General features: G+C 35.0%; 39 protein-coding genes, 15 tRNA genes and 1 rRNA gene (1 of these 55 running past the window's edge). 45 read left to right on the forward strand and 10 right to left on the reverse strand.

All coding sequences use genetic code 11. The annotated features are described in order from the left end of the window. Nucleotides 1-208 precede the first annotated feature (208 nt). The 16 genes from rrf to HNQ94_RS00085 all read left to right on the forward strand — a co-directional run bounded on the left by rrf (nt 209) and on the right by HNQ94_RS00085 (nt 2,031). Nucleotides 209-324: ribosomal RNA gene (gene rrf, locus HNQ94_RS00010) — 5S ribosomal RNA — on the forward strand. Nucleotides 325-409: 85 nt separating this feature from the next. Further along, a tRNA-Asn gene (locus HNQ94_RS00015) sits at nt 410-484 on the forward strand. Between the two features lie 2 nt (nt 485-486). Beyond that, nucleotides 487-578 (forward strand) — tRNA-Ser (locus HNQ94_RS00020). A 16-nt stretch (nt 579-594) separates the two neighbouring features. Then, nucleotides 595-669 (forward strand) — tRNA-Glu (locus tag HNQ94_RS00025). 12 nt (nt 670-681) lie between these two features. Then, nucleotides 682-757: transfer RNA gene (locus HNQ94_RS00030), tRNA-Val, on the forward strand. Nucleotides 758-861: 104 nt separating this feature from the next. Next, a tRNA-Met gene (locus HNQ94_RS00035) sits at nt 862-938 on the forward strand. A 136-nt stretch (nt 939-1,074) separates the two neighbouring features. Further along, nucleotides 1,075-1,151 (forward strand) — tRNA-Asp (locus HNQ94_RS00040). A gap of 58 nt (nt 1,152-1,209) precedes the next feature. Next, a tRNA-Phe gene (locus HNQ94_RS00045) sits at nt 1,210-1,285 on the forward strand. A 5-nt stretch (nt 1,286-1,290) separates the two neighbouring features. Continuing rightward, nucleotides 1,291-1,366, forward strand: a tRNA-Thr gene (locus HNQ94_RS00050). A 17-nt stretch (nt 1,367-1,383) separates the two neighbouring features. Then, nucleotides 1,384-1,468, forward strand: a tRNA-Tyr gene (locus HNQ94_RS00055). A gap of 21 nt (nt 1,469-1,489) precedes the next feature. After that, nucleotides 1,490-1,564 (forward strand) — tRNA-Trp (locus tag HNQ94_RS00060). Nucleotides 1,565-1,595: 31 nt separating this feature from the next. Further along, nucleotides 1,596-1,668, forward strand: a tRNA-His gene (locus HNQ94_RS00065). A gap of 29 nt (nt 1,669-1,697) precedes the next feature. Beyond that, nucleotides 1,698-1,772 (forward strand) — tRNA-Gln (locus HNQ94_RS00070). Nucleotides 1,773-1,780: 8 nt separating this feature from the next. Next, nucleotides 1,781-1,855: transfer RNA gene (locus HNQ94_RS00075), tRNA-Gly, on the forward strand. An 11-nt stretch (nt 1,856-1,866) separates the two neighbouring features. After that, nucleotides 1,867-1,940: transfer RNA gene (locus HNQ94_RS00080), tRNA-Cys, on the forward strand. A 9-nt stretch (nt 1,941-1,949) separates the two neighbouring features. Beyond that, nucleotides 1,950-2,031 (forward strand) — tRNA-Leu (locus HNQ94_RS00085). Between the two features lie 359 nt (nt 2,032-2,390). Here the strand turns inward: HNQ94_RS00085 and HNQ94_RS00090 are convergent. Then, entirely contained in the window at nt 2,391-3,830 is a 1,440-nt protein-coding gene (locus HNQ94_RS00090; protein WP_174496215.1) for an RNA-guided endonuclease InsQ/TnpB family protein, read from the reverse strand. Nucleotides 3,831-4,075: 245 nt separating this feature from the next. Here HNQ94_RS00090 and HNQ94_RS00095 point away from each other — a divergent pair, with 245 nt between their 5' ends. From HNQ94_RS00095 to HNQ94_RS00110, 4 genes are all read left to right on the forward strand, one after another. After that, entirely contained in the window at nt 4,076-4,351 is a 276-nt protein-coding gene (locus tag HNQ94_RS00095; protein ID WP_174496216.1) for a hypothetical protein, read from the forward strand. 33 nt (nt 4,352-4,384) lie between these two features. After that, on the forward strand, nt 4,385-5,074 hold the full coding sequence (locus HNQ94_RS00100; RefSeq protein ID WP_174496217.1) for a DUF6946 family protein: 690 nt from the start codon (nt 4,385-4,387) through the stop codon (nt 5,072-5,074). Nucleotides 5,075-5,139: 65 nt separating this feature from the next. After that, on the forward strand, nt 5,140-5,475 hold the full coding sequence (locus HNQ94_RS00105; RefSeq protein ID WP_174496218.1) for a hypothetical protein: 336 nt from the start codon (nt 5,140-5,142) through the stop codon (nt 5,473-5,475). Between the two features lie 51 nt (nt 5,476-5,526). After that, entirely contained in the window at nt 5,527-6,501 is a 975-nt protein-coding gene (locus HNQ94_RS00110) for a hypothetical protein (RefSeq protein ID WP_174496219.1), read from the forward strand. A 212-nt stretch (nt 6,502-6,713) separates the two neighbouring features. Here HNQ94_RS00110 and yraA read toward each other — a convergent pair whose 3' ends face one another. Further along, nucleotides 6,714-7,223, reverse strand: a complete 510-nt coding sequence (gene yraA / locus HNQ94_RS00115) for a cysteine protease YraA (RefSeq protein ID WP_174496220.1) — start codon at nt 7,221-7,223, stop codon at nt 6,714-6,716. Nucleotides 7,224-7,636: 413 nt separating this feature from the next. On the opposite strand from yraA, the gene HNQ94_RS00120 reads away from it, so the two are divergent. The 4 genes from HNQ94_RS00120 to HNQ94_RS00135 are packed head-to-tail and all read left to right on the forward strand — an operon-like array spanning nt 7,637 to nt 10,616. Further along, on the forward strand, nt 7,637-8,290 hold the full coding sequence (locus HNQ94_RS00120) for an ABC transporter permease (protein ID WP_246199989.1): 654 nt from the start codon (nt 7,637-7,639) through the stop codon (nt 8,288-8,290). 15 nt (nt 8,291-8,305) lie between these two features. Continuing rightward, nucleotides 8,306-9,217, forward strand: a complete 912-nt coding sequence (locus HNQ94_RS00125) for a glycine betaine ABC transporter substrate-binding protein (RefSeq protein WP_174496221.1) — start codon at nt 8,306-8,308, stop codon at nt 9,215-9,217. A 23-nt stretch (nt 9,218-9,240) separates the two neighbouring features. Continuing rightward, nucleotides 9,241-10,011 (forward strand): ABC transporter ATP-binding protein, encoded by a 771-nt coding sequence (locus HNQ94_RS00130; protein ID WP_174496222.1) that lies wholly within the window; start codon nt 9,241-9,243, stop codon nt 10,009-10,011. Beyond that, the gene (locus HNQ94_RS00135; RefSeq protein ID WP_174496223.1) at nt 10,008-10,616 is read left to right on the forward strand and encodes an ABC transporter permease; all 609 of its coding nucleotides are present in this window, start codon (nt 10,008-10,010) and stop codon (nt 10,614-10,616) included. Before HNQ94_RS00130 ends, HNQ94_RS00135 begins: the two co-directional genes overlap by 4 nt. 75 nt (nt 10,617-10,691) lie before the next feature. Here the strand turns inward: HNQ94_RS00135 and HNQ94_RS00140 are convergent, their stop codons facing one another. Then, nucleotides 10,692-11,834 (reverse strand): hypothetical protein, encoded by a 1,143-nt coding sequence (locus HNQ94_RS00140; RefSeq protein WP_174496224.1) that lies wholly within the window; start codon nt 11,832-11,834, stop codon nt 10,692-10,694. A 419-nt stretch (nt 11,835-12,253) separates the two neighbouring features. Between HNQ94_RS00140 and HNQ94_RS00145 the strand changes: the two genes are divergently transcribed. Both HNQ94_RS00145 and HNQ94_RS00150 read left to right on the forward strand, forming a co-directional pair. Next, on the forward strand, nt 12,254-12,505 hold the full coding sequence (locus HNQ94_RS00145; RefSeq protein WP_174496225.1) for a hypothetical protein: 252 nt from the start codon (nt 12,254-12,256) through the stop codon (nt 12,503-12,505). Between the two features lie 88 nt (nt 12,506-12,593). Beyond that, entirely contained in the window at nt 12,594-14,750 is a 2,157-nt protein-coding gene (locus tag HNQ94_RS00150) for a YecA family protein (RefSeq protein WP_174496226.1), read from the forward strand. Between the two features lie 104 nt (nt 14,751-14,854). Here the strand turns inward: HNQ94_RS00150 and HNQ94_RS00155 are convergent, their stop codons facing one another. Beyond that, the gene (locus HNQ94_RS00155) at nt 14,855-15,025 is read right to left on the reverse strand and encodes a hypothetical protein (RefSeq protein ID WP_174496227.1); all 171 of its coding nucleotides are present in this window, start codon (nt 15,023-15,025) and stop codon (nt 14,855-14,857) included. After that, on the reverse strand, nt 15,018-15,707 hold the full coding sequence (locus tag HNQ94_RS00160; protein ID WP_174496228.1) for a MerR family transcriptional regulator: 690 nt from the start codon (nt 15,705-15,707) through the stop codon (nt 15,018-15,020). The genes HNQ94_RS00155 and HNQ94_RS00160 overlap by 8 nt, the downstream gene beginning before the upstream one ends. Before the next feature lie 322 nt (nt 15,708-16,029). Between HNQ94_RS00160 and HNQ94_RS00165 the strand changes: the two genes are divergently transcribed. The 4 genes from HNQ94_RS00165 (at nt 16,030) to HNQ94_RS00180 (ending at nt 23,954) form a co-directional block, all read left to right on the forward strand. Beyond that, nucleotides 16,030-17,709 (forward strand): hypothetical protein, encoded by a 1,680-nt coding sequence (locus tag HNQ94_RS00165; protein WP_174496229.1) that lies wholly within the window; start codon nt 16,030-16,032, stop codon nt 17,707-17,709. A 216-nt stretch (nt 17,710-17,925) separates the two neighbouring features. Further along, nucleotides 17,926-21,129: a DEAD/DEAH box helicase gene (locus HNQ94_RS00170; protein ID WP_174496230.1), complete on the forward strand. Its 3,204-nt coding sequence runs from the start codon at nt 17,926-17,928 to the stop codon at nt 21,127-21,129. 321 nt (nt 21,130-21,450) lie between these two features. Next, nucleotides 21,451-22,491: a tetratricopeptide repeat protein gene (locus HNQ94_RS00175; protein ID WP_174496231.1), complete on the forward strand. Its 1,041-nt coding sequence runs from the start codon at nt 21,451-21,453 to the stop codon at nt 22,489-22,491. A gap of 59 nt (nt 22,492-22,550) precedes the next feature. Continuing rightward, entirely contained in the window at nt 22,551-23,954 is a 1,404-nt protein-coding gene (locus HNQ94_RS00180) for a M20/M25/M40 family metallo-hydrolase (protein WP_174496232.1), read from the forward strand. A 264-nt stretch (nt 23,955-24,218) separates the two neighbouring features. Here HNQ94_RS00180 and HNQ94_RS00185 read toward each other — a convergent pair whose 3' ends face one another. Next, a complete protein-coding gene (locus tag HNQ94_RS00185) occupies nt 24,219-25,010 on the reverse strand; it encodes a MeeY/MeeF family manganese export membrane protein (RefSeq protein WP_174496233.1) in 792 nt (263 codons plus the stop codon). A gap of 431 nt (nt 25,011-25,441) precedes the next feature. Here HNQ94_RS00185 and HNQ94_RS00190 point away from each other — a divergent pair, with 431 nt between their 5' ends. The 3 genes from HNQ94_RS00190 (at nt 25,442) to HNQ94_RS00200 (ending at nt 27,882) form a co-directional block, all read left to right on the forward strand. Then, nucleotides 25,442-26,623 carry a hypothetical protein gene (locus HNQ94_RS00190; protein ID WP_174496234.1) on the forward strand — a complete coding sequence of 394 codons (1,182 nt, stop codon included), beginning with the start codon at nt 25,442-25,444 and terminating at the stop codon, nt 26,621-26,623. 73 nt (nt 26,624-26,696) lie between these two features. Continuing rightward, nucleotides 26,697-27,386 (forward strand): DUF6946 family protein, encoded by a 690-nt coding sequence (locus tag HNQ94_RS00195; protein ID WP_174496235.1) that lies wholly within the window; start codon nt 26,697-26,699, stop codon nt 27,384-27,386. Nucleotides 27,387-27,546: 160 nt separating this feature from the next. Then, a complete protein-coding gene (locus tag HNQ94_RS00200; RefSeq protein WP_174496236.1) occupies nt 27,547-27,882 on the forward strand; it encodes a hypothetical protein in 336 nt (111 codons plus the stop codon). 207 nt (nt 27,883-28,089) lie between these two features. On the opposite strand, the gene HNQ94_RS00205 is transcribed toward HNQ94_RS00200, so the two are convergent. Both HNQ94_RS00205 and HNQ94_RS00210 read right to left on the reverse strand, forming a co-directional pair. After that, a complete protein-coding gene (locus tag HNQ94_RS00205; RefSeq protein WP_174496237.1) occupies nt 28,090-28,284 on the reverse strand; it encodes a hypothetical protein in 195 nt (64 codons plus the stop codon). A gap of 436 nt (nt 28,285-28,720) precedes the next feature. After that, nucleotides 28,721-29,227, reverse strand: coding sequence for a hypothetical protein (locus HNQ94_RS00210; RefSeq protein WP_174496238.1), 507 nt, complete (start codon nt 29,225-29,227; stop codon nt 28,721-28,723). A 508-nt stretch (nt 29,228-29,735) separates the two neighbouring features. Here HNQ94_RS00210 and HNQ94_RS00215 point away from each other — a divergent pair. The 4 genes from HNQ94_RS00215 to HNQ94_RS00230 all read left to right on the forward strand — a co-directional run bounded on the left by HNQ94_RS00215 (nt 29,736) and on the right by HNQ94_RS00230 (nt 37,291). Beyond that, nucleotides 29,736-30,800, forward strand: coding sequence for a hypothetical protein (locus HNQ94_RS00215; protein ID WP_174496239.1), 1,065 nt, complete (start codon nt 29,736-29,738; stop codon nt 30,798-30,800). Nucleotides 30,801-30,802: 2 nt separating this feature from the next. Continuing rightward, entirely contained in the window at nt 30,803-32,824 is a 2,022-nt protein-coding gene (locus tag HNQ94_RS00220; protein ID WP_174496240.1) for an McrB family protein, read from the forward strand. After that, the gene (locus HNQ94_RS00225) at nt 32,808-34,592 is read left to right on the forward strand and encodes a DUF2357 domain-containing protein (RefSeq protein WP_174496241.1); all 1,785 of its coding nucleotides are present in this window, start codon (nt 32,808-32,810) and stop codon (nt 34,590-34,592) included. Before HNQ94_RS00220 ends, HNQ94_RS00225 begins: the two co-directional genes overlap by 17 nt. Before the next feature lie 389 nt (nt 34,593-34,981). Next, nucleotides 34,982-37,291 (forward strand): HelD family protein, encoded by a 2,310-nt coding sequence (locus HNQ94_RS00230; protein ID WP_174496242.1) that lies wholly within the window; start codon nt 34,982-34,984, stop codon nt 37,289-37,291. A 313-nt stretch (nt 37,292-37,604) separates the two neighbouring features. Here the strand turns inward: HNQ94_RS00230 and HNQ94_RS00235 are convergent, their stop codons facing one another. Both HNQ94_RS00235 and HNQ94_RS00240 read right to left on the reverse strand, forming a co-directional pair. After that, nucleotides 37,605-39,053, reverse strand: coding sequence for a 3'-5' exonuclease (locus HNQ94_RS00235; RefSeq protein WP_174496243.1), 1,449 nt, complete (start codon nt 39,051-39,053; stop codon nt 37,605-37,607). Nucleotides 39,054-39,065: 12 nt separating this feature from the next. Further along, nucleotides 39,066-40,895, reverse strand: a complete 1,830-nt coding sequence (locus HNQ94_RS00240; protein WP_174496244.1) for an ATP-dependent helicase — start codon at nt 40,893-40,895, stop codon at nt 39,066-39,068. A gap of 139 nt (nt 40,896-41,034) precedes the next feature. Here HNQ94_RS00240 and drmA point away from each other — a divergent pair, with 139 nt between their 5' ends. From drmA to pglZ, 8 genes are all read left to right on the forward strand, one after another. Then, the gene (gene drmA, locus HNQ94_RS00245) at nt 41,035-44,400 is read left to right on the forward strand and encodes a DISARM system helicase DrmA (protein ID WP_174496245.1); all 3,366 of its coding nucleotides are present in this window, start codon (nt 41,035-41,037) and stop codon (nt 44,398-44,400) included. Nucleotides 44,401-44,405: 5 nt separating this feature from the next. Beyond that, nucleotides 44,406-46,211 (forward strand): MrfA Zn-binding domain-containing protein, encoded by a 1,806-nt coding sequence (gene drmB, locus HNQ94_RS00250; protein WP_174496246.1) that lies wholly within the window; start codon nt 44,406-44,408, stop codon nt 46,209-46,211. After that, the gene (locus tag HNQ94_RS00255; RefSeq protein ID WP_174496247.1) at nt 46,204-46,989 is read left to right on the forward strand and encodes a phospholipase D-like domain-containing protein; all 786 of its coding nucleotides are present in this window, start codon (nt 46,204-46,206) and stop codon (nt 46,987-46,989) included. The genes drmB and HNQ94_RS00255 overlap by 8 nt, the downstream gene beginning before the upstream one ends. 98 nt (nt 46,990-47,087) lie before the next feature. After that, the gene (locus HNQ94_RS00260) at nt 47,088-48,524 is read left to right on the forward strand and encodes a DNA cytosine methyltransferase (RefSeq protein WP_174496248.1); all 1,437 of its coding nucleotides are present in this window, start codon (nt 47,088-47,090) and stop codon (nt 48,522-48,524) included. A gap of 1,421 nt (nt 48,525-49,945) precedes the next feature. Then, entirely contained in the window at nt 49,946-50,404 is a 459-nt protein-coding gene (gene brxF / locus HNQ94_RS00265; RefSeq protein WP_174496249.1) for a BREX-3 system P-loop-containing protein BrxF, read from the forward strand. A 21-nt stretch (nt 50,405-50,425) separates the two neighbouring features. Further along, a complete protein-coding gene (locus HNQ94_RS00270; RefSeq protein WP_174496250.1) occupies nt 50,426-54,106 on the forward strand; it encodes a DUF6079 family protein in 3,681 nt (1,226 codons plus the stop codon). A 12-nt stretch (nt 54,107-54,118) separates the two neighbouring features. Then, the gene (locus HNQ94_RS00275; protein WP_174496251.1) at nt 54,119-56,893 is read left to right on the forward strand and encodes a DNA methyltransferase; all 2,775 of its coding nucleotides are present in this window, start codon (nt 54,119-54,121) and stop codon (nt 56,891-56,893) included. A gap of 15 nt (nt 56,894-56,908) precedes the next feature. Further along, nucleotides 56,909-57,671, forward strand: the beginning of a protein-coding gene (gene pglZ / locus HNQ94_RS00280; RefSeq protein ID WP_174496252.1) for a BREX-3 system phosphatase PglZ. Its footprint extends 1,184 nt past the window's final position; only the first 763 of its 1,947 coding nucleotides appear in the window; it begins with the start codon at nt 56,909-56,911; its stop codon lies beyond the right edge, outside the window.

The raw sequence follows: 57,671 nt of genomic DNA on the forward strand, positions 1-57,671 counted from the left end.
AGGTAGATAGGTCCGAGGTGGAAGCGTGGTGACACGTGCAGCTGACGGATACTAATCAATCGAGGACTTAACTTAAATCTTTAAACCACACACATACTTGATCTTGTTTCCGATTCTTATCTAGTTTTGAAGGTGCTTGAAAAATTTACCCCTTGAATTTTTGTGAAAACAAGATATAATATTTGTTGTCACTAAAAATTAAGGTTTGTCTGGTGGCGATGGCGAAGAGGTCACACCTGTACCCATTCCGAACACAGAAGTTAAGCTCTTCAGCGCCGATGGTAGTTGGGGTTCTTCCCCTGCGAGAGTAGGACGCTGCCAGGCTACATACCACTTTTATAGTGGTAATAGAATTAAACGATGGCACTATTGATCGTTGCGAGTATGCACTCTCTAAGGTTAATATTATTCCACCGTAGCTCAGTGGTAGAGCAATCGGCTGTTAACCGATTGGTCGTAGGTTCGAATCCTACCGGTGGAGCCATGGGAGAGCTGTCCGAGTGGCCGAAGGAGCACGATTGGAAATCGTGTAGGCTGCTAAAGCGGTCTCGAGGGTTCGAATCCCTCGCTCTCCGCCATTACAACTTTAACTTAGGCCCGTTGGTCAAGCGGTTAAGACACCGCCCTTTCACGGCGGTAACACGGGTTCGAATCCCGTACGGGTCACCACTTAGAAACATTGGAGGATTAGCTCAGCTGGGAGAGCACCTGCCTTACAAGCAGGGGGTCGGCGGTTCGATCCCGTCATCCTCCACCATAAAACTTTTTAAAAAAGTAGTCAACATCAAAAGCTTTGCTGCATATAATAGCTTTTGTGGGCACAAAAAAGCATCATTAATTTAATCGCGAAAGCGACATTATCGCGGGGTGGAGCAGTCTGGTAGCTCGTCGGGCTCATAACCCGAAGGTCGTAGGTTCAAATCCTGCCCCCGCAACCAAATTTATTCATCTTTACAACGTTGAGTAACATCTTCGTTAAGATGAAATTAGTAGTACCCGGAAGGGTGCAACCAATTTAATTACCGAGACTACGTAGCAATACGAATAGCGAGGTAATATTATTTTATTCATTATGGTCCGGTAGTTCAGTTGGTTAGAATGCCTGCCTGTCACGCAGGAGGTCGCGGGTTCGAGTCCCGTCCGGACCGCCATTTTAGGTTTTAAATCTATTGGCACATCATCTTAATATATAACTTCACTTTACATAGTGGCTCGGTAGCTCAGTCGGTAGAGCAACGGACTGAAAATCCGTGTGTCGGCGGTTCGATTCCGTCCCGAGCCACCACTAAAGCCGGTCTAGCTCAATTGGTAGAGCAACTGACTTGTAATCAGTAGGTTGGGGGTTCAAGTCCTCTGGCCGGCACCAGTAACTGTTTTTATTATGGAGGGGTAGCGAAGTGGCTAAACGCGGCGGACTGTAAATCCGCTCCCTCAGGGTTCGGCGGTTCGAATCCGTCCCCCTCCACCATTTTTGTTTTCACTTATTTGTAGGGGTATAGTTCAAAGGCTAGAACAGCGGTCTCCAAAACCGCCGATGTGGGTTCGAGTCCTACTACCCCTGCCATTTTCATTCTTATATATAAACTAAAATTATGGCGGTTATGGCGAAGTGGTTAACGCACCGGATTGTGGTTCCGGCATACGTGGGTTCGATCCCCACTAATCGCCCTCTGCTTTATTTTTGTTTTATGGTTTGTTGGGCCATAGCCAAGCGGTAAGGCATCGGATTTTGATTCCGTGATGCGCTGGTTCGAATCCAGCTGGCCCAGCCATTTTCTATGCGGAAGTAGTTCAGTGGTAGAACACCACCTTGCCAAGGTGGGGGTCGCGGGTTCGAATCCCGTCTTCCGCTCCATTTTTATATTCGGCGGCATAGCCAAGTGGTAAGGCAGAGGTCTGCAAAACCTTTACCACCGGTTCGAATCCGGTTGCCGCCTCCATATAAAAATGCCGGTGTGGCGGAATTGGCAGACGCGCACGACTCAAAATCGTGTTCCTTCGGGAGTACCAGTTCGACCCTGGTCACCGGTATCTTAGAAACAGAAATAAAAGGCCAGTAAATGTTTATATCTTAACATTTACTGGCCTTTTTTACATACTTCTACTTTACTATTTTTGTGATTTCTCTTTAAGCTAATACTTTATCATTTAGGGTAAATGCAAGTTAATCATATCGTAAGTATTTTCATCTTAGATATATTTTACATGCTGTTCATTAAAAGTGTCGGTTCGACCGCTCTGATTTTCCTCCAATAAAAATGCCACACTTGAGTACTCATCTTCTCTCCAAGTCAAGACTAAGTAGTGTGGAAGTCTTGAGATGGCAGAACGACATGTAGGATTCTGTAGTCGTTTCAAGTTTAGTTAGTTTCTCACAACGAAATTTCTAACTAGCCTGAGCGAGGCAAATAATTGTTGTTCTTTATCCACGAATTCTTTTTTCCGAATGTGGCTTCACCTTTATAAGTAAAATGATTAAGCTTTTCTTTATAGATAGTAGTATCTAAAATATAACCAGCTTTCTGAGCAATATTAACACTAGAATTAATGTCCCTCAGTATTTCAGTACCACAATTCTTACAAATAAAAGTACGAATGTTGGGTTCTTTTTTTTCAGAATCTCCACATACACAACATTTTTTTGTCGTATTATGTTCATCTATTTTTAAATAGTACTTTTTCTGTTTAACTGCTATCCATTCTAATATACGACGAAATTCTCCTATCTTTCCTTGATTTAACATAGATCTTTTCATATTTGAGTATGAGGCACTTTTATTAGATGGTGTATAGTCCCCAATAATAACTAAATCATATTTTCGATACAATGAATGTGCTATTGAATACAACGCTGTCTTAATTTGTTCTCGACGTTTGTTGTAAGCACGGTTCAATGCATCATTTATCCTATTCCATCGTGGACTGTGGACAGTGTATGTGTTTAAATACTGAGTTTCTCTTATACGATATTTCTTCTCACATAAGTCTCGACGTGCTTTTAAGATATCAATTATATTATCCCAATATCTTATCATCTTGATGTTACTAAATTCTATTGAATCACCTTTATAATCAATTCCAGCAAAGAAGTTTTTGTGATTAGGATCTAAAGCAATCCACTTTAAGTTCGTGGGTATAACAACCTTTTCTTCTACATATTTGGGCTTCTTGGGTAGCTCCTTATTCTCAAGTTTCGCTTGATTGTAATTTTTTCTATATAATGACATCGATTTTTTAAATTCAATTTCTTTTATGGAACATCTCTCAATGGTGAATATCGCAAAAAATTGGTTTCCGTATTCTTTACATATTCTAAGATTCTTCATAATTTCGCCATCATCTAGTTGTAGCTTTTCTCTAAGTTTTCCTATCACAGAAGGATTTTTCTTCCCTTTTTTCCTCTCTAATCCTGGTATATTTCCAAGTGAAATAGAAATATTTCTCCCATTATTTAATATATTCCAACCTTTATAAGGTTCATCATATACTAGACTGAACCACGCTTTTTTCCAACTTCTATATTTGGGATAACTAGCATTATTATTAAAGTAACTTTTGTAAGCCTTGAGTAATCTAGTAGAGGCTTCTTTTAAAACAGAGGAAAATACAGAATTTAAAAATGGATATTTGTTTTTTAATGAAACTCCATAATTTCTTAAATTCCTTCCTTCTAATAACCTCAACGAATTATTATTTGTTTCATAGTCCTCTTTACAAATTGTTAGTAACTGGTTATAAAACCAATTACAAATTTTACTTTGGCCGTCTAGTATAAAGCTGTCATTTTTTGAAAATTTTACTTGTATTTTCCGGCAATATGTTAGACTCATCCTCTCACCTCCTTTAGTAGAACATTTGTTCTATTATTATAACATTTTATTCATCTATTTCATTTAAAATATATTAATTAAACAGAAGTATGAGTCAATATGTGTCTTTAAAGAGTTGAATAGATAAAATCCTTATGGCACGACTAAATATTGGGAATAAAAGGGTATTTATTGTCTAAGGTAGAAATAAAATATATTATAAACAACACATAATTGAATGTATGCGTTCGGAAGGGTTGTGTTTTGTGCCAACACTACCTGAAGCAGTTATTGTAGCGTTTTATGCACTAGGTGGGGAACGAAATATAAAAGAATTTGAAGATTGGATTTACGAGAGCTACGGGGATAGGTGGAAGGATATAGGTACACGTATGTCAGATATGGTATCTGTTTCCCACAGAGGAAATGCCTCTTCAAAAAATCAACCAAAGTATTGTGTTTTAATTAAAGTTTCAAGAGGAAAGTATTGTCTCATAGAGGACGAAATAAATAAAGAAGACTTGAAGTTACAAATCTATTAGATTTATTTTTATTAGTTACAGAGGAGGATAATTATGAGTAAAATGTTTACTCCGACAAAAAGTGCGGAGAATTGGGGGAAACTGCTTGCAGACTATGATAAGCAATGGAAGACGGGATATTCAGCAAAAACTCTAGCTTATTGTTGGGAAGAAAATCCTCAAGCATTTCCAAAATGCTTGGAAAATGTATTTAAGAAATCCTCTATGCCTATCTTTCAAAATATTGAACTTCTTTTTGGTTTTCCAGAGTACAAAGTCCATCTGCCTGGGGGAAATAGAGCTTCTCAAAATGATATTTTCGTTATTGCAAAAGGGGATGGGGAGCTTATCGCCATTATGGTTGAAGGAAAAGTTTCGGAGTCATTCGATAAGACAGTAGTAGAATGGTTAGGTAATGACCCTAGCCTTGGTAAAAGGGAAAGACTGACATTCCTAACTAAAGACCTTCAACTAACTGAAAAAGAAGTATCTGACATTAGGTATCAATTATTGCATCGAACTGTATCTGCAATGTTAGAAGCAAAAAAACTTAATGCTCCTAATGCACTAATGCTAGTACATTCATTTGGTGAGAATTATGAAGGATTTGATGATTATCATGCATTTGTAAAACTATTTGGATTACATGCTAGTAAAGAAGAAATCATGGGACCAGTCTTTTTAAATGGAATTCACGTTTATTTTGGATGGGTTACTGGTAATCCGAAATTTCTTATAAAGTAGCAATCTAATCCATCTGTAGAACAACTAAGAGATGGTATTTCAAATAAAGGATGAGGTGGACGAACATGGCTAAACCTTGGAAAGATGATCAAGAATACCTGCTTAATTCTATTTTAGAGTATCGTAGTTTAATAAATGGTAAAGATGATAAAGAGGCAAGGCGTATTACGGAAAAATTTGCCAAGGAAATACAAAACTGTAATCCTGAACTAAAGCATAGAACAGTACAATCTATTGTTGAGCGTCTCCCATATTTAGATAACCTTCTAGCAGGTGTATTTGAGAAAGACAATTATGCTAATAAAGATCAGAACTTGTACGCAAAAATGGAAAGGGAAAATAATGATACAACTCCTAATTACTGTAATACCAGGCATTCATATAATGGGGCAATTAGGTAGGACCATGATTAGTGAATTAGAGTTGATTATAGATCCAAAGGAGAGAAACAATTGTACAATATCAAAAATATAGAGGCGATTCCAATTGAACCTACAAGTTTTTCTGAATTACAGATGACTGAACATGATATAGAAGAACTAATTAAGAATAATACCAATTTAATTGCAGAAGATGAATCAATGTTAATCGTGGGACAACAGGTGAGAAACTCTAGTAATGGTATTTGTGATTTAGTCGGATTAAATCAAAATGGTGATTTGGTTCTCATTGAAATTAAAAGAGACCGAAAAGATATTGAAACAAGAAAAGAGGCATTTGAATTTCAAGCCATTCGTTATGCAGCAGGATTTGCAACAATAAAAGATATCGATGATTTAATTAGTAAAATTTATGCTCCTTTTTTGGAGAAAAAAAACAATAATAAGAACAAATATACATTAACGATTACAGAGCAAGCCAATCGAAATGTGGTCTCCTTTTTTCAAGAAAACAATATTGCGATTGAGGATTTCAATCAGCGGCAGCAAATCATCCTGGTTGCTTCTGACTTCGATGCTCAAACAAAATCGGCAGTTGCCTGGCTTAACAGTAATGGTGTAGAAATGTACTGCTATAAATTGATTCCATATAAAATAAAGGATGAATTATATATCGAAAGTAAAAAGGTCCTTCCATTAGACCGCTATGAAGATTATTATGTTGATTTAACGAACAAAACAACGACTTCAAAAATTAAACGAAAAAGGCAATCCAACCGTCGTAACTTGCCAAGAATTGATGCAATGTTGGATTGGGGAGTCGTTAAAGAAGGAGACCTTCTTAAGGCAAAAAATCATGATTCCACTGCTACCTTATTGGGGAACGGAAATGTAGAAGTCACCGGAGAAGAAAGATCAATTCAGCAGTGGTTAAGAGAAGTAACTGGTTGGTCATCTGTTGAAACCTATGCTTTCACTGTGCATATGGAAAAAGGGAAGACATTGTCAGAAATAAGAAGAGATTATATGGATAAGATGGAACAGTAGAAATAGGTATATAAGGGATCCTTATGCTCATATGAACATATATTCATAAGGGGTTATACCCCCTTCATACCCAGTGTAACGCGTGAAATAGTACATATTTAGTTTTATAACTGGTAACAGCCCGATGTTGGTGGGTGTATAGAAAACGTGAAAAATCATACCTTTTGATTAGTAAAGCCGCTTAAGTTATATCTTAAGCGGCTTTAAATGTCTTAATTTAACAATTTCAATGATTCAAGATTAAAAGCCGGGATATCTTTTGGCTCTCGACTTGTTACGATATTTTGACTCACTACTACTTCTTCATCTTTGTAGTTTGCACCTGCATTTCTTAAGTCCACACGAATGGATTTAAAGCCTGTCATATCCACACCTTTTAATAGGTCCGTATCAATTAATACTTGAGGACCATGGCAAATGGCGAACACTGGTTTTCCTTCTTGGATAAATGTTTTTGCAAATTGACCAAAACGGTCGTCTACACGCAGTAGATCTGGAGAGAATCCACCAGGAATAAGTAAAGCATCAAAGTCTGCAGGATTTACTTCACTAATACCTTTATCGATTGTGATTGTTTCTCCCTTTTTTCCCGTTACAGTTTTCCCTGCTTCTTTTTCAATGGTAATGACTTCATGACCAGCATCTCGAAAAGCCTCTGCAGGTTCCGTGAACTCCACATCCTCAAACAAGTCTGTAACTAGGGTTGCAATCTTTTTACTCATTGTTTATTCCTCCTCTTTCAGAATCTACTTGTCCATATAAGGACAATGAGAGTTCAGTATAATAGCTATTTGATGTAAATGCACAAATTTTGCTCACTGCTGTTTAAGAGAAGAGACCTAATATAAACAAGATAAGAATATACTAGTTTAAGTCGTTCATATACAGGGAAGTAATCACAGAAGGAAAAGTAAGATTTTATTAGTTTCTAAGATTGCTAGAACAAAAATATAATTTTTATGTGGTAGTTCAAACATAACCATTTCTGTTTCACCAAATAGAGTTAATTAGAACCGCTAAAAAAATGGTTTACTGACTGAAATTTTTGGTGGGGAGTCGCATTAATAATTTTGCTCATGTAATCCATATACCTCTAGTACGCACCTTGGAACAAAATCAATGAAAGGAGAATCCTTTGGAAAATAATATTTGGCTTCAAATGAAAGATTATTTTAACAACAATATGGATTCTTTTTTAATCGCTATTAAGGAGCATTTAGAAATTAGCCTTATTGCCTTGATGATAGCGATTATTATTGGAATTCCTTGTGGATACGTCTGTGTAAAGTTCAAAAGGCTAGAAAAACAAATTGTTTCCTTATTTCAGGTACTAAGAGTTATTCCGAGTTTAGCGGTGTTGCTTTTATTAATTCCCGTAATGGGGACAGGGGTAAAGTCGGCCATCATTGCACTTGTCTTATTAGCTATGCCACCAGTTTTGATGAATACAGTCGTTGGATTGAAGGAAGTTCCAGATTTTATGGTGGAATCTGCGTATGGAATTGGCATGACAGAAAAACAAGTGCTATGGAAGGTTCAGTTTCCTTTGGCAATGCCGTTAATATTTACGGGAATAAAGACCGCGATGATCGAAATTATTGCTAGTGCTACACTTGCTGCAAAAATTGGCGCAGGTGGACTAGGAGGCATTATATTTACAGGTTTAGGTTTGAATAGAACAGATTTGTTATTAATTGGTGGTATCACAGTCGGGTTATTAACGATCGCTACTTCCCTTTTACTAGAATTGATTAATAGAACAATGATGAAATATAAATATGTAAGATAATAGGAGGAACTATACATGAAGAAAAAGACAAAAAGAATGATGGCAGTCGCAATAGGATTGGTATTCATGCTAGGTTTAGTGGCATGTGGAAATGATGGAGAATCTAGTGATAACAGTGAGGATAAAACGATTCGTGTTGGATCCAAAGACTTTACAGAAAATTTAATTGTAGCGGAATTATATTCTCTTGCGCTTGAAGACGCGGGATATGATGTGGAAAGAGTATTCAACATAGCTGGTTCCGTCATTCATACATCGATAACGAACGATGAAATCGACTTGTACCCTGAATATACTGGTACAGGATTATTATCCATTTTAAAAATGGATTTACTGACAGATCCAGAAGAAGTGTATAACACGGTAAAAGAAGAATATGATACACAATTTAATCTAACTTGGTTAGATTATGCTCAAGCGAATGATGGACAAGGATTGGTTATTCGTACCGATGTTTCAAAAGAATTGGGCATTACTACAATCACTGATTTACAGAAACATGCAAGCGAATTAAGATTTGCATCCCAAGGTGAATTTGATCAAAGGGCGGATGGTATCCCTGCATTAGAAGAGACGTATGGAGAATTAAATTGGAAATCCTCTAAAGTCTATGATAACGGATTAAAATATGAAGTATTAAAAAACAATGAAGCAGATGTAACACCCGCTTATACAACAGAAGGTCAATTAGTAAATACAGATGAATTTACTTTATTAGAAGATGATAAGCAGGTTTGGCCACCATATAATTTGGCACCTGTCGTACGGAATAACGTGTTAGAAGCAAATCCAGAAATTGCGGACATTATTAATGAAATAAGCGCCACATTAGATACAAAGACAATCACGGAACTTAATGCGAAAGTGGATGTCGATAAGCAAGAATATGAAGAAGTAGCAAAAGAGTATTATGAATCAATTCAATAAAAAAATTGATTCAGGAGGTTACTATGACTCAAAAAGCAATTGAAATCAGTAACGTAACAAAAAAGTTTAAACAGGCAGAATATAATGCTGTTGATAATGTCAATCTGACGATAGATGAAGGGGAATTTATTACGATACTAGGGTCGTCAGGATCCGGAAAAACTACTCTTTTAAAAATAATTAATAAGTTATATGAACCGAACGAAGGAACCATTAAGTTATTTGGTGAGGATATTGCCCATGTTGACTCGGTTCAGTTACGAAGAAGTATCGGCTATGTCATTCAACAAATTGGTCTATTTCCCCATATGACGATTGCTGAAAATGTGGCAACCGCACCAAAATTGCTAAAATGGAACAAAAAAGCCATCCATGAAAGAGTAGACGATCTCTTAAACCTTGTCGGGCTTAATCCTAGTGATTTTAAGGACCGTTATCCATCGGAGTTATCAGGTGGGCAACAACAAAGAATCGGTCTAGCAAGAGCATTAGCTGTTGATCCGAAAATTATGTTAATGGACGAACCGTTGGGAGCGGTCGATGCGATTACTCGATTACATTTACAGGATGAATTATTGCGAATTCATGGCGGACTACAAAAGACATTTTTGCTTGTAACGCACGACATTAACGAAGCCTTCAAACTCGGAAATAGAATAGTGATTATGAATGAGGGGAAAGTATGTCAATTTGATACACCTAAAAACATTGTAGCCAATCCAGCTGACGAGTTTGTGTCTTCCTTGATTGAATCATCAAGAAACCAAGGGAAGTTCTGGGAGGGGTTAGGGTGATCGAGTATGCGATGAATTATCCAGACAAGTTAATAGACCCATTATTAGAACACATTCAAATGTTAGTCATTACCTTAATACTCTCCCTTATTTTGGCATCTGCACTAACCATCATTTCTACATACTCTAGCGTTTTTTCAAAGACGTTGGTGTATATTTTTTCCGTTGTCTATTCGATACCGAGCTTAGCACTTTTTGCTTTGCTGATACCTATTACTGGATTAGGACAAACAACCGCAATCATCGTTTTGGTGGTCTATAATCAATACTTGTTATTACGTAACTTTATTGAAGGGTTAAATGAAGTTGATTCATCTATTGTAGAAGCAGCTACAGGTATGGGAATGAACAAAATGCAGTTGCTTTTAAAAATAAAAGTACCTTTATCAAGAAAAGCAATATTTACAGGTGTCCGTCTTTCCGTTGTTTCTACGATTGGTATCGCAACAATTGCTGCCTTTATTAATGCCGGTGGGCTAGGCAGTATTTTAAATGATGGATTAAGAACAGTAAATACAGTGAAAATTCTTTGGGGGAGTTTTCTTGCAGCCGGATTAGCTATATTTACTAATGGTCTATTAAGTAAGGTGGAGGAAAAATTATGAGTTGGGGTCAGACCCCATTTCAATTTAAAAACCCATTATTTATTGAGCCTCTGTCAATAAATAATGGGTTTATCATTACTGTATAGTACTTGCTATAGCAACTACTTTTTCAAAAAATTGTTTATCACTAAATGCTCTACCTTTTAGGCTAATCCTGACATTTAAATGTTCTGCAATGCCGTCCTTTTCATACGGTTTAATAAATATATAATAGCTTTCTCCATTTTCTCCCCAAACTTGTCTGAGCCCATATGAGTAGTCTTCCATACCAGGATAGTCATTTAAATCGATAAACTCAGGTTCTCTTCCACCTTCCTCGTACATAAGAGAGGCATATGATTTGTATTTATCAGGTGTCATCATGCCAACAGTAATGGAGGCATGGTAATAATCATCTACACCAAATGGCATCTCTAATCCAATGTTACCGATGTTTAAATCATTTTTTGGAACAAGAGTATCAAAATCATTGGGAACCATTAATGAAATTTCATGTCTTTTATTTTCTTCTTCTTCTGATAATTGTCCTTGTCTAAAACTTGCTGTTATCGCAGTACTTACCAAAGTGGCAGAATATGAAGTTAATTCACCATCGTGACAAACAATTAACTCATTTTCTTTTTGTTCAGGTTTACACCCATCATTTAAAGTGATTGCTTCATCCATTGTTAAGTCGGCAATACTGTTTAGCATCGCGTAATGCTGAGCTAGAATTTCCTCTTCTCCTATATTGTCTGGAAGGATAATGGTGGCTAAGTAATCCTGCTTAATCCCAGCCAAAATTATTTTATGGATTATTTCGTTGTTTTCTGGATATGTAAAGTAATATCGCAAATTAACATCCAAATCCACTTCATCCTCATCTAGAGATGATACACCTTCAATAGAAGGAACATCAAAAGCTTGCATCTTTTCTTCATATAATTCTTTTTTAAAAGGTTCAATGGAGAGATTTATACTTAAATCTTCATTATGTATAAGTATGTCATTATCTCTTTCTTCAACAACAAGGTCACTAAATACTTTCATTGTAGATCCAAGAATGGTAGGTTCAATCTCATTCATTTTTCCCATTCCACTTTTATCATCCGTTTTAATAGAGCTTTCGTTTCCTGCTTGTTGACCATCTTGTAAATCCTCTTGATTAGCTGTTTGGTCTCCACATGCTGTTAAAAAAATAAGTAATGCAATTAATAACGTGTAGCTTCTTCTATTCATGTTGTTTATCCTCCTAGTAGTATTAGGTTGTATTTTACTAGTTTAATATAATTTTTGAGTTAATGGAAATCGGGTATCGTGCCTGTCACCCCCCGAATAATGATTTTCACCTTTTTTAATGGTGATTGTTAAAAATGAGAGAATTGAATGTCAAAGAATATATTTCCTTGGAAATAACTGCAAGTAATTGCGGTGATATGTCGAAATAATATTTCTTCTATGAAAATTAAGGTCATATTGTAGAGTGATTGTAGAAAATGTTTCTACTCTTGTTTAATGCAAGTTATCATATATAAAGACAGCCTTTTTTCTAAATTTGTTCTTTGATTTCCTCTTTTGTTTTGGCAGTAATGGAGTTGGACGTTTTTAAAAGGAGTTGCTATTATCAAGATAACAGCTGTTTTTAGGAGGACATCTTTGTGAAAATTAAAAAATCCAAAGCAGAACGTAAACGTGATCGGGCAATTTTACAGCAGTATCATAAAAAGATGACGGAAGATGCACTTAATCCCTTATACGAGCAGTTTGTCAAATGGAAAGATGGAAGTCTTCCATATGACGAGCTTACAGATTTCATTCACCAATTTCATAAGCATAATCAAGAAATATGGAAAACCTTTCATTATTTTGATAACGAGCAGCTCATTTTTGAGGCGAAAAAAAACAATTAAATCTATTCAATGAAGAGGATATGCAAAATGAACTATATCAACGTTGGTTTGAAGAATTAGATTGGCGTGAGGATAAAGGAGATTGAATATGACAGTCGGAAGAAATGACCTGTGTCCCTGTGGAAGTGGAAAAAAGTATAAGAAATGCTGTATGAATAAGAACAAGGTCGTTCAGTTTCATGAATTACAAGAGGAGAAGTTCTATCAACAAAAAAATATGTTAGTAAATAAATTGAGGGACTTTATGGAGGAGAATGTTTCCCAAAGTCTTTATTATAGCCTGAAGTCGCAGTTCAAAAAAAGAGCAAGACAAAGTGGAGACCACCAAGGTATTTTTGAGTTTTGGCTTTATTTTTTCTATCGTTTTGAAAATGGAATGCGTGGAGTTGAATGGTTTCTATCTGAGAACCAACATCGCTTATCTACCGATGAAAAAAAGATGATGCAAAGATGGACTACATTAAAACCACAATTAGTACAAGCTATTCATGTAACAAGTTCACATGTCACCTATATGGATTATTTCACAAGGGAGACCTATAATTTACCTAACACTAAAGAACATATTCCTATGTGTATTCCCTGGCATAGTACACTAGCCGTACTAGAACCAATGGGAGACAATTTTTATTTTAATGGTGTCAGACGTATATCAAGTCCTGAGGGATTAAAAAATGCAGCAAATCTAGTAAACGAGATTATGCAAGAAAAAGGTCTTGATCGTGAGCAAGCTTTATTAAACTATTACCCTGAAATTCTTGCAGCATTAATGAATGATAAAAGTGAGGAAGACTATAAGGAAAAAGAAATTGTACAGTACACCTATGACTTTTTGATGATTGATAAAGAACGTGCTGAGAACCTTTTATATAATGACCATGATTTTGCCGTGGATCACTGGGAAGAAAAAACAAAGAGGCTCTCATGGGTAGGGGAAGTACATGCCTATACAGATAGTGAACAAGAAGGACAAGTTAAGTTAGCAGAAGTACACGCTTTTTTAGAAATAGATAACAAGACTTTAACATTTGTTACCTATGATCTAGATGTTGTTATTAAATTTTTACGAAAAGTGTTAAAGGTAGATAGCCCTTTTGAATTAGTGAATGACAAAGAAGAGAAAATAAAGGTACCTCTCAATGCAGAGTTAAAACAAATGGCTATTTCAATGGAAAAGGGAGTACCAGAGTATTTTGCCTTATATGCTCAAAACCATTTACTAGCCGAAATAGATCACCCAATACCGAAATATGATCACTTATCTTTAAGAGAGTTAGTGGAAGCGGGTAAACAAAATATCGCCGAATTATGGCTTCAACAATCTGAATTTAATGTAAATCAAAATGTGTTGGCGCAATACGGGCAAATAGAAGTTACCGCAGATTTTAATACTGTCCGAAAAGAATTAGGTCTGGAACTATCACCTTTTGTAACAGGAGGGGAAAAACGTCATACAGCTTTAGAGCGATTACCAATACAACAAGCAACTGAGCGTCCAATTGCTGTGTTAGAAGCAGATATTTCGATTTATGAAGACTTAGGCTTCACAACGGAGACGCTTAATGCTTTTTATACTCAAGACATCATTGCATTCTATCAAGAGAAAACATACGGAAAATCAAAAGCAACGGAAAGAAAATATCGGAATAGTCTTTATGATATAAGAGAAGTTTTAGAAAATAGTCAAAACAAAAGCTGGGCAGATTGTGATTCAGACTTTTGGGAATCATTACTTGCAAAGGACTTCTTTAAGTTGTATATAAATGTAAGTAAATCAATGGTAAAAGATATGGTCACTGTCGTTAAATCACTAACAAGTTGGCTAGCAAAGGGAAAGAAGCTAAATATAGCTAAGGACGTTACGGAACTTGCTAAATATTTTGAACCTCGTATGCTAAATGCCGTTCAGCTACTCGAACATGAAAATCCTTACTTAGCTCGTGCTTACCATCCAGAAATAAATGAAGTAGGTAGTGAATTGAAGCATCTTGGTAAAAATTTTGGCCAAAGATTATCTGGTAACTTTAAAATTATTTCGGTTAATAAAAGAAGTGTTCGCACTATTAACTTAGAAAACTCAAAAGAGCTAACAATATCGGTAGAGGAAAAAGCTGTGCAATATGCAGAAGAAGGTATGATACTTACTGGTAATATTGGAAAGAGTAAGTCCTTGAATGTTTGGGAGATTATTTATTTGGAGAGAGTTAGTTTTGTACGAGGTGTGGTAAGAAATATCTTGGAATAATAATTTTAGCTATACAGATGTCTAATAAATATATGAAGATATACATTTAAGCCGTTTAAGTTTATTTCTTAAGCGGCTTTCGAATTGAAGGGGTCACACCTTTTCTATATTGCTCCGTCAGAATCAATGGATTCCTTTACAATCGAATACAAATATATGAACTCTAATATGCTATGTAAGTCTTTATGATGAAAATTAGGAAGTCTACCCATACTCGTTGACTTAGGTTTATGTATGTGGTCAGGTTCGGTTTTTGTTTGGTGTCGTTTACTCAATTTGTCTGTCCTCGAGTTCTAATAAGAGTTGTACCCATTCAAATGCATCTTGCTTCTCTTCTACTGTCATTTTTTCGACTGGTTTTTTCCCCAATGTTTCATGATATTCCCCATGATATTTTTCCTGAAAGGTAGCAAGTAAGGCACGTATTTCTTTTAACTCTTCTTCCTCTGGTAGAGGAGATATCGTTTCCTGTTGCTTATGATAAGATTCAATCACCTCTTTAATCTTGATAGGTTTCCAATTTACGGTGTAAAAAGTAGCATTTTCAGGAATTTGAGCATGCTTGTTGCGTTTTTTCTCAGGGATACCTGTAATCCGCCCGCCTCGAATCCAGTTGTTAATGGTCGTAATACTAACTCCGAAAAATTGTGCCATCTGACCAGTTGAGTATGTGGGGACTCTTTCTGTTTCCTCTTGATCCTCTGTCCCAATTTCTACAATATGCTTGTACAACATTTCAAGCAATTTCTCCACATCCTCAGCAGGCAAAGAAGATAACTCGTTCACCGCATATCCAACAGGAAAAGGGCGAGGAGTTGTTTTTTGAACATAATTCGCTAATGCTTTAACGAACGCATAATGTGAATCATCAGCAAGAGCTTGCCATGTGTGAAGGGAAATCTCCTTCACCTTAGCTGTTGCAAACTGCTTTTCTGCAATATTCATCATAAACATCACCTCATTTCACCTCCTAGTATAACAAATAATTCATATAAACTGCAATCAAACTAAAAGTAAAGTGTAACTAAATTGCAAGAAACATTCTAGTTTATGACTAGAGAAGGGGGGAATATACCAGTTTGCAACTATTACGATTTTTTGATCCTTCTTTTAACAAAATGGTGTCGACAGTTCCTGTTACAATTTAAGTAATTACTATACTATGCGACCAATTTCATAGGAATCCAAACACCTAGGACTAGATTTAAATTTTGAATCCTTTCTCCTATTTCATCCGTAAGTATATATATAGACTGTAAACACAAGGGAGAATCACTGCATGGGGAATATATTACTATTTTCACTAATCGTTGGTTTAGCTTCAACCATTATGGCATTGCCAATTACTCAGAATAAATACTTAAAGAATGGTAAACAAGATTTTAGTCTAAGGCCGTATATAATAGTAATTATTTTTATTACTGCTATAGTGTTTGGCTTTTACTATTTATCAAACTTGGACCGCAACATCTCGTCCATCTGGCCACTATTGATTATCGTTACGGCAATAGGAACATTGACAGCTACTGGGAAAGAGAGAGTAGTAAAAGGAATATTACTAGTAGCAAGTGTTGTTTTCGCCATCTATATCTTAACGGCATTTGTGTTTAATGCAGATGAAAAGTTTCAATATGCTGAGATGGATATACAAACAGAGATCGAAGCTTTTGATGAAACGAAGACACCTGCAAGTGTTCCACCTAAATTTGCCCATAACAAAATGAGAAAGGCGTTTGGACAAGTGCCAAATACGAGCTATTATGAACTTGGTAACTTGCAAATTCAAAAGGTGAATGGAGAATTTGTTTATATTGCGCCGGTTGAGTTTTCTGGATTTTTTAAATGGTTAAACGGAGACAGCACGCCAGGTTATTTCACCTTAAGTGCAACGAATTCATCTGCAAACCCGAAATTTGTTGAAGCAGAAATGGTCTATACGCCTTCTTCTTTCTTTAATAAAAAAATAGAGCGACATATTCGCATGCAATATCCTGACATGATCTTTTATGGTGATGTTCAACTAGAAATAGACGATGACGGTAAGCCATTCTATATTCGTACGTATGGTGATTTTATTTCAGCTAGGGATGGTTTTGCTGCTAAGGGTGTCGTTCTCGTTGATCCTAAAAGTGGTGCTACCGAAGTATATAGCCTAGATGAGGCCCCAGACTTTATTGACGGTGCGGTATCGCCTGAAGCAGTAAGTGCAAAGAATAGTTACTACGGAAATTATGTAAATGGCTTCTGGAATAGTCTATTCGGTAAATCCGATGTCAAGCTACCTTCAGATGAAGGAACAGAAGCAAATGTTAGTCCAATTTTTGAGGAATCTGGAGAAATGTATTATTTTACGGACTTCACAAGTCCAAAAGAAGGCGTGGATTCCATGCTAGGATATTCTCTAACGAATGCATCCACAGGTGAATCGACGTATTATACTGGAAACTTAGAAGAATCGTACATGGATTCTCGAGGAGCACTAGATATTATTGAAAAGAACTTCATTGAAAAAGAATGGTTTGGTGAAATGCCAGTACTGTATAACTTCTACGGAGAAGCAAGTTGGTTAACGCCAGTAATGGATACGAATGGATTCCTGAGAAATTACTTCATCGTTTCGGCTGCAAACCCTGAAATTTCAGCTTATGCCGATACACCTAACGAAGCACTAAGAAGTTACAAATCCGCACTCCAACGCGGTGGCGGTACAGTTGACGGCAGTTCCGATGCGGAGGAAAAACAAGTAAGCGGTACGGTTGTACGTGTTTATAAAGAACCAGCAGAAAACGGTACGCTTATCACATTCTTATTGGATAACAAACAAAGTTATATCGTCTCATCCGAAACAAACCCATTGGCTATTTATTTGCAAGAAGGCGATGACGTATCGGTAAATTACTTGGATACTGGGGAAGACTTTTTGCCAGTTAAAGAGATTGTTATTGAAGGACTAGAGTAAAGAATAAGGACAGGGGCAAAACACGCCCTTGTCTTTTTTAGTTAGAAATGCCGAGACTTTATCTAACATGGACACGTTTATTCATGATACTCTTTGAAAATAGTCATCCGTGGAACGTTTCGTGAAACAAGATTTTTCGGGGAGTGACAGGCACCCCAAACAAACAGGCAGCCCAAATATGGTAAAATGATTAACGCACAGATAGGAGTGGCCCTCATGCAAATAAGGTTAAATAAAAAAGTTATACAGGAACGATGTGGGGCTGTCTCCTATAAAAAAGGGGATGCCTTTTATCGTAATGGAAAAGTAACGGTGAAGAATATAACAACGGATGCTTTACATGCTACGGTTAAAGGTACGGAAAACTTCCAAGTACAGATCGAGAAAAATAACAAAGAGTATACAGCCACTTGTAGCTGCCCGTCGCTATCTTCTTATCAAAAAGATTGCCAGCATATTGCAGCGGTTTTAATTGCTTGGCAGCACCATCAAGTGGAGCGCAACCATAATGGAAATGGAATTAACACGACGATAAGTACAGAGTCTACTGATGGATTACTGCAATTAATTCAGCCGCCTTCTTATGCTAAAAGCAGTCGGCAAATCCATTTTGAAAATAGAAAAGTCCTTCCTATCACTTTTGTTTGTAAGGTGATTGCCATGGACAACGGAAAGAATATGCTTGGAATAGAACTACAATTAGCATCGCACCAAAACGTAACGATTCGTGAATTTCTCGAAAACGTAAGAACAGGCAACAGGCACATAATAAAGCAAGGAATTGTGTACGATCCAATGGAACATTGTTTTGACGAAGATACAGATGCCGTTCTTCAACAGCTAATGCTGATCATGCTTGATGAGAAAATGTATGAGCGTGCCATGCCCACCTATCAAGGGAAATCCAGTAAAAATAATCAGATGCTACTCATTCCTGTATCCGCTTGGAAGCGGCTAGAACCTTTATTGGTACGTGCTCCTCAGGTGTATTTGGAATGGGAAGGGAGAATGTTGCCTTTTCAGGTGGTGGATCATTCGTTACCATTACTATTTAAATTTACTGGCAACAGACAAATTGGATATAGCTTATTCATTGATGGTCTAAGTCAGTTGGTGATTTTAACAGAATATGACACTGTTCTTTATGATGGGAAAATGGTCGAGGTAAAAAGAAGAGAAGCGGACATTTTATATGAATTAAAGCGCATGATAGACCACACTAGTACAAACGAAATTCCTATCCCAACAGACCAGTTAAACTATTACATGGAAAAGCTAGTGCCTTCATTAAGAAAACTGGGGGAGGTCCATTTAGCTGGGGAAATTGCCGAGTCGATGCAAAAAACACCGCTGCACGCAAAGCTGTACCTAGATCGTGTGAAAAATCGTTTGCTAGCGGGGGTAGAATTTCATTACGATTCTGTGATCATCAATCCACTTGATCATCGGAACATACAGGTTGGTTCCTTCATTATTAGAGATATGGACAAGGAAGAAGAGATCCTTCAGTTGATGGAGGAGAGCAAGTTTAGTCAAACCGATAGTGGTTACTTTTTGCAAAATGAAGCATTAGAATATCACTTCTTGTACCATCAGTTGCTGAAATTGCAAAAGATGACAAGTGTCTATGCGACAACAGCAGTGAGAATGCGAATAACTCCCAAAAGCACCTTCCCCAAATTAAAAGTTAGGCATAAAAAGGAACGCACTAATTGGCTTGGTTTTACGTTCGAGATGGAAGGAATTAAGGATGAAGAAATTAAGGAAGTGTTAACGGCACTAGAAGAAAAGCGAAAATACTATCGCTTGAGAGATGGAGCCTTGCTTTCTTTAGAGACAAAGGAAATGGAAGAGATTAAACAATTTTTACAGACAGTACCCGTTCAAGATGATGATGTTGACAAACAATTTGAAGTTCCAATCGTAGAAGGTCTAAGGATCCTAAATAGGATAGGGGATAGTGATGCGGTCACACTGGAAGCTTCTTTTCGGGAGTTCTTGTCCACGATTCATCATCCTGAACAATTGGAGTTTGACATTCCAGCTCCATTAAAAGACCTGCTACGCCCTTATCAACGAGACGGATTTAAATGGCTGAAATCCCTTGCTAGCTATGGGTTTGGAGGGATTCTTGCAGATGATATGGGGCTCGGAAAAACGATTCAAAGTATTGCGTTCATTTTATCGGAACTGCCAACTATGCGTGAGCGTAAGCAGCCAGCATTAATAGTGTGTCCTTCGTCGGTTACTTATAACTGGGAAAATGAATTGATGAAATTTGCTCCAGACTTAGAGACGCTGATTGTGGATGGAAACAAGTCAGAACGGATGAAGTTGCAGCAGGAATGGACGAATGTCGATGTCATTATTACGAGCTATCCATTACTACGCAGTGACACGAAAAGCTATGAGCGTCTGAAATTTCATGTCGTATTTTTCGATGAGGCACAAGTGTTTAAAAACCCATTAACACAAACTGCTCGTGTAGTGAAAAAAGTAGAGGCAACTCATCGTTTTGCTTTAACAGGTACGCCAATGGAAAATGCGCTTGAGGAGCTTTGGTCCATCTTTCATGTTGTTTTTCCCGAATTGTTCTTAGGGTTAAAGGAATTCAGTGAATTAACGAATAAACAAATAGCTCGAAGGATTCGCCCATTTATGCTACGCAGGGTCAAAGAAGATGTATTGAGTGAGCTACCGGAGAAAAAAGAAACCACCGATTATGCGGAGCTGCTTCCTGCCCAAAAGAAACTGTACACCAGCTATTTGGCCAAGCTACGTCATGATACGCTGAAACACTTAGACCGGGATACAATTAGGAAAAATCGAATTAAAATTCTTGCTGGTTTAACCCGTCTTCGTCAAATATGCTGTCATCCAGCTCTGTTTGTCGAAGGTTATCAAGGAGGATCAGCTAAATTTCAACAGTTGAAACAAATGATAGAGGAGTCAAAGCTAGCGGGTAGACGTGTATTGATTTTTTCACAGTTCACGAAAATGCTGCAGTTGATTGGACAAGATTTAGTGGAACAAGGTATCCCTTATTTTTATTTAGATGGACAAACCAATTCAGAAGAAAGAGTAAATTTATGTAATCGATACAATCAAGGGGAACGAGATATTTTTCTCATATCCTTAAAAGCTGGTGGGACAGGACTTAACCTAACAGGCGCAGATACGGTAATTTTTTACGATAGCTGGTGGAATCCTGCGGTTGAACAACAAGCAGCAGACCGTGCCCATCGCATGGGTCAGAAACACGCAGTTCAAGTCATTAAGCTTGTGGCAAAAGGAACCATTGAGGAAAAAATGAATGCATTGCAAGAAAAAAAGCAACATTTAATTGAGGAAGTGATTGATCCAACTAAGGATCAAACAGAGAGACTGACAGAAGAGGATTTACGAGAGTTATTGAAGTGATAGGGCTGATGAGGACTTTTTACTTTTTAAATCTGAAGAAGATTGTTATTGGGGTCAGACCCTCTGTTTGGACAAATGTCCACTAGGGGAGTCTGGCTTCTTTTTTGAATAGAATAAAAAGACAGCTTACAACATTTCTGATAATGGTTAAACTGTCTTTTAGCAATACAATATAACGGCGTAATTTCAATCTAATTCATGTTTCATTATGATACCCTAGCTTAGTCGGTAGAATAAAGGCGGATTTTTTAAAAGCTAAATCAAACACATTTATGGTAATCTTAACCTAATTACCTTACGAAAAAGAAGAGGTGTGATGGGATGCAACTTAGGCATAAGTCAATTGAAGAGCTGTTGGATTTAGAACAGGAAATTAGAGTGGCTAAGGATGAGGAACAAAATGGAGCCAATTATAGAGCCATTGATATATACAAACATCTCTATAAAAAAATCTCAGCAGATAAAGACAGTGAATACGCATTTAGTTTAGATAGCATAAAGAGGAAGTTAGTATGGAACTTAGTGCAATATGGAACGTATTTAAAAACGGTATACCAGAAGGATGATATTGCTGCGGAGAGCAGTTTGAAAGATGCAATTAAACATGATCGATATCTTCCTATTGCTCATTACCGCCTAGGCTTTCTTAGCTACAAAAAACAACAATATAATCTAGCACTACATTATTTTCAAGAAGCTATCCGCTTACAAAGCATGGATGGTGATGATAGATATAAGATGAATGATCAACAGCTGTATCAATGTCATTTATATTTGGCTAATTGTGGTCTGTTTATTGCGAAAGAAGCCAAGGAAAGTCTAGAAGAATTAAACTTAGATGTAAATTTAAATGAATTGTCTAATTATACCACTTCCCCATTGTACGACTTAATTAATGAAAATAATCGGTACCTAGAAACACATGCATATAAAATGATAACAAAAACAGGAAGTCGCTTTGGAAACAAAGAGGATTGTGAAGAAATGTTGGAGTGTAAATCAACGCTAATTCTGGACCTAACTGGTCGACGAAATATGCTACTGTTTAATAGTAAGGAGGTTTCACTGAGTAAGAACCCAGCGGAAATGCTTCGAATGTTTTTTCTGTACAGCAATTATCGCGAGCCGCTGGATAAGTACACATTTAGTGATTTAATTTCAAACACCGAATTTGGGGAGTATCCAAATAATACTTACACAACAAATGTGAGGAGATTAAACGAAAAGATCACCGAAGCGGGTGTAGATGTTAGATTAATTGAAAATAAACCAATAGAAGATAGGACCACTTATTATTACAACCATCTACTTCCTTTTGTCATCATGCATCGAAGTGATGAAATGTTCATTTTGAGTGAATGACAGCACTGTCATCGCCCTCTGAGATAATAAAGTTACAAAATCAAAGGGAGATGATAGTAATGAAAAACTGGAATCAATTGTTCGTACGTCACGGGTGGTTAATAGAAGATAAGGGAGAAAATACTTTTGATTGCTCAAAAGAGACGGACGTCAATTTGACCTTTTTAATGGAATGTCTTAACAAGGCTAAGGTGGATTATCGGTATATTGCTCCATTAAAAGAGCTTACGATTTTCACGGAAATAACGGAGGAAGAGTGGTTAAAAATCTTAAACTTTAATCATCGTGGAAGAGGAGGACACTTGTGGTTCCGTCCTGGTCAAGATCAACCAAAGGTTAGGGAACTAGACACCTTTATTTGTGGGATTGTACGCCAATTAAACAGGTTAGGTTTTTATACGACTGGTTCCTGTGATGGACATGAAAGAAGACCTGCACATTTGATCCTTACGGATAAATGTCAAATCGAAACACTAGTAGAAATCCTTCATACCCTTGGGCAAAAGCAAGTTTCTTGGAGAGAAAATCGAAATGGGAGTTATCACTTAAGGCTTCCGTTCAAACGAAAACAACTTCTTTATTTGGCAGAGCAGTTAAGTAGTGTGGAGGAAGAGTGGGTAGAGGAAGGTTATGATTTCATTAAGGAGAAACTTTTCCAACAACAACTAGAACAATTACTATCCATTCCTGGGGAAAGTGGTAACGAGGAACCAATACGAAAGCATGTTTTGGAAAAACTCAGTCCTTTCGTGGATTTTATAACAGTCGACCAAGCCGGTAACATCCTAGCAGAAAAAACCTATAAAGGTGGATATGGACCAACTATTTTGTTAAATGCACATCTGGACACGGTTTATGAAATAGAAAAAGACCGTGAAATTATAAAGGAAGGTAACCTGTGGTCTAGCAGTAAAGGGATTCTAGGTGCGGATGATCGTGCAGGTGTCGCCGTTCTACTTCATGTCGCTGAGTTTCTTCATTTCACGAATTCCTTTCGAGGAAAAGTAAAATTCATTTTCACGGTAGAAGAAGAGTGCGGCCTAGTTGGAGCAAGTAAGGTCCATGACTATTTTCTCTGGGGTACAGATGCAGCCATAGTGGTCGACCGTCGTGGCACTGGAGACATTGTAACCTCTTGCGGTGGGTATATCCCATTTTGTAACGTTAGCTATGGTGAATTCTTTGAAAAATTGGCCGAAGAGGCAGAACTTAATGGCTGGGCAACAACCATTGGCGGAAGTAGTGACACAAGAATCTGGGCAGAGCACGGTATTCAAAGTGTAAACCTATCCGCAGGTTATAACCACGAACACACCGAGCGTGAAGTATTGGATGTAGCATCTTGCTATGAAACCGCAAAACTAGTAAAAGCAGTATTAGGAAAGGGAAATGAGTTGAAGCGGGTGCTGAGGGATATTAGAAGAGGGAAACAAGTGGAGGAGGTTACTGGAACATTACTCTAAAAAAACCGAGACAGACCTATCTAAATATGGGGCTGTCTCTATTTTTTTTTTTCAATTAAGTTAAAGTACCTGTAACTTTTGCACAAGGGAAAAAGTTACAGGTGCCTTAATTTTAAATAATCTATTCGGAAACTGGCTAAGACTTTTACCAGTAAAAGAGATTGTTATTGAAGGATTAGAATAAAAAAGGATATGAAATAGGGTCTGACCCCAGATGCAGACAAATGTCCACAAGGGGGATCAGACCCTTTTTATTCATTATCATTAACTTGCTGACGATTCTTTAACTTTTTCGACCTCTTCTTTCGAGTTTTTTCCTGAAAGAAACCATCCTCCTACTGCAGTAGAAAGAAGTACACCCCAGAAGATAGCAGTCCAAGTTAGACCATGTGGGAATTCGTGAGGTAATACCCCAACGTCATGGTGTGCAAGAGTAATGACAGCAAGCTTTACCCCAACCCAACCAACGATTAAATAGGCCGTTGTTTCTAAACCTGGTCTTACATGTAGCAATTTAACAAACCAAGTTGCTGCAAATTTAATCAGAATTAATCCTGCTATTGCAGCAATTACAATGACAGCGAATTGAGCACCATCCATTCCCCCGAAAGTTGGAAGTGGTGTTGCTGGAAGAGCAATTGCAAGGGCTACAGCTGCTAGAATCGAATCAATAGCAAAGGCAAGGTCTGCTAAACCAATTTTACCAACGGTTGGCCAGAAGCCTTTCCCCTTTGAAAGCTCTTTTCCTTCATCCTCATCCTCTTTTTTAGATCCAAAAATAGCAGGAATCACGTGTTTTGCACCAAGATAAATAAGGTATGCAGCACCAATTGCCTGCACCTGCCATACGTTTGCGATGAATGAAATCATAAAAATGGCAGCAAATCTAAAAACAAATGCCATAAAAATTCCATAACTTATTGCCTTTTTTCTTTGCTCTGGAGGTAAATGTTTTGCAATAACGGCTAAAACAAGCGCATTATCTGCAGACAACAATCCTTCCAGACCTATAAGTATTAGTAATGTCCACGCATATTCAATCCAAATTGATTCCAATTCTCTTTCTCCTCCCATATGTACAACAAAGTCTAAAAAGACATAAAAATAACCTCTGCTCCCATATGAGCAAAGGTCTTGCTAACAACATTCAGCTGCCAGTAGTGCCGAGAGTATGGACTACTCTGAAATGACGACATTTACTGTTAAAGCTACTCCCCTTTGTATACTATATTAAACTATCAAAGATTCAATGGTTTGTATAGGGTAAATACTTGGTTTGGTAGTTTTTTGCTGGGGGCGGTAACTGTCTCTAGGGTGGAAAAGTCTAAATTCATTTGGGGCTGATTATTTTAAAACATGAAAAAATGTTTACCAGTCCTAAGTCATTTTTATTGGGCAAATAAAGGGCATTAGTCACCTGAACTAGAAATAAAATATGTATATAAATAACTTAGTATATAGGAATTTAGAAAGGGGGATATGAATTAATGCCTATACTACCTGAAGCAATTATTGAAGCTTTAAGTGAATTGGGTGGGGAACGTAATGTAAGAGAAGTTAAAGAGTGGATATACGACAGATATGGGGATAGATGGAAGGACATAGGTACGAGAATGTCAGATATGGTACCTGTTTCTCATGAAGGGAACGCCTCATCACAGATCCAAGCAAAATATCGTGTTTTAAATAGAGTTTCAAAAGGAAGGTATTGTCTTATATTAAACGAAAGTAAAATAGAAAACGTAAAAATATCTAAAATCAAAAGTAACAACGAAAAAGATATAGTACATTCGAAAAGTAAATCTCATTATTATATAGACACCTCAACTAACATGCTTGAAGTATATACCTCAAAAAGGCTTCCGTTCGAACCAAAAGGTTGGCAAGTGGATATGAGAAATTCTATTAGAAATGGCCTAAAATCTTTGAATGGTGAAAATGTAACCCTGCGAGCTCTGTATAAGTCAATGAGCGAAGACTTTTTTGATGTTGAGAATGTTTTATTTTACAACGTTGGTTCCTCTGCCTTTAGTCACCTAGATATTAAATCCCTTCAATTTGAGAGAGTATTCGAATATCCTCCTACTGTAAATCGACTCCAACAACTAAATCATTATCAATCATACAAAATTTTAGAACAAAATGAATCTTTATCTGAATACTGGGCGAAGAAAAATACATTGGCAACATGGAAGAATGTCACCATACCTAAATTATCTAGTGAAATAAAGCCTCATTCTATCTGGTACGCAATGAAAACGGGAGCTATAAAAGTTTTTGATAGAACATATAGCAATTATTATGGAATGGAAGTAACAATAAAATCCCCTATACATACAAAGATTAATTTAGTTTCTGTTATGAAACCTCTACTAGATGGAATTATAAGTTCCTTCCATCATCATGAATTATCGGATTTAGACGAAGTCATATTTAGATTGAATCATTATATCAATCTACCCCAAGAAAAGATCGAACGTTTTTTACTAGATAATAGAACATCTATCTTAGGACCGAGAAACCTTATTCAAGCGTATAGATCAGGAGTTAAATGGAATCCGAAAGATGATGCGTTTCCATTTATGAAAATTAACATAGAAACACAATCCCAAAATGACAATTGGCTAATAGACGGGAAAATATTTAAGATAAGCAACATTAATAGTTGATAAGAAAATTCCAGACTTAACCGTAAGTTCATCCTTTGGATTATAAGTAATTAAATTTATGGAGGAGATTATTATGAGTAAACTATTTACTCCGACAAAGAGTGCAATGGATTGGCGCGAACTACTCGCGGACCCAATTAAGCAATGGAGTCCGGGATATTCAGCCAAAACCCTTGCTTATTGTTGGGAAGAAAATCCTAACGACTTTCCCAACTGTGTGAAAAACGTATTCAACAAGTCTTCTAAATCTACCTTTCAAAATATGAAGCTTCTTTTTGGATTTCCAGAATATAAAGTCCATCTCCCTGGTGGCAATAGACCTTCCCAAAATGACATTTTCGTCATTGCAAAAGGGGAAGAGGGGCTCATCTCCATTATGGTTGAAGGAAAGGTTTCGGAATCATTCGATAAAACAGTTGAAGACTGGTTAGGAAAAGCCCCTTCTGATGGTAAAAGAGAAAGGTTAGCCTTCTTAACGAATGAACTTCAATTAAAAAGTAACAATGTGTCTAACATAAGATATCAACTATTACATAGAACTGTATCTTCGGTGTTAGAAGCTAAAAAACTAAATATACCAAATGCACTCATGCTGGTACATTCGTTTAGTGAAAGCTATGAAGGATTTGACGACTATTATGCTTTTGCTAAACTACTAGGATTACATGCTAGTAAGGAAGATATTATAGGACCAGTCTATTTAAATGGAATTAACGTTTATTTGGGTTGGGTAACAGGGGATAGAAAATTTCTTTTAAAGTAATACTCTACTAAAAAAAATTCTGGAGGTAGATTAGAGCGAAAAGTAAAAATATAACTTATTAAATTGGTTTTAGGAAGTAGTCTAATTTAAAGTAAAACAGTCCAAGAATTTTATTTAGCTTTATTATGTTAGAAATAATTTTAAAAAAGGGTGGACGAATATGGCTAAACCTTGGAAAGATGATCAAGAATATCTTATCAACTCTATTGTAGAGTATCGTAATTTAATAAATGGTAAAGATGTTAAAGAGGCAAAACGAATGACGAAGAATTTTGCTGAGAAATTACATAAAAATAATCCTGAACTAAAGCATAGAACTATTCAATCTATTGTTGAGCGTCTCCCATATTTAGATAATCTTTTAGCAGGTGTCTTCAAGAAAGAAAATTATGCTAAGAAAGATCAAAACTTGTACTCAAAAGTGCCAAGGGAAAATAATGATTTAACTCCTAATTACTGTAATACTAGACATTCCTATAATGGTGCTATTAGATAGGAGTATGATTGGTGAATTAGATCCAAAGTAGAGAAACAATGAACAATATTAAGAATAAAGAGGTAATTTAAATTGAACCTAAATGTTTTACTGAATTACAGATGAACGATGACTTAACATGATATAGAAGAGTTAATTAAAAACCTACGAACTTAATAGCAGAAGATGAATCAATGTTAATCATAGGTCAACAGGTGAGAAATTCTACTAATGGTATTTGTAATTTAGTCGGATTAAATACGCGTGAAGTATCTCGGCCTCTTTTGTAATTGCTTCCCTATAGGAGGTCATTCGATCATAGGCTTCTTTTACGATAATTGTTTTTTCTACCTGGAATAGCCGCTGAAGCTGCTTAAGATTGTCCGCTTGCTGCTGCTTATATTTAGATAAGACGTTCTGCATGACTGCTATATCCTCGGCTTTTTCCTGCTTTTCGGATTGTAACTTATCCAGGCTATTCCGAACGTTGTATTTGATGGTAAATCACTAAAAATCAACTAACCTTAATACGGGTGGAGTAAAGTGTTTGGTGAAGCTTACTTTTTGTCAATAAAGCCAGAACAGGTCCAGGAATATGATTTTAACTTATTATTAAATATCTGGGATCTCGTTGATAGAATTAGCCGTAGACACATGACTTAATGAAACAAAAGATAGACTCACTACTTTAGAAAATCACCTTAGTAAATTGGTAGATATTCACATAGGAAGTGATTAGGAATAGTAGCTGCGGTGGGAATAAAAGGGTCACTTAATCAAGGTGGTCTTTTTATCACTTTTTTACATTACTAAAAAAAACAGGCAGAATTGCCTGCCTTTTCAGTATTTCTAAACAAATTCAGGATTTACCGCCACCGCTATTACGGCTAGAAAAGAATATTGCAAATATGGCAAGGGCAACAAATCGACCTATCTTTATTCCTTCTGTAATTAATTCCTTCATGCGGTTACCTGATTGGGAAGCCTTTTTGTCTATTCTCTCATCAGTTTGAGAATATAATTTTAATAAAAACATTGTTTCTTCCGGACTAAGATTCTCCCTTTTTAACAATTCTCCTATTAAAACTTTGGTTTTTGAGAATTCCTCAATCGCTTTCTCATCAATTTTATTTTGAGAATTAATTGATTGAAGAATAAAATCTTGGTTTTGTTTTACTAACAGATTCAGATTTGGTATCTGAGGAACAAATAATTCAAGAGTTTTATGATCAATTTTTCCAATCATTCCAAGTAATTGTTTAAATTTATTTTCAGTAATTTCGCCTTCGTTATTAACTCCTAGCTCATTTAATATTTTTTCCCTGGAATCAAGAATTTCTACTTTGCCTGTGTTTGAAATAGTCATTTTCCTTCCCCCTTAAATCTACTAATATCAGAATAATATAAATTAGTAAAAAATGGAATATTAAATAGATTGCCTACATTAAGTATTTGGTTAGGCAAGCTTTGAACTTATTTATTTAACGGAAATATAGGGTCACAACCCATTTGTGGATACTTGTCCATTCGTGGGGTCAGCCCCTTTTATTTTATAAGTAAACTTTCAGAAGATGAGCGAAGAAAATTCAAAGAATATATACTCAGTCATCGTAGTAAAGTTCGAATTGTGACAGACAGCGAGCGCCGCTTTTCAATTTTTTGATTTATTAGTAGGGTTAGCCCCTCCATATGGACAAGTGTCCACAAGGGGGGCTGACCTCTTTATTCCTAGTGTTAGAAAGTAATTAATGAATAGTAATTTAATTTTAAAGTATAGGGTGCCTTTTTTTGAATATTCAGGTTACAATTATGTGGAGAAGAATGTAATTTTATTACAAATGATGTAAAAAAATGGGGAAAGGTTTGGTGGGAAAATGAACAGAAAAGATTGGAAAAATGTTTTAAGTTCGCTATCAAATGATGAATTGATTGAAATGATTGGGATATGGGATTTGAAGGTGAAGGGGTTTAGAAACATAAACAAGGATAATATTAAAGTTGTTAGGAAGATGGCAATCAATGAAGCTTTGAAAATAAAAAAACTTAATCTGATAAAAAGTTTTTATAATATGATTGGAGAAGGTGAAAGAAGTGACGAGAATTCAAATGAGAAATGTATAAGGGATTTTACTCTAAGCGAATTGATGGAATCATATTGGAATGGAAAGGAATTACATATTCTTTTAGGTGTACTGTTTTCAAGTGAAGAAGAAGAACATCATTTGTTAGCCAAAAAGTTTATAGAAAAACTTTTAAATGAAAGTAATTTAGAGTCAATAGAAGATTTTATTATACAAGAAGAAGCAGATGAGGATAGCGATAATCAAAGTACAAATTCTACAGCTGATATAGAAAAAATGTATGAGAAAGTAGAAGCAAAAAATAATAAACTTCAAAAGCAAATAAGTGATTGGGAGCAACAGTACACAAAATTAAAGAAGGAATATAAGGAAGAAAAGCAAGCTTGGATAAAAGAGAAGGCACAGCTACAACAAGTAATCGGAAATGAAAAATCGAACTTAGAAAAGGAAATTAAAGAATATATTCACATAACAGAGGAAAAAGAGAAATTAGAAGAAGAAGTCAAGACCCTAAAAGCTGAAGTAGCCCACTTACATGCACGGTTGCTGAATTATAATAATGAAGTAGCCGCAACTGTTTCTGATACAAAAACAAATGAACCAATTTTACACGTTTTAATGATTGGTGACCCTAAAAATAAAATAATAGAATCATCAAACAATCCAAAACTTAGTATACTTGATCCAAACAATGCTATAGATAAAATAGAAGATTTTGATTTTGGTGAGATTTGGATCCTAGAATACCTTGTTTCACCTTCAGTAAAGAAAAGGATAATAAAAAAGTATAAAGAAAAAGTCAAAAGCTTTAAAGACTTTACATCAGTAAAAATTTGTTTAGAAAAAGGGAGATTATAATAATGAGTACAAAAATATGGGAGAATGACCTAATAGGGGTTTTAGAAAATATGAGTTCTGAAGATATTCCGTATAGAGATTCAATCTTTATCAATAAACAAAATAGTCTTCAATTTGTTGTTAGAATAATTTCGCAACCACCAGAAAGCTTTCCAAACGTAAAAACAGTTACTTCATTTTATTCAGATTTAGAGCAATGGGGTTTTGAGGATGATTATCAAGAACCTGATCATATTCGAAAAGAAAGACTAAGAGAATGGTTAGATGACCGGCTTCTGGTATTTAAAGTCGAACGGAGAATCAAATATAATCATGAAGAAGTCTACAACACTAAGGATGTAAGAGTTTTATCAAAACTACCTAGTTTTAATCAAGAACTCCGCCTTATCCCCGTTCCCATTTTTAATAAGGAATCTCATAGTATGGACCTAGATGATTTTGTCTATCGTCTCGCCAACAAAAAATTTGTTGGTAGAATTGAAGACATTTCACATGAAACCAATGATACACCTTCATTAGTTTTATGGAGGAGTGAGACTGAGGAAGAAGAACAATATCTAGTATTTGGAGAATTTGAAAAACACCAATACGCCTATGGCGGTTTCTGTTTTGAGTTGAGAGAAGAACTTAAAGAAATTGAATTCAAACAAGAGTGGATGGATGAATGCTATTTCTGTAATGATGTTGAAGATCTTGTATATGTTCCTCTTTCTGTTTACCAAGACATGACTAAAGAAATGGAAAATGTATTGCCAATCCCCTCCTCTAAGCTAATTGAACAGAATAATAAAGAGGATTCGATGTTACTAACGAACAGTAACAAGGAAGAAATTAATCATCTTCTTGGAAGTGAAAAAGAAATTGCATCAACTATTGATGAAGTAAAATTAGAAATAGTGACAAATAAAACAACACTTATCAATGATAGTGAAAGAGAATTTCTTGATTTGTTTTATGAAAATACTCAGGATTCTGGTTTATCTTATAAGCTGGAAGATCTTATAAATTTTCATACTTCGATGAAATCTTCCTCTCTTGTAATACTTTCTGGTATGAGTGGAACTGGTAAGAGTAAGTTGGTTGATTTATATAGTTCATCATTAGGATTAAAAGGTGAGCAGCATACAGTGATCCCAGTAAGTCCTTCCTGGACATCTGATTCAGACTTAATTGGATATGCGGATACAATGCATATGGTATATCGCCCGGGGGACTCCGGACTTATTAATGCTTTGAAAAGGGCCGAAAGTCAACAGGATAAGTTATTTGTAATATGTTTTGACGAAATGAATTTAGCAAGAGTGGAACATTATTTTTCGCAATTTTTATCAATTTTGGAAATGGAACCTGGAAAAAGAGTTTTGAGGCTATACAATGATGATCTTGAAAACAGGCTCTATAATTCAGCGCAATATCCTCCAACTATATCAATACAAGATAATGTTTTGTTTGTTGGTACAGTTAATGTTGACGAATCTACATATCACTTTTCAGATAAAGTTTTAGATAGAGCAAATGTTTTAACCTTGGAAGTTATGCCATTTAATCAACTAAAAACATTACCAGAAAAGAAGAAAAATATAGCAGGTCGTAAGGAAGAAATTGATTTTGATACTTACAAGTCATTCAAGAATGAAAATAGAACAGTGACATTGTTAAATGAAGAATTAGATTTGTTGTGGGAAGTGCATCAAGCTCTTCAGCAAGTTAATCGTCAAATTGGAGTTGGGCCAAGAATTGTTAAACAAATTGATCAATACCTTGCAAATCTTCCATTACAAGAGTACGTTTCAAGAGAAACTGGTATGGATATTCAAATTTTACAACGCATATTGACTAAAGTTAGGGGTTCTGAAGAACAGCTAAGAGGATTGTTAGGTGTATATACAAAAGAGGGGGAGTTAATTGATAGTAAATTAATTACTATTCTGCAGAAATATAGTAATATTTCTACTTTTTTACAGAGTAAAAAAGCAATTGAACAAAAAGCGAAAGAGTTGAAGTTACATGGATACACTTTCTAACAATTTAAATTTCTCCTTAGAATTCAACCATATTTTTAAGGATGGAAAACAGGAAAGAATTCCAATAACCCATTTTGTTAAGGAAGTTCAGGATTGGGATGATAATATTCATTCCTACACACTTATACTTGAGAATATTAACCTAGAATTATTTTTTTCCAGTGAGGTAGAAGATGCACAATGCAGAATGGATGGCTTCGATATATTATATGATGAGAGTATAAAATATGATGAAAAGAATATTCCTTATATTAGCCCGGGATTAATTACACTTTTTAAACATAACTCTGAAACTGAGTATTATCCTTATATACCGGGTATCTACTGTTTGAATGTAACAATTCAGGGGGAGAAGTTTTATTCATTTATTAAAGTTGTATCAAGTAGATTAACAGATGATCAACTTAAATATATGAGAATTGAAGTTGAAGATCAGTTAAAAGGATTAGCACTTGATGTTGTTAGAAAACAAAGTGTATTTCATGGCCTAGATGAATTAAACCTTGATATGTCTTTGTTTCAGCAATTCAAAACTCTTAATCATTATTTTGGAGATATTTCTACTATTATTGCTGATCTGACAAAAAGGGTTCGCTCTTCGTTGAAGAAGGAGTACAAACTTCAGCTAGTTGATAAACCTTCCCATGTTGATTCTGTATCAATCCAGCATCGGCTCAAACATCCGGAATCAATAAATTACTTAAAGACAAGAAAGAATATGGTTGATTATGACCTACCAGAAAATAGATTATTAAAGCAGATTATTAACAGTTGGATTAGTTTATTGGTTGATTTTATCAAGCAAGTCGATTACAACCTAGAGAAATTTAATGGTGAAAATGAGTTTTTTTCTTCTTATACATCAATAGGAAGACGAAAAGACTTACTGTTAGAAATAAATGCCTATAGAAAAAGAGCAGTTCAAATGAAAGCAGCTTTAAATCAGTTAAGAGTCAGGCCATGGTTCCAAGAAATTTCAGATACTATAGCCTTTGTTGTTCCACATAAAATGTATATTGATGTTAGATATAGTAAGATATTTAAAATTAATCAACATTTGTTTTCCAATGAAGTTAATTTATCTTTGCATTCAGGATGGAGCTTTCAATGGAAAAGAACTGACCAGTTATATGAAATATGGAGTTTTCTTAAGGTTTTAGATATATTCAAAAACCAACAATATTCTTTTAGCAATGTTCCTCAGTGGATGATAGATGGAAATGACAAGGGACTGGAAGACTTATTAGTTATTCCGACGATACCAAAGGGAGCTAGCTTTGAGTTACAAAAAGAAGACTTAAAATTAAAAATAGTGTATGATGGGGAAATTCCTAAGGAACCTTCTCACACAAATCAACAAACAAATCCAATTTATACTACCAGTGATCATAATAATCCTGACATCCGAATAGATGTATCTATCCAAGAAGTTTTTATTGGAAGTATTATTATGGATTCTAAGTATCGCAAAAAGCAAGTACTAATGGATTCAAAGTATCAACTTACTAGTTATGCAGACCATATTCGTTCACCTTATATCTATAATAAAAAGCGTTGGGAACGAATACGGCCGGTTCATCGTGTGTTAGTTCTATACCCAGATAAGTGGGGAAATACTGGAATTGAATATCTTGATGACAAAAGTATTAGCTTAATTCCTTTAACGCCAGATATGGATTTTTTGGAATTTGGAGAGATGTTAAAAGGTCTCGTAGAAGAATTGGTGTTCGATGCTCAGGATGCGGGAATACATGTCATAGAAAGATAGAATCATTAACTTGTAAACAAACCGTAAAAAGATGACTGAGAATGAGTTAAAAAAAAGACGGGAGAATATCCTATTTAGATATTCTTCCGTCTTTTTGTGTTTATAACTTTATTTTTTAAATAGTGCATTTATTTTCATGCGGATTTAAATATAAATACGGTTAAGAGCGCTAAATTTATTTGCTCATATACACTCTGATACATGTACGGATTAAAAATGCTGAAAAAGCTATATAGTCAATGTTTAAGGAATTTCAAGCTATAAATTTAAAATAAAAATTTTACAATTTTATATTTGCAAAACATTCAAACATCTTTTTGATATAATTAATAGAAGTAATATAGATTATGTACCCCTATGAAAATCATATTTTAGGGAGGAATAGAGCCGTGGAAAAGAAAGAATTTCAATCTGAACAAAAGAAATTAGATGAAACAATAAAACACATAGAAAATAATACTTATCTTGTCGGTGAGTATATTAATAAAAAGACAAAACAAATTCAGGAAAATATTAACTTGGTCGGGGATGAAGTAGCACTTAGGAGTGGAAAGAAAGAGTTAAGTAGTTTGAATAAGGCCAAGAAAGAACCGTACTTTGGGAGAATCGATATCAATACAAATGACTTTGGTAAAGAGACATTCTATATTGGTAAGCAAGGTATTAAAAATAGGGATGATGACATTATAGTAGTTGACTGGCGGAAACCATTAGCCTCTCTTTATTATAATTTTGCAGCAGGGCTTTCTCGCCAAAGTTATTCGGTTAAAGATGAACAAAGTAAGAAGGTTTACGAATATGAAGCAAATGTACTGCGAAAACGTGAATATACTATAGATGATTACAAAATTAAAAAAATCAATCAAATGGTGGCCGATGAGCAAAGTAATGAGAACAAAGCATTTTCGGATAAGGGTGAAGAAATAAATGTAACGGATGACTTCTTAAAAGCGTTGATCGAGAAGAATGAGACAACGGGTTACCTAAAGGAAATTATTGCAACTATTCAGAAGGAACAAAATATTGCCATTCGTAAACCTATTAATCAAAATCTGATTATTCAAGGGGTGGCCGGTTCAGGTAAGTCGTCTATTGCACTTCATCGCATATCCTATTTATTATTCAATAATCAGAAGCTTGAGCCAGGTGACTTTTTAATATTAGGGCCTTCTAAAATGTTTATTAGTTCTTTTAAAGCACTTTTACCAGACTTAAACCTAATGGGAATCAATCAATCTACCTTCCAAGATTTTGCTATGCAATACTTAGGTAAATATATTGGTGGTAAACCTTTTGATAGTTATCATGAGTTCTTTGAAAATACTGTTTTTAATAAATCCAATAGTATGGAAGAGAAAATAATTGAGTTTAAAGGCTCGGAACAGTTTGCTAATGTAATCGATATTTTTTTACGGGAATATAAATTAAATTATCCTAACCGTATTAGGCAATTAAGGATTTCTGAGGAATCAGTTACTGCAGATGAACTCCTTAAGATTTATGGGGGTTACGCTTATCTACCATTTGCCCAGAGAATAGAAAAATTCATTAACCATGTAGAAAAAATCTTTTTAGATTATCTTAAAACTAGACAAAAGGAGATAGAGGAACAATTTGAATTTGTAACAGGTACTTTTATAAAAAATGGTGGATTATCAACTGAAGAAAACAAAAAACTTATAGAGCAGATAGAACGAATTAGTGATTATAAAAAAAGAAAAATAAGTAATGAAATTATGAATGGAATTAAGGATTGGAAGAAAAGAATGGAGATTCCTAATCTCGTTTCCCTGTATAAACAAATCCTTACTCCTGAGATTTTATCATCGTTTGAACAGGAAGTAGGAAAAGATATCGTTATAAGTTTTAAGAATTATTTTAATGAGACGTTAAATTCTTTCGATTTACCTCCACTACTTTATCTGTATTTTTCCTATTATGATGATCCTATTAGGTTTCAGCATTTAGTCATTGATGAAGCACAGGATTTTAGTTTTATGCATTTTGCTGTTTTGAAAAAGCTAGTTCGAACAATGACAATATTAGGTGATAAGGATCAAGCAATTTTTAAAAATTACGGACAAGTTAATTGGGAACAAGTCAAAAAACTTATTTTTAAAACCAAGGAAGACATTATTTTAGAGATGGCTACAAGCTATCGATCAACAAAAGAGATTATTAATACAGCCAACAAAGTGTTATTAAACCATTTTCCTAACCATAATACTATAAACCCATTAAATAGAAGTGGTCCTGAATTGGGAATAGAAGAGGTGAGGAATGGAGATGAGTTGCTTCAAAATATTAATGTTTTAATAAGTGAATGGAGAAACAAATATAAGAGAATAGCTATTATTCACAAAGACGAGGCGAGAGCAAAGAAATTAAGTGAGTACCTCAAGCTACGATATAAAAATGATATTGTTTATGTTAAGCCTGATTCTGTTATGGAAGAGGGTTTTGTATCTGTACTAGCCTCCTATAACAGTAAAGGAATGGAATTTGATGCTGTCATTCTTGTGAATGTTAATGAGGAATCCTTTCCTAAAGATGACCTTCATGCTAGGTTACTGTATGTTTTATTAACCAGATCCCAGCAAGAAGTGAAGATCTTTTATCAAGATAGGCCATCTCCTTTACTCAAAGGTGTGGTAAAAGAGCGGTCTGTGTTTGTGTCTGACTTTGATGATATTTTGTAAGAACGAATAGTGTTAAGGAGAAGAGAGTTTGTAAAGGATGATTTCTCTTCTCCTTTTTAATGCTGGAATTCAAGATTCGCATCTTTTTAGGAAGGTTATGATTCCCTTCTTAATTACTTTAACTGCATTCTTTCCTCTAACAATTTAATTTTTCTCTCTTATCTGAACTCTTCACTTTGTCAATCGCAACTGATAATAAGGGGGTTCCATAGTTTTTCTTCTAAGTTGTTTCTATTAATTCAAATCGTCCAATGTTCTTTTTAAAGCCAAGAAAAAGAAGAACTATAAGTAAATAGTTCTTCATCTCTCTATATCATTTCCTATACAATTTATATAAATCCTTATTCAATTCATTCACAAAAGATGAATATTCCTTAACCGCAATTAATAACAAAGTCTTTTTAGCTCGTGTCATTGCTACGTACAATTTCTTTCGCTCCCGTGACATAAAATCTTCTTCATCTTCTCCAGGTGCTGGTGCGCGATAGGGTAATTTACCTTTTTTAAGGTCTGTTATTATAACATTATCAAATTCAAGGCCTTTAGAAGATTGATAGGTTATGAGTTTAACACCCGGTGATACTATATCAGCGTTGTCATCCTTTACCCGATATACTGGAATGCCTTTATCTTCTAAAAGCTCTTTAACCTTGTCAAGTTTGTAATGGGATTGAGCAATTATTCCAATTGTGTCTTCTGGATAAGAACTTCTAATCGTTTTCACGTGCTCTAAAATTACTTTGTCTTCATTCTCGCTATCTTCGCAAAGGCATAACTCTGGTACCTTTCCATCAATATTTGGTTCTTCTGCACGGTAATAATCTTCATCTTTGAGATAGATTTTATCTTGTTGTTGAAAGTCATTAGCAAGTCTGATAATTTGTCTAGTAGATCTAAATGTCTGTTTTAATAGTTGACTTCGGTTTCCTGCCACCTTAATGCCTGCGGCTTTCCAGGTAAATGAACGTCTATATATTTGTTGGCCTTTATCGGCACCAATAGTTAGACTTTTTTTAGCAATTGAACTCATTGCCTTTAATTGCATTGTGTGTAAATCTTGGGCTTCATCTACTAAAATATGATCAGGGCGAAGTGAAGCAGGGATCTGGTCTGCTTTATCTACGAGAATTCTTGCTAAATCATCACCGTCAATTCCCTGATGTTTATAGTGGCCAGAAAGTAATTCATTGTACTTTTCAAGTACATCATAAATCGTATCGCGATGTATCTTTGTAACACGAATATCAGTACCTCGTCCCGATCGCTTTATGGATAAATAGTCTTCTCTGGTTGTAATTCCTATCCCTTTAATCCATTCAATTTCATCACAAAGGAATCTAATAAGTGCTTTATCACTCTTAGAGTTTTCTATCATATTAGGAAAATTAACATTTTCATTTTTTTTATTTACAATATTTTTAGCAAACCTAATGGCACTTTCCCGCTTATCTCCCACAATTAAACGGGTATGAGGATAGTCGGTGTGCTCTAGCATTTCTTGTCCCCATTGGTGAAAGGTTTTGGCATCTAGGGGTCTGTAACCCGTTTTAGCAGATAATTGACGCACATAGTTCGTTAGAGCTCTGCTAAAAGTAATAACTAAAAGAGAGTCATCTGGTAGTATTTCTTTGAGATATTCTGCCCGTGCTAAAATAATTGTTGATTTACCACTACCGGGTATACCTTGAATTAATAAATCACCTTTAGGCTTAAAAGTAACACATTTTTTTTGTTGTCTCGTTAACTCAATTGCTTTTGGCATCGGAATCACTCCTTAAAACAAATCCATTAATTTTCGTAATTCTTCTTTTCGTTTCTTTTCATCTTCTTCAAGTTGTTTTGTTGTTTCGTCTATTATTGCTTTATCTTCAACTGAGAATCCTTTATTTTTTTCTTCATCTTTTGAAGAATGATAAAGGACATGTTTAGTGGTAGAAGTAATACAATTGTCAAGAAATCCTTCAAATTCGATACCTTTTTGTCCTAGCACATATAATTGTTTTTGTGCTCTAGTCAAACCAACGTATAACAAACGTTTTTCTTCATCAATATTTGGACGACTACTATGAGGGAATTCACGGTCGCCCAAGTATAAAATGAATACAATTGGATATTCTAAGCCTTTTGCATCATGAACAGTTTTAACGGATAGAGAGTCAGTCTCTGTAATTAAATCTGCATCCTCTTCTTCTAATTCAACAATATATTCACTTAAATCATCCGTGTCATAAGCACCTTGATTCATACATTCTTTGATGAAATTAATAAGTTCTGCAAAGTCTTCATCTATCACTTGTAATTTTTCGATTACTTCATTTAAAGGTTCATCCTCATATTCCATGCGGATTTTTAAAACTTGGTCTATAAGGGACTCAGTCTTGTCTTGGTTTTGAAAAACATTGTATCGAAGTGATAATTTATCCAGCTGTTTATATACTTCATCAGCTTGAGGAGAAAACTCTGAATTCTTTCGGTACAAAATACAAATATCTGAAAGTGTGAATGCTGGATCTTTAACTAATTCCTTTATTTTAGTTGCAACGTATTCTGCTGCTAATGTCATAGAATGAGTTTCTACTACTTCTGGAGTTATTCCAGAGCATTCTTCAGCAGGTTCAATAGTTTTTTCTCCTATAAACTCATTAGCTACTTTGATAATTTCTTCCGTAGAACGATAGTTTCTTGTTAACCTAATCTCATGAGTACTTAGTGGAGCAATTTCCTTACATTTACTTACAAAACGGTCCATGTTCTTGTGATTTGAACCATTAAAGGTATAAATTGTTTGGTTTTTATCACCAACTACAGTAACGGAATTAGTTGAACTTATTAGTGAAAATAACAGTTCTTCTTGAGCTAATGATGTATCTTGATATTCATCAACAAAAATATAAGAATAGCTTTTTGAAATTGTTTCATAGGTTTGTTGTTTTAAGGTTAAAAGGTGACTTGCTTCAGAAATTAACCCTTGAAAATCCGTTACATTCTTTATCTTTTCTATTTTATTGATACGTTTCCAATAGGTTATTAGGTCCCTTGCTTCAATTCTTATTCTGCCTTGTTCGTATGTTTTGATATGATAAACTTCATCTTCTGGAATAGAATGCCAATCTTTTATTGGCGAGTTCGTTAAATTACCTTGTCGGATTAAATTATACGCTTTTGCTAATGCAATATTAACAATATCTCGATCTGCATACTCATTGCATAAACCCTTAATTAAAGCAGGGTCTAATTCAATAAACTGTTCAGTAGCTACCCGTTCAAAACCATTTCGAAAACGTGATTCATTATAACGAATTCCAAACTTAATAATTCGGTAGGCTAGGCTATGAAACGTTAGAATTGTAGGCTTTCCTCCATAACCGATAATACCTGTAAATTCCTCAAGCTTTTTCAATAATTGGCTTTTAGCAGATCTTGAAAAAGATATTCCTAATATGTTATCTGTACCAACACCTAATTCTGTTTGTACATAAAGTATTTTAGCTGCAAGTGTGGTGGTTTTTCCGGTGCCTGGCCCGGCCACAATTTGTGTATATTGAGCAGGTGTCGTAACAGCATCTCTTTGCTTGGGATTTAAGGATTCTAATATTCTAAACATATTACACACACCCCTCATCAGAATGAATAGAGAGTCTTATACTTCTTACAATATTTTACCAGAAAAACACCTATTTGTAGATGCAAGTTTTTGGTAAAATGTTTGTAACGGTTTTTTGAATTAAATAAGGAGGGTTTTTGTGGTTAAGTCTGATCGGAAGGTTAGGGGTAAATTAGTTGAACGTTTAAGCTATGAATTGGTCGGTTACGAAAATGAGAACGAAGTCATTAATAATACGCCTTTACAAAAGTATTTATTAGGGATACTTTGGCCAATGAAATCCAGTGTAGCATCGGAAGAAAATGAATATGATGGTGTACAGGGGAGAGATACGTCAAAAGAGGCTTTCGAAGCAGTAGCCCCATTAGCAAAAGCGATGAATCCATCTGCAATTGGTCTCTCTTTTCTAGTGGATAAAGGCTCACCCGAAATCACAGTTGATGTAGAGTTAGGTATGTACGAAGATATAGGGGAAAAAAACTGGGCAAGAATTCCATATCAACTAAAGGGATTTTCAATTGATTTAACAAAAAAAACTGGTAAAAAACAGGTGGAAAGTGTTCCGAGAAAAGAGATAAAAGAGGCGGAGCAGAAGAAAGAATCCATTCAAATCGAATGGATTGTAAGGCCATATCAAAATAGTTATGCTGTTAGTTTGTTTTTAGTAAATCGCTATGTCCAAGAAACGGATGAGCGTGACATTGACCATAAATGTGTTTTCCAACCAAAAATTAAGATTAAAAGTAAATATGCTGAATCTTTCATGGTTAGGAATGCTTTTTCAAATAACGAGAAGGTTTTCCAGGATGAGGATACCAAATCAAATGAATTACTTTATCGGAAAGAAGGGGTCTATGCTGTTGGGCACAGCATTGCCGTTAGATGGAGTGCCGTAAATGAACATTCCTTAAAGGCTGGGGTTTTAGAAACAGAAGTTATCCCAGCGCATGAAATTCCAATGGTAATTCCTCCTAGTTGGAGTGAGGATAAAGACGGGACATTAAATATGGATGAATTAGCAAAAATGAAGACTGCTAAAGAAGTAGAAACAGCTTTAACGCCACTTCTGAATGAGTATGGTGAATGGATTCAGGATAGATGGATTGAATATGAAAAAGAAATCGAGGATCAATACAAAGAAACTGCCAAACAACACATTGAGAATTGTGAAGCATCTTTAAAGCGTATGTGGAATGGGTTACAAAAGCTTAAGGATAATGAAAATAAAGAAATCTTGGATGCATTTCTCTTTGCAAATAAAGTAATGGCAAACCAAAGAGCTCATACAGAAGTTATTGAAAAAGGTGGCTCTTTAAGTGAAGTGAAATCGGAATGGCGTCCTTTCCAGATTGCCTTTTTTCTTCAGAATATAGAGGGAGTTGTGGATCCAACATCTAAGGATAGAGAAATTGCTGATTTATTATGGTTTCCGACCGGTGGTGGTAAAACGGAAGCTTACTTAGGTTTAGCAGCATTTACTCTTGGATACCGTAGGATAAAGAAAGTTCATGGATACCGTACAGATGTGGGGGTATCTGTTATCATGCGATATACGCTACGACTTCTAACGATCCAACAATTCCAGCGTGCAACAGCTATGATCTGCGCATGTGAAGAAATTAGAAAAGAAAATCCTAATAAGTGGGGAAACACACGCTTTCGAATAGGTTTATGGGTTGGGGATAACAGTGTTCCAAACAAATTTGATGATGCTCGCAAAGTTATTAAAGCAAAAGAAGACGCCATAAATCGAAATACAGAATTTTTTCCTTCAAATATAAAAGGAACACCGATTCAGCTAGTTGCTTGTCCATGGTGTGGAGAAAAACTCGTTGACGACAAGAAGAATCCAAAAGTTTTTTATATATCCTATAAAGTAAAAGATAAAAAAAGAAGATTATTAATCTGTTGTCCCAACAAGGATTGTTCCTTCCATAAAAATAATTCAGGAGGAGAAGGACTACCTGTTTTGGTTACAGATGAAGAAATCTATCGTTTATTACCTGATATGGTGATAGGGACAGTGGATAAATTTGCTCGTATGCCTTGGGAGCCACAAATTCAAAACCTTTTTGGTAGAGTAAAGGGTGAAGTAAATGCTTGGGGATTTGTATCCCATGGTGACTCTCGTAAAGAGTTAACTAATGTGAAAAATGTGGCAGGTAACACTAATCTCATCAATAGGGAACCTGTACATCCTCCAAATTTAATTATCCAAGATGAGTTACACCTAATTTCTGGGCCGTTAGGCACAATGGTGGGACTATATGAAACGGCTGTAGATCATTTATCCTCTATAACCATTGATGAAAAAGAATTTGGTCCAAAGGTAATTGCATCAACAGCAACCATTAAGAATGCTCATAAACAAATCAGTGGTTTGTATACAAGAAAAACACAAATTTTCCCGAGTCCGGGACTTACACATACAGATTCATTTTTTGCCAAACAACGAGATTTAAAGGAGATGCCAGGGAGAATGTACGTTGGCTTATTTGCTCCAGGAAGAAGTATGAAAACAGCACAGTTAAGGGCGTATGCGAATTTATTATCTAGCATAACCGCTATGGATTTTGCTTCAGAATTTGACTCAGAAAGCTTAGATCCGTATCAAACGTTAGTAGGTTACTTTAATAGTATCCGTGAACTAGGTGGAGCAGTACGATTAATTGAGGATGACGTTCCTGCCAGAATGAACACCCTACAAAGGCAATTTAATGAGGAGAATAAGTTTCAATTCAAAAAGCGGGAATTAGATCGGGACGTCCCGGAGTTAACAAGTCGTCTTGATTCAGGGAAGATACCAATCTTACTTGATCGTTTGATGCAAAAATTTAGCGAAGAGAGAAAATTAACCCCTGTAGACGTGTTATTAGCAAGTAACATGATCTCAGTTGGGGTTGACGTTCCAAGATTAGGATTAATGGTTGTAAATGGACAACCTAAAACAACAGCTGAATATATTCAGTCAACGAGTAGAGTAGGGAGAAGACACCCTGGTCTTATTATTACAGCATATAACTGGGCAAGACCTAGGGATATTTCACATTATGAAGAATTCTATGCATATCATGCAGCTTTATACCGCTATGTGGAGCCTATAAGTGTTACACCATTTGCGTCACGAGCGCGTGATCGTGGACTGGCTGCTGTATTAGTATCGATGTTACGTTTAGGAATTGCTGATCTATCAAATAACACAGCAGCAAATAATATTGAAAAGGTAAATGAACTAGCAGAAGAAGTTATCAATGTATTTCTTAAGAGAGTGAAGAAGATGGGTATTCCTGAAAAAGCAATCCGTGATCATCTGGAGCAGCTCTTAGAAAAATGGGAAGAGGATTCGGGTAAAAGTAAGTTGCTTTACCATAAATTCAACCCGGATAAGGAATCAAACCTTTTATATCCAATAGGGGAAGATTCATCGAAAGGTACCTACAATACACCAAATTCTATGCGAGATGTAGAAGCAGTAGCAGGTATATATATTAGGAAGGAGGACTGATTTGAGTGAGTAAAAAGGTTGGCGAACTAAGACCTAGCCAATTTATCACAACCTTTGGTCCAGGATCCATTGTTGATTTGCCTGATTACTCTGTAATAATGGGGGGAATTGACAAATGGGATAATTTTGATGTTTCAAAGGCAAAAACAATTGAAGAACCGCGCTTGAGGGAAAAATTAAAGATACAACAAATAAAATCAATCCCAATAAGTAAAGAAAAAGAATTTGGCACGATTCCTGCATACCGTTTTCCGGAATACCATGTTTGTCCAAAGTGTAGAAAAATTGGTAAATATAGTGGTAGAGAATTTATTGAAGAAGATGGGATTTTATATTGTAAAAACCCTGACAATGAAGAGCCTTGTCCAAAAGTAAAAACTCACCCTGTGCGTTTTATCGTAACCTGTTTAAAAGGGCATATCAATGATTTTCCATGGGGACCTTATGTCCATAAAAAAGGAAAGTATGACCCGAAATCTTGTAAACTGTATTTATTAGATGAAGGGGAGACAGGGTCTCTTAAAGACTTGGTCGTTTATTGCAAAGAGTGTGATATAAAAAGATCGATGAGTGATGGATTTTCTAATAACAAAATTCTTGGTAAATGTAGTGGGAGAAGGCCTTGGTTAAGAGATTATGAAGAGGATTGTGACAATGACAAAGAATTGTTGCTACGAGGTGCTTCAAATATTTACTTTTCTTCCATCGAGAGTTCCATTGTCCTTCCAAAGGAAATGCAGCAAGACGGCATCGAAGGTTTTATAAAAGAGAATATTGATTTTAATGATGAGGAATTAATTACAGATCGCAGGGAATTCGATAGCTATTATAAAAGAAACCCTGATATAAACAGGCTTGGTTTGGATAAAGTATGGAAAATTGTACAAAAATTAAAAGAAAACAGCAATGGAGACATCGACTTGAGAACCCCAGAATATCATGCGTTGTTAACGGACCACCATAATTATGAAGGGATAGATTTTGAAACGGAAGTCGTAGACGTCCCGAAACGATTTGATAGTTTTATTTCAAACCTAGTACGTGTTAAACGTTTAAAAGAAGTCATGGTTTTAAAGGGGTTTACTAGAATCCATCCATTACCTGATTTAACATCAAGACTGTCAGGTGAATCTGAAAATGAAAAAGAAGAGGAACAATCTTCTAATGGTACTGTAGAACTTGCCCCATTAAGTGCCACTCCACAACCATTTTTGCCAGGAGTAGAGACCTATGGGGAAGGTATCTTTTTAACTATTAGTAATGAAAAGTTAAAAAAATGGGAAAGTGAAAATAGCGATTATGGGTTTGGAATGGAAAAAGCACATAAGAAACTATATCTAGATAGAAAAGTACCGGAAAATGAAATTCCAGCATTTCCAGGCTTAAGGTATGTGTTGCTTCATACGCTATCCCACGCATTAATCCGAGAATTAACTATGCATTCGGGTTATTCTTCATCAGCTCTTAAGGAGAGAATATACTCAGACCAAGAAAAAGGAATGGCTGGTATTTTAATTTATACGGCTACAGTAGATTCCGAGGGTAGTTTAGGTGGGTTAGTTGAACTAGGAGAAAAGAATAAATTTGAATCAATTCTTGCCCGTGCTCTTGCTGCAGCACAATATTGCTCTGGCGATCCACAGTGTGCGGAATATGATGTAGATAAATTAATCGATATTAATGGTGCTGCTTGTCATAGCTGTATGCTAGTTGCTGAAACTTCTTGTGAAAAGTCGAACCGTTACCTTGATCGTTCCTTGTTAGTTAGGACCGTAGCAAACCAGGCGAGGGAGTTTTTTGACATTGAATAAGCTGTTTGATTACTTGATACACTTTGTGTCTGCTTGTTTATCATCATCAAGTAGCGAAAACCTCTATCATCAATTTGTAGACTATTTGGAGAAAAGTGAAAGCATTTATTCTTACTCTAATTGGCAAGCAACTTTAAGGTTACCTGTTGATCTTGAATTATTTGCGTTTGAAATGATTAAAGAGGCCGAAAGTAATAGTGTATCTTCAGCTCAGTTGAGAAATTATCTGGAAGTTGCATATAAAATGGCAAAGTCCCAATTGGAATCTGAACCGAGAATATTTCCAGTATGGACCGGTCCTTTATTAGAGAAAGGTCCAATTAAGCTTAAGACTTATGAAACAGTTAAATACTTAATTGATTCTGCTGAGTCTGAAGTGTTTATAGTAGGATATAATTTCTCTTTTAAAAATGATGACATTAAGAAACTATTAAGGAGTATCGAGCAGGCGGTTGAAAGAAATTGTCGTGTTAATATTATCGTTAATAAGGTGGAATCAAATTTTAAGGAAATAATGGATCATTGGGAAAAAGAGCAATATCAATTAAATGTTTATCACTGGATAGGTTCTAAGGAAGAAGATTTTACTAGTCTTCATGCCAAGATTATAATTATTGATCAACAAAAATTGTTATTAACTTCAGCTAACTTTTCCTATCATGGCTTCCAAAAAAATATAGAAACTGGTGTGGTGATTGAAAACCATCAAATTTCTCGGGATATTTGGAACCAATATTACATGCTGATGAAAGAAAATCAAATGCGAAAAGCTTATTAAACAACGTAGGCAAGAGCAAGGTTGGCTCTTGCCTACAATTGTTACAACGGATAAAATAGAGAAGATAGATTGAAAGATTAATTAAAGGAAGTATTGTTATGAGAAAATTAAAAGTGCTGGATCTATTTGCGGGTGGGGGAGGCTTCTCCACTGGATTTTTACAAGCTAAAAATAGAAATATACAGTTTGATATACATCGGGCACTTGAAATTGATGACAGTGCTTGCGATACGCTACGCAATCATATTGGATCAGACAAGGTCATACAAGGAGATATTACAGATGAGGCGATTAAATCAGAAGTAATCAGAACTTGTAAAAATGTAGATGTCATTATTGGTGGACCGCCATGCCAAACCTTTTCATTAGCTGGTCCTGCTAGATCGGGGACAAAGGAAATGCGTGAAAAGCTAAAAGATGATCCAAGAAATACCTTATATAAACATTTTTTTGAACTTGTTAAAATAGTTAGGCCCTCATATGTTGTTTTTGAAAATGTAGAGGGAATGCTCTCCAAAAAAGTAGATGGGTATAATCAATTAAATAAAAATCAAACACAAGTAATAGAGTTAATTTGTGATGAACTAGAATCAATTGGTTATACTACTAGAATTGAAGAAAGCATCACAGATCGATTCCAAGTTTTGAATGCAGCAGATTTTGCTGTCCCTCAATATCGTAAAAGGATTATAATTATAGCAAATCGCTTTGGAATGGATAATCCAAAGATAATAGGTGCTGGGACACTTAATAATGTAAGAGATGCTATAAGTTCTTTGCCAGTACGGTTACCTAAAATCTCCACGGCAAAACTGGAAAACCTTAAAAACATTGAGGTTATATCGAGAAATTATAAAATGTGTTTAAAAGTATTTGTTGAAAATATTGGAGATTTGGCTTTTAAATATCCAAAAGAAAAAGATGTACTAAATACTTTACATTCCTCGTTAAAGGAAGAATATGAGCGAATAAAAGATAGGAAAACTTATAAAATTCATAATTTAAAGAAATTTTTAGATTATTATAATGACCTGGTGAAAAAACTTGAAATAAATCAAATAGGTAATCCTTCTATAGTTAAATCACACCAATCGAGAGAACATAATTTTAGAGATATTATTATATTTATTCTAACGAAAGAAGGAAGTAATTCTGCTAGATTTATGAACCCTTTATCAGAGGATTATAATGATTTTCTAGATGAATTATATCCATATGCAAAAAATAAACACAAAGATACCTATGTTAAACATAGCTGGAGTAGACCTTCTAACACAATTTTAGCTCATATGGAGAAAGATGGATTGAAGTTTATACATCCAGATCAACCACGAACATTTACTCCATATGAAGCTCAACTATTACAATCATTTCCCAAAGATTACATCTTTTGTGGAGGGCGAAATGCTCAGTATAGACAAATTGGTAATGCTGTACCACCAATACTAGGGAAAGCAATCGCTGAAGGGATTTTTAAATTAGAGGTTGAAAAAAGTCAAACAAAGAACCTATTAAAAACTAACTGTGTAAGTTAATCGAACATAATGACATATTGTTTGGAACAGTCAATGACTGTTCTTTTTTTGTGTAAATTAATTAAGCATTGTCATTTGTGAAAAGTGTGAATTTCCATCGATTACTTGAAATAAAGAAGGCTATTTGGTGGGGAGTGACATAAATAATCTTTGGGAGGTTAAAGTTTATCATTAATAGGGTAGTTATTCTTTTTACTTAATTATGGATTATTGAATTATTTTAAGGAGAGGTCAACCTTTTAAAACTAATTGTGGTGGGTTTGCATACTTTTGAATCAGGAAACACAATGGACAAATGTCTTAGTAGTATTGTAACCGTTTTAATTAGTAGTCGATAAATTAAAGGGGTTTGTCCACTTTTTGTCAATAAAGTAATCAATACACCTTTTGAAATTCTTAAGGGAAATGGGGTTATATGTTAAAATCGATCTATGAATTAGTTTTCATAGTCCTTAGCGTGGATTTTGTGAAGAATTTTTTAATGGGAGGCTCCCCAAAATGCAATCTCTAAAATTTGTCAATGCTAATTAAGACGGACAAGTTAAAAGAGCAGCAATGCGGACTAAAGTGGGGGAAATTGTTGAATTACGTTACAATAAAAGTGAAGAACGAATTGAGTTTTACTATAAGGATGGTTTTTTGGTTCTACTAAATCAAAGAAAAATATTGAAGGATATGCTGTAGTAAAAAAGGTAGAATCATTATTTAAAGGTTATCATTTTACTTTAAAATATCTTCCCGATCTAACCCCAAAAAATTATTACGAAATGCAAAGGGAAGAAAACCCTAAGGAATGGGAAGTAAGGTTTAAGGAGTGGCTATGTGACGAGGAAAGATGGATAATTAATACAGCAATACCCGAATTATAGGAAAAGCCATCTTTAAAAATTGGGGATAATATAAGAGCTTACTTAAATGTTAGAATAGATCGTTTGAATAAAATATTTGGAGTGTATATTAGATGTAAGCGATGTAATGGAACAGGTAGATACAGTTTTTCACTCAGGGAAAGATTTGTTGGGAGGTAAAGGTGTGAAGTATTAAAAAGTCAAAAAAGAATCAACATGAAAGCACATTGAAAGCATTCTTTTAAAAATATTTGAAGAAGACCGAAAATTTGAACGCTTAATTTTCTTGGGGATTCCTGGGGAAAGTTTTTTAGCTGGAAAAGATTCCTTTACGCGTATGAAATTTTCATTGCAAGAACAACTCGCATTTAAAGAAATGGTTTTGTCTTTATAAGCGATAACGATCAATGAAAAGCACAGTAAACATATTAGACGTTTATTGTGCTTTTTGGATTAGTGCGTTTTTTCTTTAACAAAATATAACAGTGTTTCATGCCTTAATATTAATGCTAAATTGCCCTTAATTTGTTATAGTGTAATTAGAAAAATTTTACTATTATGTAGGTGAATTCTATGAAAGAACATTTAGTATTTTCTATTAAAGAAGAGTTAAAGATGATTAGCAAGAGAAGACATCAGCTTATTTTAATCATTAATCATAAATGGAAAGACTTAAGCTTTTTAGATGAGAAGCTTGCCTTACCTCAGCTAAATATAAATTTAGAACTAAGTACACTTTTAAAAGATATCCCTATTAACAAAAGACATAGGAGAGTTGTGACTTTTTTAAAAGACGTGGTTAAACAAAACGCTATAGAAAACACTATTATATTAGACCATATTGAAGTATTATTTGACCCACAATTGAAGCAAGATCCCTTGAAATTATTTGAGGATATCAGTAGGAATTACATACTAATAGTTAACTGGAAAGGTGACATCATTAACAATAAACTTACATATGCTCAACACGAGCATATAGAGTTTCACTCATACGATGAATATGATGCAGTTGCTATAAATTTTGATTAATTAATTATAGGGGGAGTTCTAATGAAGTATCGTGATTTAATTCATTTTGAGCCGATTGAATCTGTTGTTCAGCTTACAGACGCAAATGAAAAGGAAAATGCTTTCAAATTATTAGATACATACGTCATTTCAAATCGTATGGCGGAAATTTTAGATGAACTTGTATTCGAGCAGCTACAATTCAACAGACCTGCAGATAATAAAGGTCTTTTAATTGTTGGTAATTACGGTACTGGTAAATCACATTTAATGAGTGTGATTTCAACAATTGCAGAGTTAGATGGTGCAAGTGAAAGGATCAATAATGACAAGGTAGCTAATAAGGCGAAAGAAATTGAAGGCAAATTCAAGGTTATTCGTACTGAAATAGGAAGTGTACAAACATCTTTTAGAGATATTATATGTGGTGCTATTGAAGATGGTTTAGATGACTTAGGAGTATCTTATTCATTTCCTTCAGCCGACCAAATCAGAAACAACAAAGATGCATTGATTGAAATGATGACAGCGTTCCATGATGTTTATCCTAATCATGGGTTGCTATTAGTAGTGGATGAATTATTGGATTACTTACGAGGTAGAAAAGAACAAGAACTTTATTTAGATTTGGGCTTTTTACGTGAGATAGGCGAAATTTGTAGCAAGACTAAGTTTCGCTTCATTGCTGGGGTTCAGGAGATGCTCTTTGATAACCCTAAATTTCAATTCGTTGCAGAGCAACTTCGTCGTGTTCGAGAGAGATTTGAACAAGTTCGAATCATTAGAGAAGACATCGCTTTCGTTGTCTCTCAACGTCTCTTGAAAAAGGATGACAAACAAAGAGCGCTAATTCGGGAGCACTTACAAAAGTTCACAAGCTTATATGACCGTCTAGGAGAAGAGTTAGAACAGTATGTAAGTATGTTTCCAATTCACCCTGCTTATCTGTCAACTTTCGAAAATGTGACCATAACTGAAAAACGTGTCATTTTAAAGACGCTTAGTAATGAGATGCGAAAAATTATGGATGAAGATGTTCCGGACGAAGAACCTGGTTTAATTTCATTTGATAGTTATTGGCCATACATTGAGAATGATCCATCTTTAAAAAGTAATCCTGATATTCGTGAGGTCATGTCTAAAGCAAAAATTTTGCAAGACCGAATTCAAAATGCTTTTACTAAACCAGTCTATAAGCCAATGGCGAAAAGAATTGTTCAGGCTTTAGCTGTGTTTAGATTAACTACGGATGAAATCTATGCTCAAGTTGGTTTAACACCAGAAGAACTAAAAGACAATCTGTTCCTACATATTATAATGTTAGACGATGATGATGCCGCAGATTTCTTAAAGACAACAATTGAGTCGGTTCTAAGAGAAATACAAAAAACAGTTAGCTTTCAATATATTTCAACAAATGAATCAAACGGTCAGTACTTTATGGATATAAAAAAAGATGTTGCTGTTGATGACCTTATTGAACAAAAAGCAGAGAGCTTAGTTGATGATCAATTGGATCGATACTATTTCGAGGCATTAAAGCTAGCTACTCAAGTTGCTGAGAATACGTATGTTACGAATTATCGAATCTGGTTACATGAACTCCCTTGGCAAGAACGTAAAGTAACAAGACAAGGGTATATTTTCTTTGGGGCACCTAATGAACGTTCAACAGCGCAGCCTCCAAGAGACTTTTACATTTACTTGTTACAACCGTTTTCACCACCAAAATTTAAAGACGAGCAAAAGGCAGATGAAGTGTTCTTTAAATTAGTGGATAAAGATGAAAAGTTTATGAGAGCTCTTAGTTTATATGCTGGTGCAAAAGAAATGGCAACTACTGCTTCCAGTAGTACAAAAAGCCTCTATGAATCCAAAGCGGAAGGGTACCTAAGGGAATTAGTTAAATGGTTAAGAGAAAATTTAACGACTGCTTTCGAATTAGCCTATAAAGGGAAAACGGATCGTGTAGCCGAATATGGAATGTTTATTCCACCAGGTGCGAGTGTGAGGGAGATTGTTGATTCTGTATCATCGGAATGTTTAAGTCAATGGTTTGAAGAAAAGTATTCTGACTATCCTTCCTTTAGTAAGCTTCAATCACTATTGACGAGAGAAAATTTTCCTACTTATGTGCAAGATGCATTAAAAAATCTAGCTGGTGCAAACACAAGGCAAGGACAAGCGATTTTAAATGGACTTGTGCTACTTGATGAACAAGGAAAGGTGAATGTCCGCCAATCAGGGTATGCTAAATGGGTGATTGAAAAATTAGATGAAAAGGCTCAAGGACAAGTTGTAAACCAATCAGAGTTCATCGAGGATGTTTTTACCAGTCAAGGAACAGAAGACATAAGATTGACTAAACAATTTAAAATGGAACCTGAAATATTTACGGTAATTTTAGGAGCATTGGTACAAAGTGGGGAAATCGTAATTACAATTGACGGTAAAACTTATGATGCGATGAACTTTGATCAATTACTAAGAGTGTCACAGCAAGATTTTGTTCATTTCAGCCATATAAAGAAACCAAGCGGTCTACCACTACCAGCAATTAGAGCAATTTTTAGAATGTTTGATATTGGTGAAGCTTTTCTTCAAGATAAATCTTTAGACATGGGTATTGGACAAATGAACTCAAAAGCTCGTTCAATATTAAGTGACACTGTAAAGATGATAAACGATGTTAAAACTGGCTTTCCTATTTGGGAAGGTACAGTGTTATCAAGTGTTGAAATTCAAGAACATCGTGATAAACTTACACAATTTAAAGAGTTCTTAGAAGGGTTACAAGTATTCAATACGCCTGCTAAATTACACAACTTAAAATATACTGTTGAGGAAATTGAAAAACAGGAAGAATCATTAACCTTCCTTAATAAATTAACAAAGCTAAAAGAGAGAGCAGCTGAATTTACAAATAAAGCAACTTACCTCACAAGTGCACAACACCACTTACCATTAGGTCACGAGTGGCAGGACGATGTGGAATTAGCTCTTACGGACTTGCTGCATGTATTAATAGAAGGTGAAACAGGTCAAGAAGAACTACGAAAGATTGATCAACTGAAAGAAGAATACATGGACATCTATATGAAGCTCCATAATGCAAAAAGGTTAAATGCAACAGAGGATAATAAAAAGAGTAAGCTCCTCTCAGATCAAAGACACCAAGCTTTAAAAGACTTGACAGCGATTGAATACTTACCTTCACAAACGTTAACGGAATGGCAAAATAAGGTGAATTCTTTAATAACGTGTTGGAGTTTAACTAAAGAAACTTTGGAGAATAATCCAATATGTCCAAACTGTAAGTTTAGACCTAAAGATGATCATAAGATTCTCAATACATTAGAAGATTTAGAGGACCAATTAGGTGAATTGTTAAATAGTTGGACTGAATCTCTCTTAACCAATTTTAATGACCCTGAAGTACAACAAAGTATTTCTCTTTTAAGTTCATCACAACAAACCCTGATTAATGAGTTCATAGAACAAGGTAACTTTTCGTTACCAATCGATGTGCAACTGATACAAACAATCAAAGAATTGCTACAAGGTATAGAGAAAGTTGAGATTTCCTTTAACGACTTAGAGAAAATGCTTGCTAACGGTAGTCCGTTGACTGTTGATGAAGTGAGAAGTCGTTTTGAGTCAATGCTAAAGAACAAAATTGGGAATTCAAATACAAATCGTGTAAGAATGATGTTAAGAAAGTAATGGAGGGGTAAAATGGCTTCAAAAGATAATGAGCAATTGACTATGTTATATGAAGAAGTTGAGAATGATAAACCGGTTACTGTTCTGGGTAAGACTTTTAAGAATGATAAAGAACGTAGACAGTACTTTACTGAGGAACTTAGAAAAAAACTCGGTGAATTAAAAAATATAGAAGGATATCCAATAGGTAATGATGAAGATATTCTAGCTCTTTCTAACCCTCCATTCTATACAGCATGTCCTAACCCTTGGTTAGATGATTTAGTTAATGAATGGGAAAAGGCTAAAATTAATAATAAAGATACAGAAAACTATAATAGAGAGCCATTTGCATCAGATGTTAGTGAAGGAAAAAATGATGCTGTATATAATGCCCACAGTTATCATACAAAAGTACCTTATAAAGCAATAATGAGGTATATACTACATTATACGGAACCCGGTGACATTGTGTTAGATGGATTTTCAGGAACAGGAATGACAGGAGTTGCAGCAAAGCGTTGTGCAAATGCCAAAGAGGTTGAAGAGCTAGGTTATAGAGTTAAAGAAGGAGATGTACTCCAAGATAATATTAGAATATCAAAACTTGGTCAAAGGAAAATAATCCTTAATGATTTATCTCCTTCAGCAACCTTAATTTCATACAATTATAACCATGATATTAACACTAATGAATTCCTAAGAATATCTAATGATATTCTAAAAAAAGTAAAAGAAGAATGTAGTTGGATGTATGAAACAACCAATCAAAATGGTGAGAAAGGTTATATAAACAATGTTGTATGGAGCGACATATTTATTTGTCCCAATTGTTCGGAGGAAATCAACTACTGGAATGTTGCGGTTGATGTAGAAAATAAGAAAATAAATAGTAATGACATTGAATGTGAAAACTGTCTTAGTAAATTAAAGAAAAAGGATTTAGAACGTTCTTGGGAAAGTATATATGATTTAAAGCTAGGAAAGACAGTTAAGCAAATCAAACAAAAGCCTGTATATTTATATTATTCTATAGGGTCAACTCGCTATGAAAAAAAGGTTGAAAAGTCAGATGTTGAGTTATTGAATAAAATAAATGACATGGAGAGTAATTATTGGTATCCAACAGAGAGAATGACTGAAGGGGATGAATCCCGCAGAAATGACAGAATTGGATATACTCATGTTCACCATTTTTATACTCGGAGAAACTTAATAACCCTAGCCAAGTTCTATGATTTGGCTAAACAATCGAAATACTTTACAAATTTGCTCTTTTTTTTCCAAGCATCAATTAACAGAGCTACAAAGACAAACCGTTTTCGGTTCGGTGGTACAGGAGGGCTAAGTGGAACATTATATGTCCCTTCATTAATATTTGAAAGAAATGTTATTAGTCTATTAGAAAAGAAGCTAAGTGACTTTCAAAAAATTCTGTTAGAAGAAAATGTTGATTCTAATCAATGTTCAGTTACAACACAGTCAACTTCAACAAATTTATCTTTAAAAAATAATTCAGTAGATTATATTTTTACTGATCCACCTTTTGGAAAGAACCTTATGTATTCAGAATTGAACTATCTTTGGGAAGTTTGGTTAAAAATCCGAACTAATAATAGTTCTGAGGCAATAATCAATTCAACACAAAGAAAAGGGATAATTGAATATCAAAAGTTAATGGAAGAAAGCTTTAAAACATATTATAGAGTGCTTAAACCTTCACGGTGGATTACTATAGAGTTTAGTAATTCACAAGCAAGTGTTTGGAATTCTATTCAAGAAGCCCTACAAAGAGCAGGATTTATTATTGCTAATGTTTCGGCTCTTGATAAAAAACAAGGAAGTTTTAAGGCTGTTACAACAACTACTGCTGTAAAACAGGATTTAGTTATATCAGCATATAAGCCATCTGATACCTTAGTGACGGAAATCAAAAGTACACAGGGTTCTAATGATACAACATGGTTATTTGTGAAACAGCATTTAGATCAATTGCCAATTTTCTTAGGTAAAAAGGGAGAGGCACAGTTAATCGTTGAAAGAACACCAAGAGTCCTGTTTGATAGAATGGTCGCTTATCATGTGCAAAATGGAATCCCTGTCCCTATCTCATCAGCTAACTTCCAACAAGAAATAACTCAAAAATATCCGACACGAGATGGTATGGTATTCCTAGAAAATCAAGTAGCAGAATATGATAAGAAGAGAACTTTAGTTAAAGAGTTTGCACAAATGAATTTATTTGTATCGGATGAGAATAGTGCAATAGAATGGTTACGTCAACTGTTAATAAAAAAACCACAAAGTCGTCAGGATATTCATCCAGCTTATATGAAAGAAATTCAGCATATTGATAAGCATGAACTACTTCCAGAATTAGATTCTTTATTAGAGCAAAATTTCCTGGTTTTTGAGGGGCAAGGTGTAGTACCAAACCAAATTGCAACATATCTTAAACAAAATTATAAAGATCTAAGAAATATAAACATAGAAGATCCTAGTTTTATTAATAAAGCACTAAACCGCTGGTATGTGCCGGATCCAAATAAACAAGCTGACTTAGAAAAACTTCGAGAAAAATCATTATTCCGTGAATTTCAATCCTATGTTGAGGAAATTAGCAAGAGCAAAAAGAAGCTTAAGCAATTTAGAACTGAAGCTATTCGTGCAGGCTTTAAAAAAGCATGGAGCAATAAAGAGTACCATACAATTGTTGATGTAGGTTCAAGGCTTCCAGAGAAAGTGATCCAGGAAGATGATAAATTGCTAATGTACTTCGATAATGCACAGATTCGCTTAGGTCTTTAAGGGGTAGGAGAAGTTATGAATAGTTGGAGAGATGAAGTTCTTAAACATTTTGATAGTTCATTTACAAAAGTGTATATTGCAAATGATTCAGACGGTTTACTAAGAGATGTCAAAGTAATAGAAAACCTTGAAAAGAATCTATTTGAAATAGCTGATTTTGATGACCCAATAGCATTTCGATATATGTTTGAGACGAAATATAGAGAGTTAATCTCTAAAGGAACATTAAAGTTAATAATTCGAAACGATGAGTATGGATTAATACCATATGATTTATACAAAGACACTATTAAAGTTAGCTTGAAATTAGGCGAGATTTTCCCAAAACTTTCTTACCCAATCTTAAAAGGCCTGGACTCTGATGAATTAGATGCCTTGTATGCTGTCTACGGACAGTATCAAGGCTCTTCTTCTAACAAAGACACTATCGAGTTCCTGTTGAAGAAAGTTTATAAAATACATCAGGAATCAATTGATACAAAAAATGACTTCATCAAATTCATGCTATCCTTTCATTATAGGAATCAACAATTACCTTATGATGTAAGTAACTACCTGGTTGAACAATTACATAGTCGAAAAGACATTAGGCAATTACCTGTAAAAGAGTTAATTGAATCCAAATCTTCATTCTACACATTTCTCGAAAAAGAATGGTCTATTTATGTAAATGGACTTTACAAAGAGAAGCAAGTTATAAAAGAGTCTGAAACAGATAGCTCTTATTATCATACTGAACATTCATTTTCAGATCCCGATATTCGAAGGCTATTAAATG

This window comes from Salirhabdus euzebyi (genome assembly GCF_014207435.1).
Taxonomy (GTDB): Bacteria; Bacillota; Bacilli; order Bacillales; family Alkalibacillaceae; genus Salirhabdus; species Salirhabdus euzebyi.

What these genes read in the sequence shown, in the direction of transcription:
- HNQ94_RS00090 (WP_174496215.1), bottom strand. Translation starts at nt 3,830, where the DNA reads ATGAGTCTAACATATTGCCGGAAAATACAAGTAAAATTTTCAAAAAAT.
- HNQ94_RS00100 (WP_174496217.1), top strand. Translation starts at nt 4,385, where the DNA reads ATGAGTAAAATGTTTACTCCGACAAAAAGTGCGGAGAATTGGGGGAAA.
- HNQ94_RS00105 (WP_174496218.1), top strand. Translation starts at nt 5,140, where the DNA reads ATGGCTAAACCTTGGAAAGATGATCAAGAATACCTGCTTAATTCTATT.
- yraA (WP_174496220.1), bottom strand. Translation starts at nt 7,223, where the DNA reads ATGAGTAAAAAGATTGCAACCCTAGTTACAGACTTGTTTGAGGATGTG.
- HNQ94_RS00125 (WP_174496221.1), top strand. Translation starts at nt 8,306, where the DNA reads ATGAAGAAAAAGACAAAAAGAATGATGGCAGTCGCAATAGGATTGGTA.
- HNQ94_RS00130 (WP_174496222.1), top strand. Translation starts at nt 9,241, where the DNA reads ATGACTCAAAAAGCAATTGAAATCAGTAACGTAACAAAAAAGTTTAAA.
- HNQ94_RS00140 (WP_174496224.1), bottom strand. Translation starts at nt 11,834, where the DNA reads ATGAATAGAAGAAGCTACACGTTATTAATTGCATTACTTATTTTTTTA.
- HNQ94_RS00150 (WP_174496226.1), top strand. Translation starts at nt 12,594, where the DNA reads ATGACAGTCGGAAGAAATGACCTGTGTCCCTGTGGAAGTGGAAAAAAG.
- HNQ94_RS00165 (WP_174496229.1), top strand. Translation starts at nt 16,030, where the DNA reads ATGGGGAATATATTACTATTTTCACTAATCGTTGGTTTAGCTTCAACC.
- HNQ94_RS00170 (WP_174496230.1), top strand. Translation starts at nt 17,926, where the DNA reads ATGCAAATAAGGTTAAATAAAAAAGTTATACAGGAACGATGTGGGGCT.
- HNQ94_RS00175 (WP_174496231.1), top strand. Translation starts at nt 21,451, where the DNA reads ATGCAACTTAGGCATAAGTCAATTGAAGAGCTGTTGGATTTAGAACAG.
- HNQ94_RS00180 (WP_174496232.1), top strand. Translation starts at nt 22,551, where the DNA reads ATGAAAAACTGGAATCAATTGTTCGTACGTCACGGGTGGTTAATAGAA.
- HNQ94_RS00190 (WP_174496234.1), top strand. Translation starts at nt 25,442, where the DNA reads ATGCCTATACTACCTGAAGCAATTATTGAAGCTTTAAGTGAATTGGGT.
- HNQ94_RS00195 (WP_174496235.1), top strand. Translation starts at nt 26,697, where the DNA reads ATGAGTAAACTATTTACTCCGACAAAGAGTGCAATGGATTGGCGCGAA.
- HNQ94_RS00200 (WP_174496236.1), top strand. Translation starts at nt 27,547, where the DNA reads ATGGCTAAACCTTGGAAAGATGATCAAGAATATCTTATCAACTCTATT.
- HNQ94_RS00205 (WP_174496237.1), bottom strand. Translation starts at nt 28,284, where the DNA reads ATGCAGAACGTCTTATCTAAATATAAGCAGCAGCAAGCGGACAATCTT.
- HNQ94_RS00210 (WP_174496238.1), bottom strand. Translation starts at nt 29,227, where the DNA reads ATGACTATTTCAAACACAGGCAAAGTAGAAATTCTTGATTCCAGGGAA.
- HNQ94_RS00215 (WP_174496239.1), top strand. Translation starts at nt 29,736, where the DNA reads ATGAACAGAAAAGATTGGAAAAATGTTTTAAGTTCGCTATCAAATGAT.
- HNQ94_RS00220 (WP_174496240.1), top strand. Translation starts at nt 30,803, where the DNA reads ATGAGTACAAAAATATGGGAGAATGACCTAATAGGGGTTTTAGAAAAT.
- HNQ94_RS00225 (WP_174496241.1), top strand. Translation starts at nt 32,808, where the DNA reads ATGGATACACTTTCTAACAATTTAAATTTCTCCTTAGAATTCAACCAT.
- HNQ94_RS00235 (WP_174496243.1), bottom strand. Translation starts at nt 39,053, where the DNA reads ATGCCAAAAGCAATTGAGTTAACGAGACAACAAAAAAAATGTGTTACT.
- HNQ94_RS00240 (WP_174496244.1), bottom strand. Translation starts at nt 40,895, where the DNA reads ATGTTTAGAATATTAGAATCCTTAAATCCCAAGCAAAGAGATGCTGTT.
- HNQ94_RS00260 (WP_174496248.1), top strand. Translation starts at nt 47,088, where the DNA reads ATGAGAAAATTAAAAGTGCTGGATCTATTTGCGGGTGGGGGAGGCTTC.
- brxF (WP_174496249.1), top strand. Translation starts at nt 49,946, where the DNA reads ATGAAAGAACATTTAGTATTTTCTATTAAAGAAGAGTTAAAGATGATT.
- HNQ94_RS00270 (WP_174496250.1), top strand. Translation starts at nt 50,426, where the DNA reads ATGAAGTATCGTGATTTAATTCATTTTGAGCCGATTGAATCTGTTGTT.
- HNQ94_RS00275 (WP_174496251.1), top strand. Translation starts at nt 54,119, where the DNA reads ATGGCTTCAAAAGATAATGAGCAATTGACTATGTTATATGAAGAAGTT.